The organism is Flavobacterium xylosi, assembly GCF_042787345.1.
GTDB lineage: Bacteria > Bacteroidota > Bacteroidia > Flavobacteriales > Flavobacteriaceae > Flavobacterium > Flavobacterium xylosi.
In genome coordinates, this window is the sequence record NZ_JBHZPZ010000007.1 from 115344 (window position 1) to 173014 (window position 57671).

General features: G+C 34.0%; 53 protein-coding genes (2 of these 53 cut by a window edge). 25 read left to right on the forward strand and 28 right to left on the reverse strand.

Features of this window, described 5'->3' with window-relative positions; all coding sequences use genetic code 11:
* From def to mazG, 3 genes are all read left to right on the forward strand, one after another.
* Positions 1-248, forward strand: the 3' portion of a protein-coding gene (gene def / locus ACFX5E_RS07760) for a peptide deformylase (protein ID WP_379854620.1). Its footprint begins 340 nt before the window's first position; 248 of the gene's 588 nt are visible here — the last part of the coding sequence; its start codon lies off the left edge, out of view; the stop codon is at positions 246-248.
* Between the two features lie 89 nt (positions 249-337).
* On the forward strand, positions 338-838 hold the full coding sequence (locus tag ACFX5E_RS07765; protein ID WP_379854621.1) for a DUF5606 family protein: 501 nt from the start codon (positions 338-340) through the stop codon (positions 836-838).
* Between the two features lie 87 nt (positions 839-925).
* On the forward strand, positions 926-1699 hold the full coding sequence (gene mazG / locus ACFX5E_RS07770) for a nucleoside triphosphate pyrophosphohydrolase (protein ID WP_379854622.1): 774 nt from the start codon (positions 926-928) through the stop codon (positions 1697-1699).
* A 12-nt stretch (positions 1700-1711) separates the two neighbouring features.
* On the opposite strand, the gene ACFX5E_RS07775 is transcribed toward mazG, so the two are convergent.
* Positions 1712-2392: a Crp/Fnr family transcriptional regulator gene (locus ACFX5E_RS07775; protein ID WP_379854623.1), complete on the reverse strand. Its 681-nt coding sequence runs from the start codon at positions 2390-2392 to the stop codon at positions 1712-1714.
* A gap of 112 nt (positions 2393-2504) precedes the next feature.
* Here ACFX5E_RS07775 and ACFX5E_RS07780 point away from each other — a divergent pair, with 112 nt between their 5' ends.
* The 8 genes from ACFX5E_RS07780 (at position 2505) to ACFX5E_RS07815 (ending at position 11239) form a co-directional block, all read left to right on the forward strand.
* Positions 2505-4910, forward strand: coding sequence for a heavy metal translocating P-type ATPase (locus tag ACFX5E_RS07780; RefSeq protein WP_379854624.1), 2406 nt, complete (start codon positions 2505-2507; stop codon positions 4908-4910).
* 115 nt (positions 4911-5025) lie between these two features.
* Positions 5026-5217, forward strand: a complete 192-nt coding sequence (gene ccoS / locus ACFX5E_RS07785) for a cbb3-type cytochrome oxidase assembly protein CcoS (protein WP_379854626.1) — start codon at positions 5026-5028, stop codon at positions 5215-5217.
* A gap of 2 nt (positions 5218-5219) precedes the next feature.
* On the forward strand, positions 5220-7409 hold the full coding sequence (gene ccoN / locus ACFX5E_RS07790; RefSeq protein WP_379854627.1) for a cytochrome-c oxidase, cbb3-type subunit I: 2190 nt from the start codon (positions 5220-5222) through the stop codon (positions 7407-7409).
* A gap of 5 nt (positions 7410-7414) precedes the next feature.
* Complete coding sequence (locus ACFX5E_RS07795) at positions 7415-7594, forward strand: cbb3-type cytochrome oxidase subunit 3 (RefSeq protein ID WP_379854628.1); 180 nt, start codon at positions 7415-7417, stop codon at positions 7592-7594.
* An 18-nt stretch (positions 7595-7612) separates the two neighbouring features.
* Positions 7613-8503 (forward strand): cbb3-type cytochrome c oxidase N-terminal domain-containing protein, encoded by an 891-nt coding sequence (locus ACFX5E_RS07800; protein WP_379854629.1) that lies wholly within the window; start codon positions 7613-7615, stop codon positions 8501-8503.
* A 54-nt stretch (positions 8504-8557) separates the two neighbouring features.
* The gene (gene ccoG / locus ACFX5E_RS07805; RefSeq protein ID WP_379854630.1) at positions 8558-9976 is read left to right on the forward strand and encodes a cytochrome c oxidase accessory protein CcoG; all 1419 of its coding nucleotides are present in this window, start codon (positions 8558-8560) and stop codon (positions 9974-9976) included.
* Positions 9977-10015: 39 nt separating this feature from the next.
* Complete coding sequence (locus ACFX5E_RS07810; RefSeq protein ID WP_379854631.1) at positions 10016-10465, forward strand: FixH family protein; 450 nt, start codon at positions 10016-10018, stop codon at positions 10463-10465.
* Positions 10466-10537: 72 nt separating this feature from the next.
* The gene (locus ACFX5E_RS07815) at positions 10538-11239 is read left to right on the forward strand and encodes a sulfite exporter TauE/SafE family protein (protein ID WP_379854632.1); all 702 of its coding nucleotides are present in this window, start codon (positions 10538-10540) and stop codon (positions 11237-11239) included.
* Between the two features lie 113 nt (positions 11240-11352).
* Here the strand turns inward: ACFX5E_RS07815 and hemN are convergent, their stop codons facing one another.
* From hemN to ACFX5E_RS07845, 6 genes are all read right to left on the reverse strand, one after another.
* A complete protein-coding gene (gene hemN, locus ACFX5E_RS07820) occupies positions 11353-12717 on the reverse strand; it encodes an oxygen-independent coproporphyrinogen III oxidase (protein ID WP_379854633.1) in 1365 nt (454 codons plus the stop codon).
* A 145-nt stretch (positions 12718-12862) separates the two neighbouring features.
* Positions 12863-14887 (reverse strand): DUF349 domain-containing protein, encoded by a 2025-nt coding sequence (locus ACFX5E_RS07825; protein ID WP_379854634.1) that lies wholly within the window; start codon positions 14885-14887, stop codon positions 12863-12865.
* A gap of 340 nt (positions 14888-15227) precedes the next feature.
* On the reverse strand, positions 15228-15977 hold the full coding sequence (locus tag ACFX5E_RS07830) for a shikimate dehydrogenase family protein (RefSeq protein ID WP_379854635.1): 750 nt from the start codon (positions 15975-15977) through the stop codon (positions 15228-15230).
* A complete protein-coding gene (locus ACFX5E_RS07835; RefSeq protein WP_379854636.1) occupies positions 15977-17374 on the reverse strand; it encodes a tetratricopeptide repeat protein in 1398 nt (465 codons plus the stop codon). The genes ACFX5E_RS07830 and ACFX5E_RS07835 overlap by 1 nt, the downstream gene beginning before the upstream one ends.
* A gap of 218 nt (positions 17375-17592) precedes the next feature.
* Positions 17593-18783 carry an aspartate aminotransferase family protein gene (locus tag ACFX5E_RS07840; RefSeq protein ID WP_379854637.1) on the reverse strand — a complete coding sequence of 397 codons (1191 nt, stop codon included), beginning with the start codon at positions 18781-18783 and terminating at the stop codon, positions 17593-17595.
* Between the two features lie 93 nt (positions 18784-18876).
* Positions 18877-20472, reverse strand: a complete 1596-nt coding sequence (locus tag ACFX5E_RS07845; RefSeq protein ID WP_379854680.1) for an OstA-like protein — start codon at positions 20470-20472, stop codon at positions 18877-18879.
* Between the two features lie 317 nt (positions 20473-20789).
* On the opposite strand from ACFX5E_RS07845, the gene ACFX5E_RS07850 reads away from it, so the two are divergent.
* Complete coding sequence (locus ACFX5E_RS07850) at positions 20790-22661, forward strand: alpha-amylase family protein (protein ID WP_379854638.1); 1872 nt, start codon at positions 20790-20792, stop codon at positions 22659-22661.
* Positions 22662-22750: 89 nt separating this feature from the next.
* Here ACFX5E_RS07850 and ACFX5E_RS07855 read toward each other — a convergent pair whose 3' ends face one another.
* The 7 genes from ACFX5E_RS07855 to rsfS form a co-directional block, all read right to left on the reverse strand.
* Positions 22751-23521 carry a superoxide dismutase gene (locus ACFX5E_RS07855; protein ID WP_379854639.1) on the reverse strand — a complete coding sequence of 257 codons (771 nt, stop codon included), beginning with the start codon at positions 23519-23521 and terminating at the stop codon, positions 22751-22753.
* A 6-nt stretch (positions 23522-23527) separates the two neighbouring features.
* Positions 23528-23797, reverse strand: a complete 270-nt coding sequence (locus ACFX5E_RS07860) for an acyl-CoA-binding protein (RefSeq protein ID WP_379854640.1) — start codon at positions 23795-23797, stop codon at positions 23528-23530.
* The gene (locus tag ACFX5E_RS07865) at positions 23797-24450 is read right to left on the reverse strand and encodes a phosphatidylserine decarboxylase family protein (protein ID WP_379854642.1); all 654 of its coding nucleotides are present in this window, start codon (positions 24448-24450) and stop codon (positions 23797-23799) included. The genes ACFX5E_RS07860 and ACFX5E_RS07865 overlap by 1 nt, the downstream gene beginning before the upstream one ends.
* Positions 24440-25330 carry a phosphatidate cytidylyltransferase gene (locus tag ACFX5E_RS07870; protein WP_379854643.1) on the reverse strand — a complete coding sequence of 297 codons (891 nt, stop codon included), beginning with the start codon at positions 25328-25330 and terminating at the stop codon, positions 24440-24442. Before ACFX5E_RS07870 ends, ACFX5E_RS07865 begins: the two co-directional genes overlap by 11 nt.
* Before the next feature lies 1 nt (position 25331).
* On the reverse strand, positions 25332-25934 hold the full coding sequence (locus ACFX5E_RS07875; RefSeq protein WP_379854644.1) for a lactate utilization protein B/C: 603 nt from the start codon (positions 25932-25934) through the stop codon (positions 25332-25334).
* Positions 25935-26047: 113 nt separating this feature from the next.
* A complete protein-coding gene (ftsH, locus tag ACFX5E_RS07880) occupies positions 26048-27973 on the reverse strand; it encodes an ATP-dependent zinc metalloprotease FtsH (RefSeq protein WP_379854645.1) in 1926 nt (641 codons plus the stop codon).
* Between the two features lie 14 nt (positions 27974-27987).
* Positions 27988-28359 carry a ribosome silencing factor gene (gene rsfS, locus ACFX5E_RS07885; protein WP_073207166.1) on the reverse strand — a complete coding sequence of 124 codons (372 nt, stop codon included), beginning with the start codon at positions 28357-28359 and terminating at the stop codon, positions 27988-27990.
* A gap of 95 nt (positions 28360-28454) precedes the next feature.
* Between rsfS and ACFX5E_RS07890 the strand changes: the two genes are divergently transcribed.
* Positions 28455-29183 carry a biotin--[acetyl-CoA-carboxylase] ligase gene (locus ACFX5E_RS07890; protein WP_379854646.1) on the forward strand — a complete coding sequence of 243 codons (729 nt, stop codon included), beginning with the start codon at positions 28455-28457 and terminating at the stop codon, positions 29181-29183.
* A gap of 65 nt (positions 29184-29248) precedes the next feature.
* Here ACFX5E_RS07890 and ACFX5E_RS07895 read toward each other — a convergent pair whose 3' ends face one another.
* Together ACFX5E_RS07895 and pyrE are read right to left on the reverse strand one after the other, a co-directional pair.
* Positions 29249-29641 (reverse strand): SRPBCC family protein, encoded by a 393-nt coding sequence (locus ACFX5E_RS07895; RefSeq protein ID WP_379854647.1) that lies wholly within the window; start codon positions 29639-29641, stop codon positions 29249-29251.
* Positions 29642-29722: 81 nt separating this feature from the next.
* Positions 29723-30364, reverse strand: a complete 642-nt coding sequence (gene pyrE / locus ACFX5E_RS07900; RefSeq protein ID WP_379854648.1) for an orotate phosphoribosyltransferase — start codon at positions 30362-30364, stop codon at positions 29723-29725.
* A 7-nt stretch (positions 30365-30371) separates the two neighbouring features.
* Between pyrE and ACFX5E_RS07905 the strand changes: the two genes are divergently transcribed.
* From ACFX5E_RS07905 to ACFX5E_RS07915, 3 genes are all read left to right on the forward strand, one after another.
* Positions 30372-30971 carry an NUDIX hydrolase gene (locus ACFX5E_RS07905; RefSeq protein ID WP_379854649.1) on the forward strand — a complete coding sequence of 200 codons (600 nt, stop codon included), beginning with the start codon at positions 30372-30374 and terminating at the stop codon, positions 30969-30971.
* Positions 30972-31733: 762 nt separating this feature from the next.
* Positions 31734-32162, forward strand: a complete 429-nt coding sequence (locus tag ACFX5E_RS07910; protein ID WP_379854650.1) for an META domain-containing protein — start codon at positions 31734-31736, stop codon at positions 32160-32162.
* Between the two features lie 87 nt (positions 32163-32249).
* Positions 32250-32771: a DUF4251 domain-containing protein gene (locus ACFX5E_RS07915; protein WP_379854651.1), complete on the forward strand. Its 522-nt coding sequence runs from the start codon at positions 32250-32252 to the stop codon at positions 32769-32771.
* Positions 32772-32863: 92 nt separating this feature from the next.
* Here ACFX5E_RS07915 and ACFX5E_RS07920 read toward each other — a convergent pair whose 3' ends face one another.
* From ACFX5E_RS07920 to ACFX5E_RS07935, 4 genes are all read right to left on the reverse strand, one after another.
* A complete protein-coding gene (locus ACFX5E_RS07920) occupies positions 32864-34654 on the reverse strand; it encodes an acyl-CoA dehydrogenase family protein (protein WP_379854652.1) in 1791 nt (596 codons plus the stop codon).
* A gap of 170 nt (positions 34655-34824) precedes the next feature.
* Positions 34825-36006, reverse strand: a complete 1182-nt coding sequence (locus tag ACFX5E_RS07925) for an acetyl-CoA C-acyltransferase (protein WP_379854653.1) — start codon at positions 36004-36006, stop codon at positions 34825-34827.
* A 4-nt stretch (positions 36007-36010) separates the two neighbouring features.
* A complete protein-coding gene (locus ACFX5E_RS07930; RefSeq protein ID WP_379854654.1) occupies positions 36011-38401 on the reverse strand; it encodes a 3-hydroxyacyl-CoA dehydrogenase/enoyl-CoA hydratase family protein in 2391 nt (796 codons plus the stop codon).
* Positions 38402-38493: 92 nt separating this feature from the next.
* Entirely contained in the window at positions 38494-38976 is a 483-nt protein-coding gene (locus ACFX5E_RS07935; protein WP_379854655.1) for a MarR family winged helix-turn-helix transcriptional regulator, read from the reverse strand.
* Between the two features lie 379 nt (positions 38977-39355).
* Here ACFX5E_RS07935 and ACFX5E_RS07940 point away from each other — a divergent pair, with 379 nt between their 5' ends.
* From ACFX5E_RS07940 to ACFX5E_RS07955, 4 genes are read left to right on the forward strand one after another with little or no spacing between them, the layout of a single operon-like run.
* Entirely contained in the window at positions 39356-40630 is a 1275-nt protein-coding gene (locus ACFX5E_RS07940) for a hypothetical protein (protein ID WP_379854656.1), read from the forward strand.
* Positions 40631-40638: 8 nt separating this feature from the next.
* Positions 40639-42048, forward strand: a complete 1410-nt coding sequence (locus ACFX5E_RS07945; protein ID WP_379854657.1) for a hypothetical protein — start codon at positions 40639-40641, stop codon at positions 42046-42048.
* Complete coding sequence (locus ACFX5E_RS07950) at positions 42049-42411, forward strand: hypothetical protein (protein ID WP_379854658.1); 363 nt, start codon at positions 42049-42051, stop codon at positions 42409-42411.
* On the forward strand, positions 42401-42856 hold the full coding sequence (locus ACFX5E_RS07955) for a PIN domain-containing protein (RefSeq protein WP_379854659.1): 456 nt from the start codon (positions 42401-42403) through the stop codon (positions 42854-42856). Before ACFX5E_RS07950 ends, ACFX5E_RS07955 begins: the two co-directional genes overlap by 11 nt.
* Positions 42857-42994: 138 nt before the next feature.
* Here the strand turns inward: ACFX5E_RS07955 and ACFX5E_RS07960 are convergent, their stop codons facing one another.
* The gene (locus ACFX5E_RS07960) at positions 42995-44047 is read right to left on the reverse strand and encodes a proline iminopeptidase-family hydrolase (protein WP_379854660.1); all 1053 of its coding nucleotides are present in this window, start codon (positions 44045-44047) and stop codon (positions 42995-42997) included.
* Positions 44048-44069: 22 nt separating this feature from the next.
* Positions 44070-45845, reverse strand: coding sequence for an AMP-dependent synthetase/ligase (locus ACFX5E_RS07965; RefSeq protein WP_379854661.1), 1776 nt, complete (start codon positions 45843-45845; stop codon positions 44070-44072).
* A 336-nt stretch (positions 45846-46181) separates the two neighbouring features.
* Here ACFX5E_RS07965 and ACFX5E_RS07970 point away from each other — a divergent pair, with 336 nt between their 5' ends.
* On the forward strand, positions 46182-47117 hold the full coding sequence (locus ACFX5E_RS07970) for a nuclear transport factor 2-like protein (RefSeq protein WP_379854662.1): 936 nt from the start codon (positions 46182-46184) through the stop codon (positions 47115-47117).
* 108 nt (positions 47118-47225) lie between these two features.
* Here ACFX5E_RS07970 and ACFX5E_RS07975 read toward each other — a convergent pair whose 3' ends face one another.
* The 4 genes from ACFX5E_RS07975 to ACFX5E_RS07990 all read right to left on the reverse strand — a co-directional run bounded on the left by ACFX5E_RS07975 (position 47226) and on the right by ACFX5E_RS07990 (position 49849).
* Positions 47226-47666, reverse strand: a complete 441-nt coding sequence (locus ACFX5E_RS07975) for a hypothetical protein (protein WP_379854663.1) — start codon at positions 47664-47666, stop codon at positions 47226-47228.
* A 102-nt stretch (positions 47667-47768) separates the two neighbouring features.
* Positions 47769-48248 carry a GNAT family N-acetyltransferase gene (locus ACFX5E_RS07980; protein ID WP_379854664.1) on the reverse strand — a complete coding sequence of 160 codons (480 nt, stop codon included), beginning with the start codon at positions 48246-48248 and terminating at the stop codon, positions 47769-47771.
* A 24-nt stretch (positions 48249-48272) separates the two neighbouring features.
* Positions 48273-48881, reverse strand: a complete 609-nt coding sequence (locus tag ACFX5E_RS07985) for an HD domain-containing protein (RefSeq protein ID WP_379854665.1) — start codon at positions 48879-48881, stop codon at positions 48273-48275.
* Positions 48882-48958: 77 nt separating this feature from the next.
* Positions 48959-49849 (reverse strand): YitT family protein, encoded by an 891-nt coding sequence (locus ACFX5E_RS07990; protein ID WP_379854666.1) that lies wholly within the window; start codon positions 49847-49849, stop codon positions 48959-48961.
* A 174-nt stretch (positions 49850-50023) separates the two neighbouring features.
* Between ACFX5E_RS07990 and ACFX5E_RS07995 the strand changes: the two genes are divergently transcribed.
* Together ACFX5E_RS07995 and ACFX5E_RS08000 are read left to right on the forward strand one after the other, a co-directional pair.
* The gene (locus ACFX5E_RS07995) at positions 50024-50410 is read left to right on the forward strand and encodes a hypothetical protein (protein ID WP_379854667.1); all 387 of its coding nucleotides are present in this window, start codon (positions 50024-50026) and stop codon (positions 50408-50410) included.
* Positions 50411-50496: 86 nt separating this feature from the next.
* Positions 50497-52239, forward strand: a complete 1743-nt coding sequence (locus tag ACFX5E_RS08000) for an adenylate/guanylate cyclase domain-containing protein (RefSeq protein ID WP_379854668.1) — start codon at positions 50497-50499, stop codon at positions 52237-52239.
* Positions 52240-52550: 311 nt separating this feature from the next.
* On the opposite strand, the gene ACFX5E_RS08005 is transcribed toward ACFX5E_RS08000, so the two are convergent.
* The gene (locus tag ACFX5E_RS08005) at positions 52551-53741 is read right to left on the reverse strand and encodes a BaiN/RdsA family NAD(P)/FAD-dependent oxidoreductase (protein ID WP_379854669.1); all 1191 of its coding nucleotides are present in this window, start codon (positions 53739-53741) and stop codon (positions 52551-52553) included.
* A gap of 349 nt (positions 53742-54090) precedes the next feature.
* The gene (locus ACFX5E_RS08010) at positions 54091-54699 is read right to left on the reverse strand and encodes an SOUL family heme-binding protein (RefSeq protein ID WP_379854670.1); all 609 of its coding nucleotides are present in this window, start codon (positions 54697-54699) and stop codon (positions 54091-54093) included.
* Positions 54700-55273: 574 nt separating this feature from the next.
* Between ACFX5E_RS08010 and ACFX5E_RS08015 the strand changes: the two genes are divergently transcribed.
* Both ACFX5E_RS08015 and ACFX5E_RS08020 read left to right on the forward strand, forming a co-directional pair.
* Positions 55274-56101: an alpha/beta hydrolase family protein gene (locus ACFX5E_RS08015; protein WP_379854671.1), complete on the forward strand. Its 828-nt coding sequence runs from the start codon at positions 55274-55276 to the stop codon at positions 56099-56101.
* Between the two features lie 699 nt (positions 56102-56800).
* A protein-coding gene (locus tag ACFX5E_RS08020; RefSeq protein ID WP_379854672.1) for an ice-binding family protein crosses the window boundary here: on the forward strand, positions 56801-57671 show its 5' portion. It continues 218 nt past the right edge of the window; 871 of the gene's 1089 nt are visible here — the first part of the coding sequence; it begins with the start codon at positions 56801-56803; its stop codon lies off the right edge, out of view.

A 57671-nucleotide genomic window follows, 5' to 3' on the forward strand; every position in this document is an offset into this window, starting at 1 on the left:
ATGTCTATCGTAATCCAACCATAACTATCGAGTACTGCGAAGAGGATTTTGTGATGAAAACCGAAGTTTTTGACGGATTGATAGCCAGAGTTATACAACATGAATACGATCATATTGAAGGAATTTTGTTTACCGATAAAATCTCGTCATTAAAAAAACGATTGATTCAAAAGAAACTGAAAAATATCCTTGAAGGAAAAACATTTCAAGATTACCGAATGAAATTTTTTGCCAAAAAAGGAAGATAAACTAGTATTATTCTTTAATATTGGTATGGTTTTAGTTCATTAATGAAAAAGTAAAAATAAATTGAATTCTTAATTATAATTAGAAAAACATGAATTTAGAAAAAATATTAGCCATTTCTGGGAAACCAGGTTTATATGTATTAAAAGTACAAACACGTACGGGGTTTGTTGCAGAATCATTATTAGACGGAAAAAAAATCACAGTAAACTTAAAAAGCAATGTGAGTTTATTGTCGGAGATTTCAATTTATACGTATGAAGGCGAAAAACTATTAGCTGAAATCATGCAAAAAATTGCCGATAAAGAGAGCAAAGGCCCAGCGATTTCGCATAAAGAAGATAATGCTAAACTAACGGCATATTTCAAAGAAATCTTACCCGATTATGATGAAGAAAGAGTATATCCATCAGATATTAAGAAAGTTTTAAACTGGTACAATATGCTTCAGGCAAAAGGATTAGTTACGGATGAAGTAGCAGCTACTGTTGCGACGGAAGAAACACCAGCTGCAGAAGAAGTTGTTGCGGTAGCAGAAGTGAAAGCTCCGGCAAAAAAAGCAGTTGCTAAAAAAGCTCCAGCAAAAAAATAAAAGATTACACGTTAATAAATTATATTTAATCCTGTTAAGATGATTTCTTAGGAGGATTTTTTTATTTTTACATAAACCAATTGCATAATGAATTCAAGAACAACTCAGCTTCAGGCTTTCGAACGACTATTAGATATCATGGACGATTTGCGAGAGAAATGTCCTTGGGATAAAAAGCAAACCATGCAAACGCTGCGTCATCTTACCATAGAGGAAACGTACGAGTTGGGCGATGCTATTTTAGATAATGACTTTAGCGAAGTAAAGAAAGAATTAGGGGATTTGTTATTGCATATTGTTTTCTATGCCAAAATTGGAAGTGAAACCAATGATTTTGACATGGCCGATGTTTGCAATGAAATTTGTGATAAACTCATTCATCGTCATCCACATATTTACAGTGATGTAGTTGTAAAAGATGAAGAAGAAGTCAAACAAAACTGGGAAAAATTAAAACTCAAGGAAGGTAAAAAATCAGTTTTGGAAGGAGTGCCAAAAAGTTTACCCGCGTTGGTGAAAGCAAGCCGAATTCAGGATAAAGTGAAAGGAGTCGGATTTGATTGGGAAGAATCGCATCAGGTTTGGGATAAAGTGCAGGAAGAATTAGAGGAACTACAAGTTGAGGTTGAGGCGGGGGATCAGGATAAAATTGAAGCCGAATTTGGTGATGTTTTATTTTCAATGATTAATTATGCCAGATTTCTTAATGTAAACCCAGAAGATGCTCTGGAAAGAACCAATAAAAAATTCATAAAACGCTTTCAGTATCTGGAAAGCAAAGCAGGGGAGTTGGGAAAACCGTTAATGGATATGACCCTCGCTGAAATGGATGTTTTTTGGGAAGAAGCGAAGAAATTATAGCCCAATGGATAATTATTCAGCCAATTTTTTTAGTTTGGTGATGTCTTTCAGAAGGATTTTTTTACCGGTTAATTCAATCAAACCTAATTTTTTGAAATCAGATAACAAACGAATACAACTTTCGGTAGCGGTACCAATTATGCTGGCTAATTCGTCTCTTGAAAGCTGGATTTTTAATGTGCTATCTTCATTTTTACCGAAAGTTTCGTGCAAATAAAGAAGCGTCTCAGCTAATCTTTCTTTTACTGTTTTTTGGGCTAAATTGACCATATGATCATCGGCTTCTTTTAGGTCTTCGCAAATTGTTTTCATCACATTCATCGAAAACTGATTATTCTTATCAAAGAAACTCATTACCTCAGATTTTGGAATGAAACAAACCTCCATATCTTCTAGCGCAACGGCACTCAAATTCACGGGTTCTTCACTAATCATCGAACGTTGTCCTAATAATTCTCCTTTTGTAACCAGTTTAACGATATGGTCTTTGCCGTTTGGGCTCAATTTGGTTAGTTTGCACACGCCATCTTTTATGCAATAAATTCCATTCACATTGTCACCTTCCTCAAAAATAACTTCACCCTTTTTTATCGTATGAGATGTTTTGCAATCAGAAAGATGTAATAATTCATTTTTCGAAAGTGCTTTCAAAGAACTGAATTCTCTAACAATGCATTGTTCACATTTACTCATAATAGAAAGGGGATATATTAACTCAACAAATTTAGGCATTTATATGACAAATGTCATATTTTTAACTTTATCTATTTATAACCTTTGTGGTAGGTAAAATGAGCAAAGAATTATGAACAGACAAAACTGTTTCCATTGTGGTTTAGATATTATAAAAGCAGAAGAAATTATTTTTGATGAAAAAGAATTTTGTTGTAATGGTTGTAAGACCGTTTACGAAATTTTCAGTCTGAATGATATGACCTGTTATTATGATTTCGAAACATCACCTGGAGCAAGCCCACAAGATATTAATGGTAAATATGATTTTTTAGACAATGAAAGTATCGTTTCAAAACTTTTGGAATTCCATGAGAGTTCAACCGCTATTATTTCACTTAACATTCCACATATACATTGTAGCTCGTGTATTTGGATTCTGGAAAATTTACAGCGTCTTCAAAAAGGATTAAGTACTTCTCAGGTCAATTTCCCTGAAAAGACAGTTCGAATCACTTACAATCCCGAAACGGTTTCAATAAAAACGATTGTTTATTTGTTGTGCTCCATTGGATACGAACCTTATATTAGTTTAGAAAATTATGAAACGGGCAAGAACAATGTTGACAGGAGTTTGACTTATAAACTCGGTGTTGCCTTTTTTTGTTTCGGAAACATCATGTTGCTTTCCTTTCCTGAATATTTCGAAGTTAAAGAATTCTGGCTGGATCAATACCGTGGTTTTTTCCGTTGGCTGATTTTCGCTTTGTCGTTACCAAGTTTCTTCTATTCGGCTAGCGGTTACTATGTTTCGGCTTATAAAAGTATCAAATCTAAAATGCTCAATATCGATATACCAATCGCTTTGGGAATTATTGTAATGTTTGTGCGAAGTACGGTTGATATAGTAATGGATTATGGTTCAGGGTTTTTTGACAGTCTTTGCGGTCTGATTTTCTTCATGCTTTTGGGGAAAATGTTCCAAATCAAAACCTATAGTTTTTTGAGTTTCGAAAGAGATTTCAAATCCTATTTTCCAATAGCAATTACCAAAATTAATACAGATTCATCAGAAGAAAGTGTTCCAATTTATGAAGTTGAAAAAGGTGACCGATTATTGATTAGAAACCAAGAACTAATTCCTGTTGATGGAATTTTAATTTCAGAAAAAGCAGAGATTGATTATAGTTTTGTCACTGGGGAAGCTATTCCAATTACCAAACATTCCGGGGATAAAGTATTTGCGGGAGGAAAACAAATGGGTAAAGTGATTGAAATGGAAGTATTGCATTCTGTTTCTCAAAGCTACCTGACGCAATTATGGAGTAACGATGTTTTTCAGAAAGATGTCGAACAAAAACATAAAACGATAACGGATAGAATTTCTCGTTATTTTACTCCCATTCTTTTATTAATTGCCTTTTCAGGTTTTGGATATTGGATTTTTATAGATACTAATATCGCTTTTAATGTTTTTACGGCAGTACTGATTGTTGCTTGTCCATGTGCATTGGCATTGACAGCTCCATTTACTTTTGGGAATGTACTGCGAATTTTAGGGAAACAGAAATTTTATCTCAAAAATGCTTTGGTTATTGAGCAATTGGCGAAAGTTGATACCATTGTTTTCGACAAAACAGGAACAATTACCACCAATAAAAAATCGAATATATCTTATGAAGGAGTGAGTCTTTCAGATGAAAATTTACTATTAATTAAAAATGTACTTCGGGCTTCAAATCATCCGCTGAGCAGAATGTTGTATGATTATTTACCTGTTGTAATCTTGCAAGGCAAATCGGGAGAGGAAACGAAAAAAGTAAAAGTTGATGCTTTTGAAGAGATTACCGGAAAAGGAATCCAAGCTCAAATTTTTGGATACCAAATTCAAATAGGTTCCGCTTCTTTTGTAGAAAAATTTGAGGATAATAGCATTCAGCAAACTTCGGTTCATATTAAGATTGACGGATTTTATTATGGAAAATATATTTTCAATAATCAATATAGAGAAGGATTAGAGGAACTTTTTAAGAATTTAAGCGATAAGTATCAAATCAAAGTTTTGTCTGGTGATAATGAAGGAGAAAGAGCAACTCTTGAAAAACTTTTGCCGAAAGGCACTGAATTAATTTTTAATCAAAAACCAGAACAAAAATTAGAATTCATCAAGAATTTACAAGAAAAAGGTAAAAATGTGATGATGGTAGGTGATGGATTGAATGATGCGGGAGCTTTGGCACAAAGTAATGTTGGAATTTCTATTTCAGAGAATGTAAATGTTTTCTCGCCTGCTTGTGATGCTATTTTGGATGCCAGTGAGTTTCCAAAATTGGATTATTTTTTAAAACTGTCTAAGAATTCTATTACGACTATCAAAATGAGTTTTGCATTGTCTTTATTATACAATGTAGTTGGATTATCATTTGCCATTACAGGAAATTTATTGCCTTTGGTTGCGGCTATTATTATGCCATTAAGTACCGTAACCATTGTGAGTTTTGTAACGATAATGAGTAATTATTATGCAAGTAAAAAATAGAATTATATAAGTTTAAATTTTCATTTCACATAATTTTAACATAATTCACTTTATATGACAAATGTCATATTTTACTAGAGAAGGTCAGAGTAACTTTGTTAACACAAATTAAGGTATGAGTGTCATTTATTTATTAATCTCCATCAGTATAATAGTTGCTATCGGCTTTTTTATTGCTTTTATAAGAGCAGTAAAAACAGGACAATATGACGACGATTATACGCCATCAGTCAGAATGCTTTTTGACGATGAGCTCAAAATTGAAAGCCCAAAATCAATACAAACAATAGAAGAAAAACAAAATTAATTATGGAAATGCAGCAGTTTTATTATGATAACAAAATTGTAAAGAAATTCATTTACGCTACCATCCTTTTTGGTGTAGTTGGAATGTTGGTTGGTCTTACATTGGCCATCATGTTCCTTTTTCCAAATCTAACTGACGGAATTTCGTGGTTAAGTTATGGTAGATTGAGACCTTTACATACGAACGCAGTTATTTTTGCCTTTGTAGGAAATGCTTTTTTTGCAGGAATGTATTATTCGATGCAACGATTGCTTAAGGCAAGAATGTACAGCGATCTTTTAAGTAATATACATTTTTGGGGTTGGCAGTTAATTATTGTTGCCGCAGCAATCACTTTACCGTTGGGTTACAGTACATCAAAAGAATATGCCGAATTAGAATGGCCAATAGATATTGCAATTGCCATAATATGGGTAGTGATGGGTATCAACATGATTGGAACACTTATAAAAAGAAGAGAACGACACTTGTACGTTGCGATCTGGTTTTATTTGGCAACATTTGTTACCATAGCTGTTTTGCATATTTTTAATAATTTAGAATTGCCTGTTTCTGCAATGAAAAGTTATTCTGTTTACGCAGGGGTTCAAGATGCTTTAGTACAATGGTGGTACGGACATAATGCGGTTGCATTTTTCTTAACGACCCCCTTTTTAGGATTAATGTATTATTTTGTTCCTAAAGCGGCTAACCGTCCGGTGTATTCATATAGATTATCAATCGTTCACTTTTGGTCCTTAATATTTATATATATCTGGGCAGGACCACACCATTTATTATATTCTGCCTTGCCTAACTGGGCGCAAAATTTAGGTGTTGCCTTTTCATTAATGTTGATTGCTCCATCTTGGGGTGGTATGATAAACGGGCTTTTAACTTTGAGAGGAGTTTGGGATAAAGTACGTGTAGATCCAGTTTTAAAGTTTTTCGTAGTAGCAATTACAGGTTATGGAATGGCTACTTTTGAAGGTCCAATGTTATCGTTAAAAAATGTTAATGCGATAGCGCATTACACGGATTGGATTATTGCTCACGTTCACGTAGGTGCATTAGCCTGGAATGGATTTATGACTTTTGGTATGATTTACTGGTTAATTCCAAGAATGACTAAAAGCACTTTGTACTCTCTTAAATTGGCTAACTTTCACTTTTGGATTGGAACTTTAGGGATTATTTTATATACAATTCCAATGTATGTTGCAGGGTTTTTGCAAGCTTCTATGTGGAAACAGTTTAACCCAGACGGAACTTTAACTTATGGTAACTTCTTGGAAACAGTGACTCAAATCATGCCGATGTATTGGATGAGAGCTATTGGTGGTACCCTTTATCTGATCGGAATGTTGACATTAGTATACAACATCATTCAAACAATAAGAGCTGGTTCCCCTATAGTAGATGAATTAGCAGAAGCACCAGCACTGTTGAAAATTAGTTCCGGAAGAGTTCAAGGAGAAAAATTTCATCCTTGGTTAGAAAGAAAACCTATTCAATTGACAATTTTAGCAACAGTTGCTATTTTAATTGGAGGAGTTATTCAAATTGTACCGACCCTTATGGTGAAATCGAATATCCCTACAATTGCCAGTGTAAAACCGTATTCTCCATTAGAGTTAGAAGGTCGTGATTTATATATTCGTGAGGGTTGTGTGGGCTGTCACTCTCAATCGGTTCGTCCTTTCCGTAGTGAAGTGGAACGATATGGGCCACAAGCTAAAGCAGGAGAATTTGTTTACGACCATCCGTTTCTTTGGGGATCAAAACGTACAGGTCCGGATTTACAACGAGAAGGTGGAAAATATAATGACAATTGGCATTTCAATCACTTTTGGAATCCTCAAAGTATATCTGCGGGTTCTATTATGCCAGGTTATAAATGGTTGTTTGACAACAAACCAATGGATATTTCTTTAACACAAAAGAAAATGGAAGCTATGGTTACTCTTGGAGTTCCTTACACGGCTGTTCAAGTTGAAAATGGTCTTAAGGATTTAAGAACTCAAGCATTGAAAATTGAAGAGAATTTAAAAAATGATCCTGATTTTGTAAAAAGTTATAATGAAAGTAAGAAAAAAGCAGAAGCAAGAGGAGAGAAATTCGTTCCAATGAATGAGCGAGAAATTATTGCATTAATTGCTTACATTCAAAGACTTGGTACCGATATTAAAGTAAAAGATGTTGCTAAAAACTAAAAGTTATGTTTGAACAAATTAAACACAATATGGAAACTATCGAGGGAGTTTCGATTTATCCAATCTTATCTTTATTAATTTTCTTTATTTTTTTTGTGGGACTTGGCATATGGGTTTTCTCGTATAAAAAAGAGAAGATTAATGAAATGAGTCAAATTCCATTGAACGACAATCAAACAGTATAATTTTTTAAAATTTAGAAAATGAAAAAATTAATTCCAGCATACGTTAGAGTCCCACTTATTTTCTTTGCTGTCTTCGCAGCGATGGAATATTTTATAGACTCTGGTGACAGACCCGCTTTTATAAAATTTCCAATGGTTTCTGTTTTTTTATTGGTGTTTCTTTTTCTTTTGATAGCGATAGAAATTACAATGAACGCTGTTGATAACATCACGTATCATCTTTTAACAGAGGATCAAAAAACCAAATTAGATGAAGTTAATACCTTAAGTTTCAAAGATAGCGAATGGTATAAAAAATTGATGAAAAGTTTGACTAAATCGGAACCAATCGAAAATGAAAGCTTACTATTATTAGATCATGATTATGATGGTATCAAAGAGTTGGATAATAATTTACCGCCGTGGTGGGTTTATTTATTCTATGCAGGTATTATTTTTGGGGTGGTTTATATGGTACGTTATGAGGTATTAGGCGCTGATAACCAAGAAACCGAACTTAAAAAAGAATTGGCTCAAGCCAAAATTGAAGTTGCAGAATATATGAAAACTGCTCCGGATATGATGGATGAAAAAACGGTTACCTTGCTAACGGAACCCGCTGATTTAGCAGCTGGTAAAGAAATTTTCACTACAAATTGTGCAGCCTGTCACAGAGCGGATGCTGGAGGTCAAATTGGACCAAATTTGACCGATGAGCAGTGGATTTTAGGTGGAGGGATTAAAAATATATTCCATACTTTAGTAAACGGAGGGCGTGATGGAAAAGGAATGATTGCATGGAAGGGAACTTTAAAACCGAAAGAAATGCAAAAAGTAGCCAGTTACATTATATCATTAAAGGGTAGTAATCCTGAAGATCCAAAAGCGCCGGAAGGTGAAATATGGGTTGATGAAGCTGAGGCCAAATAAACAAATAAAAGGCCAATTTTACTTTAGTGAAATTGGTCTTTAAATTAAAAAAAAATGTCAAAATTACCGGACGAAGCTTTTAGAGACACCATCGGAACAATTGATGAAGAAGGAAATAGAAAATTTATTTTTCCAAAGAAACCTTCAGGGAAGTTTTATGACTACAGGAAATGGGTGAGTTACTTTTTACTCATTGTACTTGTTGCCAATCCTTTTATAAAAATTAATGGCAATCAATTTATGATGTTCAATATTTTGGAACGCCGATTTAATATTTTTGGATTTCCTTTTTGGCCACAAGATTTCTATCTCTTTGTTCTTTTTATGATTGTTGGCGTTGTTTTCGTAATCCTTTTTACAGTTATTTTTGGTCGAATATTTTGTGGATGGATTTGTCCGCAAACCATATTTCTGGAAATGGTTTTCCGCAGAATTGAATATTGGATAGAAGGGGATCGCGGTGCACAGATTCGCCTAGAAAAACAAGAATGGAATGCGGAGAAAATCAGAAAAAAAGCTTTAAAATGGACAGTGTTTCTAATAATTTCTTTTTTTATCGCCAATGTTTTTCTCGCTTACCTTATCAGCAGCGATAAATTGTTTTTAATGATTGAAGAAGGACCTGCAAATCATGTAAGTACTTTAGTTTCATTATTAATTTTCACAGGAGTTTTCTATTTTATTTTTGCTTGGTTTAGAGAGCAGGTTTGTATTATAGCCTGTCCTTACGGAAGATTGCAGGGTGTTTTATTAGATGATAAATCGATAAATGTTGCCTATGATTTTGTTCGAGGAGAAAAAGAAGTGGGCAGAGCTAAATTCAATAAACAAGAAGATAGAGCCTCATCAGGAAAAGGGGATTGTATTGATTGCAAACAATGTGTAAATGTATGTCCCACAGGAATTGACATTCGTAATGGGGTTCAACTGGAATGTGTGAATTGTACAGCATGTATTGATGAATGTGATACCATTATGAACAGTGTTGGATTGCCAAAAGGATTAATTCGTTATGCTTCTGAAGACGAGATTCAGAAAAAAGCGAAGTTCAAATTCACGCCAAGAATGAAAGGCTATTCGGCCATATTACTTATTTTGACAGGGATCTTATTAGGATTATTGTTTTTGAGAACGGATGTAGAAGCAAGTATTTTACGTTTACCGGGTCAATTATTTCAACATAAAGGAGATAATATCAGTAATATTTATACTTTTAAGATTATCAACAAAACCAACGATGATTTTAATGACATTCATTTCAAATTAGTTGGAATAAATGGAACTTTAAAAGTAGTTGGAAAACAATATCTAAAAGTACCAAAACAGGGTATGAACGGAGGATCTTTATTTATTGAAATCAATCAGAATTTATTAGATAGCGATAAGACCAAATTAAAAATTGAAGTTTTCAATGGTAACCAAAAAATTGAGACTAGCACAACTAGTTTTTTAAGCCCGAGAAGCTTTGATTAATACCATCGGTTTTGAGCTTTAAATATAAAAATAAAAGACATGAAAATTAATTGGGGAACAGGAATTGTAATTGCATTTGCATTATTTATGACCTTCATTTTATACTTTGTTTTCAAAGTTCAGTCGGATTCAAAATATGACAATGAGTTGGTTGTAGAGGAATATTACAAACATGATGTTCATTTTGGTGATGAAATGGCGCGAATTCAAAATGCTCATGATTTGGCTCAAAAGCCAATAATTACAAATACTTCGGAAGGAATTACAATTGTTTTTCCAGATGTTTTTGTTCCAAAAAAAGTAAAAGGAAATGTGTCCCTTTATAGACCGTCTAACAAAAAATTAGATTTTGAAGTTCCAATTTCATTGTCTAATTCTACTTTGCTCATACCTAAAAAAAGTCTGGTAGGCGGTCAATGGGACATTAATATGGAATGGCAATATGAAGGAAAATCATATTTAACCAAAGAAACAATCTATATCAATTAGTTTTAAAATCAAAGACTTAAAGTCCATCGTTGGGCTTTGAGAATTTTGACTTTATGACATTATACTTAAACAATGCTTTACACGGCTTTCATCTTCGGTTTAATCAGTAGTTTGCACTGCATAGGAATGTGCGGTCCAATTGCTATGATGTTACCTGTGGATAGAAACAATCCAGCGAAAAAAGCTATTCAAATTTTCACGTATCATTTAGGAAGAGTATCGGCTTATGCTACTATTGGTTTAGTTTTTGGCTTATTAGGCAAAGGTTTTTTTCTGGCTGGCTTACAACAAAAATTATCTATATTCATTGGAATCGCAATGATTTTAGTGATTTTAATACCGGAGAGAGCTTTTGCAAAATACAATTTTTCAAGACCCGTTTTTAATTTAATCTCCAAAATTAAAACAAAGTTGGGAAATCAGTTTAAAAATAAAAGTTATAAATCACTATTTACAATAGGTTTACTCAATGGATTTTTGCCTTGCGGAATGGTTTATGTCGCATTATTCGGTGCAATTGCAATGCAAAGTGCTGGTTTTGGTGTTTTATATATGGTGTTATTTGGATTAGGCACGGTTCCATTAATGAGCAGTGTAGTATATTTAAATTCATTTTTGACGATTCGCATCCGAAGTAAAATTCAAAAAGCAATTCCGTATGTTGCCGTTATAATTGGTGTGTTGTTTATTTTAAGGGGTTTAGGATTAGGAATTCCCTATGTTTCTCCGTCAAATATGAGTTTGTTTGTACAACAAAATCCCAATTGTCATTAGAAAGTTTTCCTATCCTAATTCCAAGAGAATTATTTTTTTTACAAAATAAATAACTTTAATCTTAAATAAGAAAACACGCCTTAAAGCGTGTTTTTATCATTTTTATCAGATCATTAAATTGTCATGGAGAACAGTTCAGTTTCTGGAGCTTTTCGTTTTAAGCGCAGGTCAAATGCCATGCATATATTTCTTACGCAGGATTTTCCTGCATCAGTAACCTGAATCATATTGTCTTTAATGATGACAAGTCCATCTTTTTCCATTTCCTTCAACTGAATTAAAACTTCCGGTATCTCTTCAAAATAAGCTTCATCATTTTCCCAGGAAGTTTCAAATTGGCACATTAAATTAAGAATATGTTTTCTAATAATCAGATCTTCATCGGTTAATAAGTGTCCTCTGTAAACGGGTAATTTATCCCATTCTAAAATTTGGTAATAGTCCTCCAGATTCTTTACATTTTGAGCAAAACTAAGCCAACTGTCACTTATTGAAGAAACGCCTAAACCAATCATCAGTTTAGTTTTTGAGGAACTGTATCCCATGAAATTGCGATGTAGTTTGGCATTTTGAAAGGCTTTGTATAAACTGTCAGTTTCCAATGCGAAATGATCCATACCTATTTCATGATATCCATTTTCGTATAATAATTTTTTGCCTGTTTCGTATAGCATTCTCTTTTTATCGTCTATTGGGATGTCTTCATCATTAAAACCGCGCTGTCCATTACCTTTTATCCAAGGAACATGGGCGTAACTGTAAAACGCCAATCTATCGGGTTGTAATGATTTTGTTTTTTCAATGGTATCGATAATATCTTCTACTTCCTGAAATGGTAATCCAAAAATGATATCATGACCAATTGAAGTATATCCAATTTCTCTTGCCCAGAAGGTAACTTTCGCCACATTGTGAAAAGGCTGTTCTCTATGAATTGCTTTTTGCACTTTTTCGGAGTAATCCTGAACGCCAAAACTTACTCTTCTGAAACCTAAATCATAGAGTTTTTGTAAATGTTCATGGGTTGTATTATTGGGATGGCCCTCAAAACTAAATTCATAATCGGTAGCTTTATTGGCATGACTTAAAATCCCATTAATCAAATCCTCTAAATTCTTTGGAGAAAAAAAAGTAGGTGTTCCTCCTCCTAAATGTATTTCCTTTATTGTTGGTTTTTCGGCAAGAATTTTACAATAGATAGTCCATTCTTTCATAACAGCGTCTATATATGGATTTTCTACGGTATGATTTTTTGTGATACGTTTGTTGCAACCGCAAAAAGTACATAAGCTTTCGCAAAAAGGCAAGTGAATATATAGGCTTATTCCTTCTGAAGTATTGCTGGCTGCAAATGAATTTTTTAAAGTTTTAGTCCAAATTTCATTTGAAAAATCAGTTTCATCCCAGTAAGGAACTGTTGGATAGCTGGTGTATCTAGGACCCGGAACATTATACTTTTGAATTAGAGAATTTTTCATGGGAATGACATTTATCATCTGTCAAAAGTAATGCTACTGTTAATTATTTAAAATGATATTTATCATATCAGTAAATTTTTTCCATAAAAAAACCTCGAAGTAGAATTTAAATCGAGGTCTAATTGTTTTAACTTTTTTTGAAACTTTATTCTTGTTTCAAATTTCTAATTTGTTTCAGTTTTTCTTTCCAAACATCTAAAGTCTCTTTGTGTATAGCAATGTTTTTACGAACTTCTAAAACTATTGAATTTTCTTTTTTAGCATTTCTGGTATTGGTAAAAAACTGAATGTTATTTTCCAATTGAAAAATTTCATTCTTAACTTCTTCAATTTTACGCATTAAGAAAATCTTTTCATTATCTAATTTTCTGGTATCGTTACTTTCTGATAAATGATCCATTCTATTAGAGAAACGTAACATTTCAGTGTCTTTTTTACTCAAACTCAATTTTTCGAAAAGTGCGTCTAGGATTTTATTAAATTTTCCTTCGATATGTCTTCTAGGAAAAGGAACTTTTCCGAAGTTTTTCCAGGTTTCAATATGTAATTTGATAGCGTCTAAATCGGTTTTATGGTCTCCTGTCAATTCATATTCGCGCAACGTTTCCAAGTAGGCTTTCTTATTATTGAAAGCTTCCACTTCTTCAACGTTTTCCTCATTTTTCTGCTCTTTTAGTTTTTCAAAATAGTGATTGCAGGCATCTTTAAACTCTATCCAGATTTTATCAGAATATTTTCTAGGAACATGTCCAATTTGTTTCCACTCCTCTTGAATTTGCTTCATGATTGGAGTAGTGACAGCAAAATCAAGACTTTCCTGAAATTCTTTAGCTTTGGCAACTAGAGCTATTTTTTTACTTAGATTATCAGTTTGATCTTTCTTAATATCTTTATAAAATGCATTTTTAAAAGTATTAAAATTTCTGACAGCAGTTTTAAAACTAGACCAGGTTTGCTCATTTACATCAGAAGGTACTTTTCCTGCAGAGAAGAAGGCGGAACGTAACGCCTCTACTTTTTCAATTTGAGACAACCATTGTGAATGAGCATTTACTTTCTCGGTTGCTAAAACTTCAATTTTTAAAATAATTTCTTTTTTCTTCTCTAGGTTCTCTACTTCAGTTCCTCTTAATTTTTCAAACAGAACTTCGCGTTTATCGTGCATTTTTTTTGTCAAGTCGCTAAACTTGTTCCAAATTTCATCTCGATGTTCTCTAGAAACCGGTCCAATATCTTCTTTCCAAATTCTATGTAAATCTTGTAATTCGCGAAAAGCTTTGTTTACATCAGCTTCATTCACCAGTTCTTCAACTCGAATAATAATTTTTTGTTTTTGTTCTAAATTATGTTTAAAATCTAAATCTCGTGCCTCTCTGTCTAAATGTAAATAATCATAAAAATTTTCTACATGGAAGTGAAAATTATTCCAAACGTGATTGTACTTGTCTTTTGGGATTGGACCTGCATTTTTCCATCTTTCTCTTAAATCATTAAAATGTTTTAAGGTGTCTTTGATGTTTTCTTGCGGGTTGATTAACTCTTTTAGTTCCTCAACAATTGATAAACGATTTTCTAAATTAGTTTTTAGATTCGTTTGTAAACTTTTGAAATGAGTATTTTTTGCTTCTCTAAAAATAGAGTAGTATTTATCAAAATTGCTTTTTAGTGGAGAGTGATATTGAAATTCTTCATTTGGATCTTGATTTTCAGCAAGAAACTCTTCTTTTTTCTCTTCTAAAAGATGGTTGTATTTTGCTAAGAATGATTTTTTGATCTCTTCAATATGATCTTTAGCAGATAGCACTTTCTCATTGCTTACCAGATTTTTTAATTCATCTACCAATGATTCTAAAGATAGCGTATCATAATCTTGCATGGGAATATCATGACGGTCTTTTAGAGTCTCGTCCTCACTTTCTTCTGCGTTTGTATCAGCGATGGCGTTTAACGCCGTTTGGTTATCGGTTTTTGAAGCAGTGTCAGTATTTGGCAACTCTTCTTCTGAAGGAATTACAACATTATCTTCTGCAGGCACATCAATTGGTTCAGCTAATGGTTTTGTCTCCAATACTTCTGTTTCGGATTGATTTGATTCAGCTGAATCATGTGCTAAATTTCCATCTGTCTCATTTTCGTGACGGGACAGGTTATCATTCATTTCTTCTAACATTTTTTCAATGTTTAAGGTTTTTATTTTTTTCGAATCCGAAAGATAGTGAAAGCTATACTAATTTACAAAATAAATCCGTCCATTATCAATTATTTTTGATGAAAATCACTGATTTAATTTCTTTCTGAATTATATGAAATATGCTTATTAAAGGTAATTTTTCCGTTTTTTGGATGAAAATGTTTATATGACAACGAACTAAAAGGTTTTAATTAACTTAGTGTTTATTTCCTTTAAAATAAAAAACCACAACCCAAAAAATTGTAGTTTGTAGGTTTGCTAGGCTCTATTTTACTTAGAATAAAATTAGTAAAGCGATTTAATTTTACGGGATTTATTACTATTTATTCCAAACTGCCCAAGCTTTCTCTGCTTGAAAAATTAACATGTCCAAACCATTTTTGATTCGTGCTCCACGGGCTTTCGCATTTTTAAGAAATTGGGTCTCTTCTGGATTGTATATCAAGTCAAAAGCAATATGTTTCTCTGTAAAATATTCGTAGGGAATTGATGGAAAAGCATCAATATTAGGGCTTGTGCCTACTGGTGTAGAGTTAATTATTATTTGGTAATTGTCAAATGTAGTGGCATTGATTCTATTGTACTCTATAGCATTTTCTTTGGCTTCTCTGGAAACAAAAGTGTATAAGATACCCAATTCATCTAAGGCATACGCCACTCCTTTTGAAGCGCCTCCTGTTCCTAAAATCAAGGCTTTTTTATGGTGTGGTTGCAATAAGGGTTCCAATGATTTCTTAAAACCATAATAATCGGTATTGTAGCCTTTCAGTTTTCCTTTTTTGGTGATTTTTATCGTATTTACAGCTCCAATTAATTCGGCTTTTTTTGAAAGTTTATCCAAAAAAGGAATAACTGTTTCTTTATAAGGAATAGTAACATTCAAACCTTTTAAGTTGGGCGTATTTTTTATTATCTCAGGGAAAGCAGTTATTTCGGGAATATCAAAATTCTCGTACGTGCAACCTTCAAAGTTTTCGCTGTTGAATTTATCTGTAAAATACCCTTTAGAAAAGGAATAATGAATATTTCTTCCCAGTAAACCAAAACGTTTTCTTACTACTTCAATCATTACAATTTTTTATGTTTTGCGATATAATTTTGCACCATTTTTTTTGTCCAAACCACTGGGAATAAATCTTCAATAATAATATAATTATCAAAGTTTAATCTCATGGCGTTACTTAAATGAAATTTCGCTTTGGTGTTGTCCTGAATCATAAAGTACAGTCCTGCCAAACGATATTCGATTTCATTTTCTTCCGGGAAATATTCAGAAGCTTGCAATAAGGTCTGTATGGCACTTTCGAATTCCCCTAAAAATTGAAGAATATCAACCCAGAACAACCAAGTGTCTAATTGATAATCACCAAATTCTACAGCTTTTCTATATCCAAATTCAGCTTCCTCAAAGAAGTTTAATTGTTTGTTTATAGAAGCAAATCTTTTCCAGTATAATCTATTTTGATTGTCAATAGCTAATGCTTTGTTGACATAAAAAAGTGCCTTCTGATAGTTTTTTTGGCGAACATAGAAATCAGTAATGGCAATCCAACCTTTGTCTAAAAGTGGATCTTCATGGACTGTTTTGTTGAAATATTTTAATGCTAAAGCTTTGTTGCCTAATTTTTCATGACATTTTCCTATTCGGAGTAAAGCATAGGAAGTGGCATCGTCTAATTCGATGGTTCTTTCGTAACTTTCGATCGCTTCGGCATATTTTTTTAATCGTTCGTACGCTTTGGCTTTTTCCATGAATGCGCCAAGGAATTCATCATCAATTAAGGTGGCGTAGTCAAAAGCACGGATTGCATTTTCATATTCTTTCACGCCATAATGTAAACGGCCGAGTTGATGCCAGGCAATTTCGCTGTATGGATTTTTGTCAATGTATTTTGTCAAATAGTTTATAGCTTCTTGATTTTGATCTAAAAATTCAAAACAATACACAACATTATATAAGGCGGATTGATCATCAAAATCTTCCTCAAGGCATTTAATAAAACTTTCTTTGGCCAGTTCGAGATTGTCCATGAAAAGGTATTCCATGCCTATTAAGTTATAGACATCGGCGTAATCATCCGTGAATTTTAAAGCAATTTTTAATTGCTCAACTGCTTTCTCGTGTTGGTCTCTTTTAGAGCAAATGTTTGCTTTCTGAATATAAATTTCTTCATTGGTCGGTTCGATGGCATACAACTCATTTAATAGCTTTTCGGCTATTTCAAGTTTGTCATCATATACAAGCATTTCTACCTGAACTAATTTTAGTCCTGTCGATTTCGGGTGCTGATCCAATGCTAGTTTTAGTGCTTTTTTTGCCAAGGCGGCCTTACCCATATCGATATAATGAAGAATAATTTCTTCAAATTCTTCGGAGTCAAAAAAGAGAACTTTGTTGGTTTTCAACATGGACTCAAATTTGGACAGGGATAAGTTATAGTCTTCTTCTTCGTTGCTTAATTGCATACTGTGTGTTTTTAATTTGGCCTAAATAAATTTAGGTAATCGTACTCTTAATGTGAGGGAAAGTTAGAATTGTTGTGAACAATTTAATTAACAAAAATAGCTTTGGTTTAAACGGATGCCATAGCCCTGATATTAGTGTAAATCCTTTTACTTTTTTTATTTTAAAAAAGTAAAAGATTGCAACGGATAGCAGGAAATAGCTCCCAATTGCTATATTTTTAAATATTCTTGTTTAAAATTTCATTCATTACTTCAAGTATTATACCACAACCTTCTCGTATTTCTTCGTCAGAAATGGTAAGAGGAGGTGTTATTCTTATGGCACATTCTTCAAATAATAACCAAAATAAAATGAGTCCTTTGTCTTGACATTTGAGAATCACTTCATTTGTTACATCGGCACTTTTTGTCATCGCGGCCAACATTAATCCTTTTCCTCGTACATCTACTATCAAAGGATGTACCAAAAGTGAACGGAAAAGGTTTTCTTTCTCCAACGCTTCGGCCATGAGATTGGTCTCAGTAATTTCCTGCAAAGTAGCCAAACAGGCTGACGCAATGACAGGGTGACCACCAAAAGTCGTGATATGTCCCAGTTTTGGATCATGACTCAACAAATCCATCATGACTGATGAAGCAGTAAAAGCGCCAACAGGCATGCCTCCGCCCATTCCTTTTCCCATAACGATAATATCTGGTACGACATCATAATTTTGGAATCCGAAGAGTTTTCCTGTTCTTCCAAAACCCGGTTGGATTTCGTCCAGAATCATCATCGCACCAACTTCGGTACAACGTTGACGCACTTTTTTAAGGAAATCATTATGTGGCTGAATAAATCCCGCACCACCTTGAATGGTTTCCAGAATTATTCCTGCGGTTTTGGTCGTTATTTTTTGTAAATCTTCTTCGTTATTAAAGGTAATGAAATCTACATCCGGTATCAGCGGACGAAAAATGCGTTTGCGTTCTTCAAATCCCATTACGCTCAGGGAACCCATTGTATTCCCATGATAGGCATTGTGACAGGAAATCAATTGGCTTCTTCCCGTGGTTCGTCTGGCGAGTTTTAAGGCGCCTTCAATGGCTTCCGTCCCTGAATTGACCAAATAGGTTTTGTCTAAAGGTGTCGGCAGGAGTGAGGCTAATAATTTGCAATATTGGACTGCGGGACTTTGGGAATATTCTCCATAGACCATGACGTGCGAGTATTTGTCCAACTGATCTTTAATCGCTTTGTTTACTCGTGGATGCTGATGTCCCAACGCGCAAGCGGAAACTCCCGCCACAAAATCCAAATATTTTTTATTATTGGTGTCGTAAATATAAGAACCTACAGCATGCGAAACTTCCATACCCAATGGATAAGGGGACGTTTGTGCTTGGTATTTTAAGAAATCGGTATTCACGGTTATTTGTTTAATCGTTTATTTTTTGTGAACTGCTATCTGAAACCTGCTATTATCAGCTTGAGACTGAAAACTGCGACTGAACACTGCAAACTATTTTTTGCCTTTCTTTTTATCGTAATTCAAAGTTTCTTTTCGAATTTTCATTGGAACGTCTTTTTTAGCTTCGTCGGCCTTAGTAGCTTTGGTTATTTTATCGTTGTCTTGATTTTCCTCGGGTGGAAATATATCATCTTTTGATTTGATCCTTTCCTCGCCACGCCAGACTAGTCCTCTTAACTTTCTGGCATTTTCAGGCAAATCTTTTTCAGGATAAATATCTCCGTCGACTTGTTTGAAAAAAGTTATGCTTTCAATGGCATTTTTTTCTAAAATAAGGTTGATTTTACTGCTGACATTCTTATTGATACCAATGAGTTCCTTGGCATCATTGCGCATATAATAAATGACTTCTGTGTTTTTTACGATATCAACATCATGCAGTTTTCCTTCTTCGAATTTTCCATAAAGATTTTGCCCTTTTACCTGATTATAACCCGTTCCCAATGTGTCTTTGGAGACTAGAAACGTATTATTGAGTACTTTAAGGGAGTCTAGTTTTTGGGTGTTATTATTTCCAATAAGATGCATGATATCCCCTGTAATTTGGCTTTCTCCATTCCAAAGTATTGGGTTTCCTATCATTTTTGTCAGGGCAGTTTTTGAACTCGAATGTATCGAATCACATTTACCACTCATGTCTGTTTTAAAAAAACGTACATTATTAAAAGCACGGATAACGCGATTGCCTTCCTTGCCCGTTACCATCAATTTTTTTCCATGAATATAAACCGAATCATTTTCGACAAAATTTATTGCCACGGCTCTTTTCGTTACAAAAACTGAATCCTTTTTTTTATATAATTCGGCGTAATGCCCTTTAATAATTCCCCGATTAATGGAATCGGTTATTTTTACATTCCGTGTTGCCGATGCAAATTCCCTGTTTCGGTCATAATACAAGCTATCGCCTCTAATCACCCGATCATCGTATTTGATATAGGATTTTTTTACAAAATGGGCCAAGTTTTTTTTAGTATCATAAAATCCTTTTTCAGTGTAAATATAATTGGCTTTACTGGTGATGGTGGAAGGTCCAAAAAGATAAGAGTGACCAGAATTACTGTAATAATCCAAATGATTGGATTTTATCACATACGTTGGATTGGTAATCGTAACGGCAGTCAGGAATTGAAACTTTTTTTGAGCAACATAATATCTCCCTGATTTACTGCTTAAAGTATTCTCTTTATTGGTAATTGTACCTTGCGTATTGTAATATACTTCTTGAGTATTCCTGTTGAAGTTGATAGTATCTGTAGCCAATGTAGCATCTGGAGAACTCATAACTGCATTTCCTGTTGCAAACGCCTGTTTTACATTACCATTGTATTCCGCATATCTGCTATTTAAAAATAAGGTGTCCCCTTGTACGATTTGTACATTTCCAAATGCTTTTATGTAATTTTCTTTTTGAAAGTAATATGCTTTATTGCAAGTCAGAACCACGCCGTCATGATTGACACGAACATTTCCAGTAAGCAAAAAAGCATCGGGAATTTCTACTTGATTTACATCTGCAAAATCAGAATGTTCAACAATGATTTTTTTTGGGGCTTGAGCCAAAACTAAATTTGTACCAAGCACCATTAAACAACAGCGAAATAGGAATTTCTTCAATGGATTTATTTTTTGTCAAATTTATGAAAAAGGTTACAATCCTACTCGATATTAGGATTTATTTATAATGTTTGAAAAACAACCAAAAAATGATGCAATTCTGCTTTTAAAGTTATCAACAAATAAAGCTACTCTTTCGTTGTAGTGGTTTTTTTGAACAAGTATTTGTTGTAATTATTTAACGATCTTAACGTAGTTCTATAAAATATATTAAATTTAAAAATTGAATAATTAAATGAGTTTATTTATCTAAAAAAATGAATTGAAACAATTATAAATAATTTTATATGACAAGAAAAACAGCTATTGTTGCAGGGATTAGCGTAATGCTTTTGGCAACTGCCTGCAAAACAAAAGATTTAAAAATGAATGCAGAAAAGAAAGAGATAATCTCTGATAAGAAAATTGTGGTGTATCAGGTTTTCACTCGATTATTTGGAAATAAAAATACCACTAATAAACCGTGGGGGACCATAGAAGAAAATGGAGTAGGGAAGTTTAGTGATTTCACCGATAAAGCGCTTGATGAAATAAAGGATTTGGGTGTAACTTATATTTGGTACACAGGAGTTCCACATCATGCTTTGATTCGGGATTATACTGCGATAGGGATTTCTAATGACGATCCAGAAGTAGTAAAAGGTAGAGCAGGTTCTCCTTATGCCGTAAAAGATTATTATAATGTAAATCCAGATTTAGCCGTTGATCCAGCGAATCGTTTGCAAGAATTTGAGGCATTAATTGCCAGAAGCCATAAAGCAGGATTAAAAGTAATTATTGATATCGTTCCCAATCATATTGCACGTAAATACGAAGGGAAGAATAATCCAGCGGGAGTTAAAGATTTTGGTGCTGATGATGACGTTACTGTTGAATATAAACGCGACAACAATTTCTATTATATTCCAAATACGCGTTTTGAAATTCCAAATACGGCAAAACCTTTAAACGGAGAAAAGAATCCGCTAGTGGATGGGAAATTTGAAGAATACCCAGCGAAATGGACAGGGAATGGTTCTCGAATGGCAAAGCCGGATAAAAATGATTGGTACGAAACCGTAAAAGTTAATTACGGAATTCGCCCAGACGGATCTAAAGATTTTCCAGAGCTTCCTGCTGGTTTTGATACGAAATCCTATCAAGAGCATTACAATTTTTGGAAAGATAAAGATGTTCCGGATTCTTGGGAAAAATTCCGTTCTATTGCCTTGTATTGGACAGCAAAAGGGGTAGACGGTTTTCGATATGATATGGCGGAAATGGTTCCTTATGAATTCTGGAGTTATATGAATTCGGCTATAAAAATGGCGAACCCAAATACTTTTTTATTAGCCGAGGTATACAATCCTAAGGAATATCGAAATTACATTCGGCTTGGGAAAATGGATTATCTGTATGATAAAGTCGAGACATATGATAAATTGAAAGATGTAATTAGAGGAAAAGCATTGCCTGATGGACTTTCGGATATCCAAAAAGGGATGGAAGATATCGAACATCATATGTTGCATTTTCTGGATAATCATGATGAGCAACGTTTAGCTAGTCCAGAATTTGCTGGGACAGCGCAAAAGGGAAAACCTTTAATGGTTGTTTCAACTGCGGTAAGCACTTCGCCAACTATGGTTTATTTTGGACAGGAAGTAGGTGAGGCGGGAAACGAAAATTCAGGATTTGGGACGCATTCCAGAACTTCAATTTTTGATTATATTGGAGTACCCACTCATCAGCGTTGGATGAACGGGGGAAAATTTGACGGAGGCCAACTCACACAAGACGAAAAAGACTTGCGTGATTTTTATAAGCGATTGCTTAATTTTTCTATTATCAGTTCTGCATTAATGGGGAAATTCGAAGAAATTCAAACCCTAAATCGTAACAATACAAAAGGTTATGATCCCGGAATTTATTCATTCACACGGTGGTCTGATGCTCAAAAATTGATTGTGGTTACAAACTTTTCATGGCTCGCGACAAGTAATTTCGAATTAAAGATTCCTTCAGATATTATCCAGAAGTGGAATTTGAAAGATGGTAATTATACTTTGACAGATCAATTATATAAAAAGAGTTCTATACAATTACAGGTTATGAATGGCGAAGGAAAAGCGCAAATTACAATCGCTCCATCAGAATCATTTATTTATCAGTTGGAATAAGTCAACTATAATAAGTCTTTTACTCGTATTAAAAAAAATGCTGTTACAAATTTTGTAACAGCATTTTTTTTAGCTTAAAACCGAAATGACTACTTCTTTACAGCAGCATCATAATTCTCACCCACTTTTTTCCAATTGATTACATTGAAAAAAGCATCTATATAATTTTTTCTTTTGTATTGGTAGTCCGTATAATAAGCGTGTTCCCAAATGTCTAAAGCCAGAATAGGTTTCCCTGGAATTAATGCATTCGTCATTAAAGGATTGTCTTGATTTTGAGTACTGGTAATTTGTAATTCACCCGATCTGTCAACTACTAACCATACCCAACCAGAACCAAATAATTTTACTGATTCATTTCTGAATAATGAATTGAAATCTTCAAATGATCCAAATTTTTTGGTAATTGCTTCTGCTAAAAGAGCATTAGGCTGTCCGCCGGCTTTTGGAGCCATACACTGCCAATAAAGCGTATGATTGTAAAAACCTCCTGCATTATTTCTGAGATTAGCATCATTCAAATCTAATTTAGATAATACTTCTTCTATCGTTAGGTTTTCCAATGGTGTTCCTGCTAACGCCCTGTTCAAATTATTGGTGTATGTCAGGTAATGTTTAGAATAATGCATTTCTAAAGTAGCAGCCGAAATATTTGGAGCTAATGCATCGTAAGAATAAGATAACTTTTCCAGCTGAAAAGAACCCTCATTTGCTTTTACATCTTCGGGAAGTCCCATAGCTACTTTTTCTTGAGCGGTAGGAAGCGGAACATCAACAACTTCCGTTAGTTTTTTATTATTACAGGATAGCAATAAAGAAACTAAAAGCAAATTAGATATTAAAAAAATATTATTTTTCATTTGAATTTATTTTTTTAAAATAGAATTAATGATTTCAATATACTGTTCTTTGGCTTCATCAGAAGTAAGATGGCTAATTTGCATCCAAGCATTGGTTTTGAAAGCATCTCTTAGATGATAGTTAGATGTTTGTTTCAAGTCCAAAATTCCCAGAGTAGCCTGTTTATAAAAAGCATAAAGTCTCAACTGTACATCTTGTGGTAAAGATGCCTGGGTCATTTCAGAAGCAATTTCAACTGCCTCTTGAAATCGGGTATCTAAATCTTTTTCAATCATTATCCTTTTGTAGCAATAATTGTTTTTCCGCCAATGGCTTTTTGATTAAGCACCACATTGATAGGTGTTCCAATAGGTAAAAATATGTCTACTCTTGAGCCAAATTTAATGAAACCAGCATCAGTTCCCTGAATAACCTGCATTCCTTCTTCGGCATAATTTACAATTCTTCGGGCTAAAGCACCTGCAATTTGTCTGTATAAAATTGCACCGAATGTATCGTTCTCAATGACTACTGTAGTTCTTTCGTTTTCTTCACTTGCTTTGGGATGCCAAGCGACCAAGAATTTTCCAGGATGGTATTTGCTGAATTTCACAATTCCGCTAAGGGCATAACGCGTTACATGCACATTTATTGGTGACATGAAAATAGATATTTGCAGACGTTTATCTTTGAAATATTCTCCCTCAAAAACTTCTTCAATAACAACTACTTTACCATCAACAGGAGCGAGGATTTGATTTTCATTAAGGATTACAGTTCTTTTTGGATTTCTAAAAAATTGCAAAATGATAATTAGCACTAATAAGGCACTTATTTGAATTAACATTTTAATCCAGTTAGTGTCAATAAATTTATCAGACAATAAAAGTACAGTAGTACTGAAAATAATGCCTAGCAGTATAGACGGGGTTCCTTCTTTATGAAACATAGTTTAAGATTTGGTAAAATAAAAATATAATTGGTGCTACAAATATAACACTATCTAATCGATCTAGTATGCCTCCATGGCCAGGCATTATACTTCCGCTATCTTTTACGCCAGCGATACGTTTGAATTTGGATTCAATTAAGTCTCCTATTGTACCTACAATCCCAACAATAACGGCAATTGAAGTCCAAATTAATATTGATCTTTCGCTAAACTGCGGATTGGCTCTAATGTAATATTTTGAGATAAGATAGCCTGCTAAAACCGCGAAAACTATTCCACCTAAGAAACCTTCAACTGTTTTTTTAGGGGATATTTTTTCGAATAATTTGGTTCGACCTATAGATTTCCCAACAATATAAGCAAAGGTGTCGTTAGTCCATATTAAAATAAATAATCCAATTATAATTTTGGGATTATAGTCATTTATACCAAAAGAAATTTTAGTAATAAATACAAATGGTAGGATAATGTATCCTAATAAATACAAGTATTTTGATGAAGTGCTTATTTTTTGGATGTTATCATAAAATAAGAAAAGGATACATTTAATAGATACAACCAATGCTATAACCAATAAAACGATGTCTAATTGTTGTATGTTTATTGAGATTTCTAAATCAGTTTTGAATAGTTGATTGATAGTATCTGTAGTGATTTTATTGTAATGACTCACTAAAGTGACCGCAGTATATAAAACTATTGCAAAAAGAATTGGAAATACTTTGTTTATTTGACCTAAATTACAAAATTCATAAACAGAAATAAGTAGAAAAGCTCCAAATAATATGAAAAAGCTTTCAGTAGAATATAATATGGCGGCTAATAATAAAATTACATAGATAGCACCAGATATGGCTCTCTTGAGTGTTTCATTCATCTTATTGGTCTTCTAAAAGCAATAAATATAGGTTTTTAGCTGAACTTCCATATTGTGTAAAATCTTCCTCTTTTGCTTTTTCGAAATATTTTATTGTAGTAATGTTGGTAGGGTAGTCTCTTTCGTATTTCTTTTTTATAGCACTAAGTCCATCGCTTTTTGTAGCGAGAATCTGGCTTGTGGTAGCTAAAATTATAATGTTTGCAGGTAGTTCGTTTGGTTTGTGTTGTTTTATTTGTTTCGAAGAAAATAAAATAGAACCCTCTTCAGCAATTAAATTTTCACAACTTGCAAGAAGAAATTTAGGATCTGCTGATTTATCGTAAGTAAGTTTATTGTCATCAAGAATCTTGAAAAGTGTAGGGTCATAACACATTACAGCGCTTTCAAACCAGTCATTCTCTTCCAGGATATTTTCAAAATGTTCGCTTACTTCTTCTGAATTTTCACAGTATAAAAATTTACCTCCATTTTTTTTAAAATTATAGATAAATTTTTCATCTACAGAGGTAGTGTTATCAGTAAAGGATTTACTGAATTCACTCTCTTTTTCTTCGTCAGAGGCTGGATTAATAGAACCGAAAATTTTTCTAAAAAGACTCATATACTTTTAAACTACTTAATTTATTATTTGAAACGTCCAAAGATAAAAAAATCTTAATTCAAAAGAGGTTTTTGAATTAAGATTTTAAAAATAAATAAATTATTATGTGTTATTTAAGAGACTACTTCTTCAAGATTTTTATCAAAACTTCTTTTTCCAAAAATTGCTTCTAAATCATCTTTGAAAATAACTTCCTTTTCAATTAGAATATCTGCGAGCTGATTCAGCTTATCTTTATTTTCTTCTAAGATTTCAATCGCTCTTTGGTATTGACTTTCAATAAGTAATGAAATTTCTTCGTCAATAATTCTAGCGGTTTCTTCAGAATATGGTTTTGAGAAGCTGTATTCACTTTGTCCGGTTGAATCATAATAGGTAACATTACCAATTTTTTCATTCAAACCATAAACCGTAACCATTGCTCGTGCTTGTTTAGTCACTTTCTCTAAATCGCTTAATGCTCCGGTTGAAATTCTGTTAAAAGTTACCTTTTCAGCAGCTCTTCCGCCCATTGTAGCACACATTTCGTCTAGCATTTGATCAGGACGTACAATTAATCGTTCTTCAGGTAAATACCATGCCGCTCCGAGACTTTGCCCTCTGGGAACGATAGTTACTTTAATTAGCGGTGCAGCGTGTTCTAACATCCAGCTTACAGTTGCGTGCCCAGCTTCGTGAATAGCAATTGCTTTCTTTTCTTCCGGTGTTACAATTTTATTTTTCTTTTCAAGACCACCAACAATTCTGTCAACAGCATCTAAGAAATCTTGTTTATCAACCGCAGTTTTGTTATGTCTAGCAGCGATTAAAGCAGCTTCATTACATACATTGGCAATATCAGCACCTGAAAAACCAGGCGTTTGTTTTGCTAAAAAGTCGGTATCAAGTCCTTCAATTTTTTTCAAAGGAGCAAGGTGAACTTTGAAAATTTCAGCACGTTCACGGATATCCGGCAAATCAACAAAGATTTGTCTGTCAAATCGACCTGCACGCATCAAGGCTTTGTCAAGGACATCGGCTCTATTTGTTGCGGCCAAAACAATTACATTAGAATTAGTGCCAAAACCATCCATTTCTGTAAGTAATTGGTTTAATGTGTTCTCACGTTCGTCATTTCCACCTGACATATTGCTTTTTCCTCTGGCTCTACCTACAGCATCAATTTCATCAATAAAAATAATAGCTGGAGATTTTTCCTTTGCTTGTTTGAATAAGTCACGTACACGTGATGCACCTACTCCTACAAACATTTCCACAAAATCAGAACCTGATAAAGAGAAAAATGGTACTTGTGCTTCCCCTGCAACGGCTTTTGCTAATAGGGTTTTTCCTGTTCCAGGAGGTCCTACCAATAAAGCTCCTTTTGGGATTTTTCCTCCAAGGTTCGTGTATTTTTCAGGGTTTTTAAGGAATTCTACAATTTCTTGTATCTCTTCTTTTGCACCTTCAAGTCCTGCAACATCTTTAAATGTAGTTTTAATATCTGTTTTTTCGTCAAAAAGTTTAGCTTTCGATTTTCCAATATTAAAAATCTGTCCGCCGCCGCCGCCGCCGCCGCCTGACATTTTTCTCATGATAAAAATCCAAACACCAATAATGATAATAATTGGCAATAAACTGATAAGAATGTCAGTCCAGTTATTTTTTGGCAAGAAATTAAAATCTTTTAATTTTCCTTCAACAACTGCTTTTTCCAGTTTGGTTTGAAATATTTGATCATTTCCAATATCAAAAGAATAATGAGGACCTTTATTAGGTCTGTCAAAAACATCTTTAGCTACTTTTTTATGCACAGCATCTTTTAAAGCTGTTGTGTTAAGATATACCTCGGCTTCTGTTTTATTGTAAACGATAACTTTTTCAATTTGTCCTTTTCCTAAATAGGTATTAAATTTAGAAGAGGTTAATTGTGAAGGTTCTTGTAAGCTAGATCCCCCAGTTATAAAACTTATAAACAAAAAAATTAATAATATTGCAGTGTAAATTAACCAAGGACTTACTTTGAATTTATTCGAATTTGGATTATTATCTTTAGCCATTATAAGTTATTTCTTTAGTATTTGTTTTGGATCGTAGTGATTTTTGCATCACCCCAAAGGCTCTCAATGTTATAATATTCACGGATGTGTTTTTGGAAAACGTGTACAACTATGTTAACGTAGTCCATCAGTACCCATTCGGCATTATCAGTTCCTTCAACATGCCAAGGCTTGTCTTTCAATTCTTTTGATACTGTTTTTTGTATAGAGTTAACAATCGCGTTAACTTGTGTATTTGAATTACCATTGCAGATGATAAAATAGTCACAAACTGCCGTGTCTATTTCTCTCAAATCAAGAATATCGATATCATTTCCTTTTACCTCTTCAATCCCTTTAATGATGTTTGCCAACAGGTCATCATTATTTATAGTCTTTTTCGCCATGAATTATTTTTAAATAAGTTTGTAAAGTTACCATTTTTTGTGATTATTTTTGAACCTTAACATAATATTAAATTCTGTTTCACAAAATACGTTATATGAAACTAATCAAACTCGATGCCATAGATTCAACAAATGAATTTCTAAAAGGATTATCGAACAAACAAGAACTGGAAAATTTTACGGTTGTTACTGCTGAAAATCAAACCAAAGGAAAAGGACAAATGGGAGCGGTTTGGGCTTCTGAGGCGGGTAAAAACTTAATATTGAGTGTTTTGGTAAAGGATTTTTTATCAGATATTTGTCAGATATATAATCTCAATATTATAGTTTCACTAGCAGTAATTAATGCCCTTGAATCCTATAAGATTCCGGATCTTAGCATCAAATGGCCAAACGACATAATGTCATACAATAAAAAAATAGGGGGCATTTTGATTGAAAATAGTATCAAAAGTGACGGAAGTATTGTTTCTATTGTCGGGTTAGGTTTAAATGTAAATCAAACAAATTTTGAAAATTTGCCTAAAGCGTCTTCTTTGGTGGTTATTTCCAAAGCAAAATTTGACAAAGAAGATATACTATTTACGATTATTGATAATTTGGAACAAAAGATTAAATTATGGAAGGATCAATCGGATCTTTTATGGCTGGAGTATTCCAATAAGCTATTTAAAAAAGGAATTCCAATGCCCTTCTCAAATCTGAATAATCAAAATTTCATGGGAATTATTCAGGGTATATCTGCAATGGGTAAACTCGAAATTCTTTTGGAAGATGATAGTATATCCGAATTTGATATCAAAGAAATTCAAATGCTTTACTAAAAAAAATGTTTAAGATAGGATTTGATTCTAATCTTAAACATCTTCAATATCAGGTTTTCTATTGATTACAATTTTACCATATTAGTGGCTAATGTTTCAATAAATTTTCCAATGGGACCTTTTATCATCATTGCCATCATAGGATTGAAATCGCCATCAAAATCAAGTTTAACATCGCTTGAGTTATCAGTAATTGCATTAATATTGGCAACTAACGTAAATGGAAGTTTATCGCTTGCAGCACCCAAAACAATTTTGTTTGGCGCTACTTTTTCTTTCATTTTTAATTTTATTTCCGGCATACCTTTCAATCCAAAAATAAAAGCATCGTCACCGATAACTTCAAATTTCGCAATATTTTCGGGCATTAATTTTTCGAAATTTTGTACATTGCTCAACAAATCAAATAATTCTTGTGCTGATTTTTCGACAGTAACTTTTGGACTTTCTAAGTTCATATTTTAAAAGTTTATTTGTTTATTTGGTTAATCGTTTATCCGTTAGGATATTTTTAAAATTGTTAATCAAAAAATCTAAAATCAATTTCCCCAAGTTGACGGACTCACGTTCCATTCTCTTAAAGTTTGTTCCTCTTTTTCCGTAATATATTTTTTGGCAACAGCCAAATTCAACAAATTTTGATAATTGCTTAATGTCAATAAATCGATATTGGCATTTTTGAAATTTTGTTCCGCAACATCAAATCCATAAGTGAATATTGCTGCCATACCTTTTACGTTTGCTCCTGCTGCACGCAAAGCTTCGACAGCAAGTAAACTGCTGTTTCCGGTGCTTATCAAATCCTCTACAACGACAACGTTTTGTCCTTTTTGTAAAAAACCTTCCACTTGGTTTAATCGTCCATGTTTTTTTGGTTCTGGGCGAACATACACAAATGGCAGCCCTAAACTCTCTGCAACTAGCATACCAATTCCTATCGCTCCAGTGGCTACACCAGCAATAACATCAGGTTTGCCAAATTGTTTTTCAATATTTTTGGCAAATTCATCGCGGACATAGTTTCTTATGACTGGAAATGAGAGGATTAAGCGGTTGTCGCAATATATTGGCGATTTCCATCCGGAAGCCCATGTAAAAGGATTTCCTGGATTCAATTTAATTGCATTTATTTGCAAAAGCAATTCGGCTGTTTTTTCGGCTGTATCTTTATTAAAAATCATAATACAAATGTATAAAGTTTTTGTTAACGACAAACCACTTTTTTTGACAAATCACATCTCTAAAGAGACTGATTTTCAATTATTCTTGTTAGAGAGTATTGACATAGAGCAACTTATAGTAAAAATATTTCAAAATAAAATTCAAAAAGCTTATCTGTATCATCCAGATGAAAGGGAGATTATGAAGACTTTGAAAGCTAAAATTCCTGTTACTAAAGCTGGGGGAGGCTTGGTTTACAATAAAAAAGGCGAGGTTTTATTTATTTTTAGAAACGGAAAATGGGATTTACCCAAAGGCGGAATTGAAAAAGGGGAAGAAATTGAAGACACTGCCATGCGTGAAGTAGAGGAAGAGACAGGCGTTAATCTATTATCCATAAAACACAAACTGCAAAAAACGTATCACGTTTTTAGACGTAATGGAAAATACAAACTGAAAATTACCCACTGGTTCGAAATGCATTCGGATTTTGAAGGCACACCGCAGGGCCAATTAGAAGAGGGGATTGAAAAGGTAGCTTGGCTGAATCCAGAACAAATCCCGGAAGCGTTAAAAAACTCCTACGAAAATATAAAATTATTGTTTGAAGACATTAATGTCCGATAAAAAAGAAACCAAATTGATGGCTTCTTAGTAATATAGTATTTTAGTTTTGCAAAATTAAAAAAGACGATCAGCAAAAATAGGAATTTTATACTAAATCAGTTTTAGGATAGCTGATTTTTTACCAGACAATTCGATGATAAAAGTTGGAGTTAAGAAGCACGATTCATACAGATATGTAAAACAATTCTAAAGGCAAGACCGCGTTTGAAGTTACCTTCAATATATTTTATTTAGAGCAGACTCGATAGCAGCTCTCTATAAAATAGGTTGGCAAATAGAATTACTTTTCATGCAAATCAAAAAAAAAATTTCCTTTGAAATTCTTTTTAGGCGATAATAAAAATGCAATAAAGATTCAAATTTATTGTGTTTTAACTTTAATTTTTGATGGGGTGATAAAGAAAAGTTTGAAAAGAAAAGGGGCCTTTTCTAATATAGTTAGCTTTTGCAGAATTCATTTATTTAAATAAATTTTTAGAAAGTCCAGAAAAGGAGTGGCAAATAGATACAGGATCAAATATGCAGTTTAGTATTTTTTGATGATAATTCAGCAGTTGCATTCTTGAATACTGCATAAAAAAGATCCTGAGAATTTATAATAGAAAAGGAAATACATTTTCGTTCGCTTATCTAATTCTCCAAATTGCAGCAAAAATTAAGCTGTTATGAGCCAAACTCTCGTAAGGTTTTTGAAAATTAAGGTAAGTAACTTTCTAAAGTTTTCTATCGGATAACAATAATTAAGATTTTAAAACAAAACACATGAAAAAAATAATTTTATCGCTAACTATTTTGTGCTTAGTATTTATTTCCTGCAATTCAGTTGTAAAGTCAAAGACAAAAACAACTTTACTGGAAGGAACTTGGGAGCTAAATTATATACGAGGGCCAAGAATGGCTTTTAAAGAGTTATATCCGAACAAAAAACCAAGCGTCACTTTCGATTTAAAGAAGAACAACGTTACAGGAAGTAACAGTTGCAATCGTTATTCCGGGAAATTAAATGTGGATGGAAATAAAATCAGTTTCAAAGAACCTATGGCAGTAACCAAAATGTTTTGTCCCGGAGAAGGGGAGAATGTTTATATGTCGACACTGCAAAAAATAGATTATTATTCTATTTCTGAAGATGGAAAAACTTTGAATTTTATCATGGGGGGTATTTACGTGATGAGTTTCGAGAAAAAATAAGCTAGGAATTTACCCGTGAAGGTTTTTTAATGAATCTTATTGTTTATTTTACATAAAAAATAATTTTAATCAGAATAAATAGAAATCATGAAAGCAAAAAACTTCTTTTTAGTATTGTTGCTTTACCTTGTTGTCACTATTAGTTTTGCTCAGGAAAAAACTAAAAAAAAGCTAAGAGAAGCCGGGAAAATTGAAAAACAAAACCAGACGGAGATTTTGGTGAATTCCAAGGAATTCTTTTTTGTAGTCAGAAATGCCGCACCTCAGGGTTTCAGAAACATAGATTTAACTTCTAATTTCAATTATATACAATTTCAACCTAATTTTATCAAAAGCGAAATGCCTTTTTTTGGTACAGCCTATAGTGATGTTGCTTATCGTGGCGATGGCGGATTAAATTTTGAAGGAAAACCACAAGAATATACGTTTAAAAAAGAAAAAAAAGCGTATCAAATAAAAGCGAAAGTTAAGGGGCAATATGATGTATATACGATGTATCTCTCCGTTTTCTTTGATGGTAGCGCTTCACTTTCCATTAATTCAAATAATCGGAGTACAATTTCCTATAATGGAGAAATAAGTCCAATAGAAAAGAAGGAGATTAAATGATTTTTTAAATTTAAGCCATAAAAAAAACCGTCTCGTTATTTCAACTCGACGGTTTTTTTAACAAATAAATTCAACCAAAAACTATTTTCTAATTAGTAACAGTATTCATTTTTCTCTACTAATTTTGCCGTGATTGCTTCTCTTAATGCAACAATATTTGGCATGTTTGTGTATTTTGTAAAACGACGTAATCCCATTAGCATCATGCGTTGTTCATCTCCTTCGGCAAAAGAAATAACACTTTCTTTCCCTTTTTGAGTAACGATATCCACTGCTTGGTATAGGTATAATTTTGCCATTGCAATTTGCTCTTGGACTTTAGCTTCTCCTTCTTTTTTGGCTAATTTCTCCGTTCTAAGGATCGTACTTTCAGCCATGTAGATTTCGATTAAAATATCTGAAGCTGCCATCAATAATTGTTGGTGTGCATCTAAATCCGGACCGTATTTTTGAACAGCTCCACCAGCAACCATTAAGAATGCTTTTTTCAATTTGCCAATCATTTCTTTTTCCTCTGCAAACAATTCAGAATAATCAGGGGTTTCAAATGATGGAATTCCCATTAATTCTTCTTGTACTTTTGATGCAGGTCCCAGTAAATCAATATGTCCTTTCATTGCTTTTTTGATCAACATACCTACAGAAAGCATTCTGTTTATTTCATTAGTACCTTCATAGATACGAGCAATCCTTGCATCTCTCCAAGCACTTTCCATTGGTGTATCCTCAGAGAATCCCATTCCTCCAAAAATTTGAATTCCTTCATCGGCACAGTTTTGAACATCTTCAGATACTGCCACTTTTAGGACAGAACACTCAATAGCATATTCTTCAACTCCTTTTAATTCGGCATCCTGATGCGTAGTACCTTCCGCTTCACGAGCAGTAATTCTATCTTCAATATCTTTTGCCGCTCTATAAGTAGCACTTTCACCAGCATAACAAGAAGTGGCCATTTCTGCTAATTTTGCACGAATCGCACCAAATTGGGAAATTGCAGTGTTAAATTGGATTCTTTCGTTTGCATATGCAGTTGCGTTTGTAATCACTCTACGTTGTGCGTCAAGACAGGCTGCAGCCAATTTAATACGACCCACATTCAAGGCATTCATTGCAATTTTGAAACCATTTCCTCTTTCAGACAGCATGTTTTCAACTGGAACCTTAGTTTCGTTAAAGAAAACCTGACGAGTAGAAGAAGCACGAATTCCTAATTTGTGTTCTTCTTCTCCCATTGAAATTCCGTTATCTTTCGTGTTTTCAACAATAAAACCAGTAATGTTTTTGTCGTCTCCAATACGGGCGAAAACGATGAATACAGAGCAGAAACCTGCATTCGAAATCCACATTTTTTGACCTGTAATGGAATACGTTTTTCCGTCTTCAGACAGAACTGCTTTTGTTTTTCCTGAATTGGCATCTGATCCTGCGCCTGGTTCAGTAAGGCAATAAGCACCAAACCATTCGCCAGAAGCTAATTTAGGCACGTATTTTTGTTTTTGTTCTTCGGTACCGTATAAAGTAATTGGCATTGTTCCAATTCCTGTGTGTGCTCCAAAAGCAGTAGAGAACGATCCAGTTGCTCCTGAAATATAATCACAAACCAAAACAGTGTTCACAAACCCCATTCCCATTCCACCATAAGCTTCAGGCACTGCAACACTTAGAAAACCTAAGTCTCCCGCTTTACGCATCGTTTCTTCAGTTAAGGCATAATCTTTCTTTTCAAAACGGTCTTTATTAGGCCATAATTCTTTGTCTACAAACTCTTTTACAGAGTCACGCATCATTAATTGTTCTTCATTGAAATCTTCTGGAGTGAAGATATCTTCGCACTTTGTTTCTTTTACAAGGAATTGTCCTCCTCTGGTTACGTTGCTCATTTTGTTACTTTTTTTTAGGTAATAGACTGTTAGATAATGACAATCTAATTTTATAATTTCTTTGCGTTAACTTGTCATTCCGACGAGGGAGGAATCTCATTATGATATTCCGTTCCAATAGTATGAGATTCCTCCTTCGTCGGAATGACAGAAGGAGGAATTGTTTTTATCTACAACAACTCGTAAATCCCTGCTGAACCTTGCCCGGTTCCTACACACATACTCACAATTCCGTATTTGCTGCCTCTTTTTTTCATTTCGTCGAACAGTTGAACAGACAATTTAGCTCCGGTACAACCTAGCGGGTGTCCCATTGCAATTGCTCCACCATTTACGTTTACGATGTCAGGATTTAAACCTAATTCACGAATAACGGCTAAAGATTGCGATGCAAACGCTTCGTTCAACTCAATTAAATCAATATCATTCAACGTTAAACCCGCTTGTTTCAATGCTTTTGGAATTGCTTTTACAGGTCCAATTCCCATAATTCTTGGTTCCACTCCAGCCGAAGCAAAGTTTACCAAACGGGCGATAGGAGTAAGGTTCAATTCTTTTACCATTTCTTCGCTCATGATTAGAACAAATGCTGCTCCATCACTCATTTGAGAAGAGTTTCCAGCGGTTACACTACCTCCAGCTTCAAATACGGGTCTTAAACCCGCCAAAGCTTCCACAGAAGTTCCTGCTCTAGGACCTTCATCTTTATTTACGATATACGATTTAGTCTCTTTTTTACCATTTTCATTGATAAACGTTTGCTCTACCGTAATAGGAACAATTTGTTTGTCAAATTTACCTTCGGCTTGCGCTTTCAGGGCTTTCATGTGCGATTGGTATGCAAACTCATCTTGGTCCGCACGAGATACTTTGAATTGTTGGGCAACCGCTTCCGCAGTTAATCCCATTCCCCAATAGTAATCTTCGTTTCCAGCTTTTGCAACAGCATAATCCGGAGTAGGCTTGTAACCTCCCATTGGAATAAAACTCATGCTTTCGGCTCCACCGGCAATGATACAATCTGCCATTCCAGACTGGATTTTGGCTGTAGCCATACCAATTGTTTCTAAACCTGACGCGCAATAACGGTTTACCGTTACACCCGGAACATCTTCGATTTTCAATCCCATTAAGGAAATCAATCGTCCTATGTTTAATCCTTGTTCTGCTTCCGGCATGGCATTTCCTACCATCACGTCATCAATACGTTTCTTGTCGAAATCAGGCAACTCATTCATCATAAATTGAATCGTTTCCGCTGCTAATTCATCAGGACGTTTAAATCTAAACACACCTTTTGGAGCTTTCCCCACGGCTGTTCTGTATGCTTTAACTATATAGGCTGTTTTCATTTTTTTAGTTTCTTAGAGGTTTCCCTTTGGTTAACATAAATTGGATTCTTTCCAATGTTTTTCTTTCCGTACACAATGACAAGAAAGCTTCACGTTCCAGATCCAATAAATATTGTTCGGTTACTAATGATGCCTCTGATAAATCACCACCAGCCATTACATAAGCTAGTTTGTTTGCGATTTTCTTGTCGTGTTCTGAGATGTATTTTCCGGCTTCCATTTGGTCAGTTCCTACAAGGAACATTCCCAAAGCTTGTTTTCCAAGAACTTTTACATCGCTTCTGCGAATTGGTTGTGTGTAACCAGCTTCGGCCATTAGTAAAGCATGTTTCTTCGCTTCAGCAATCTGACGGTCTTTGTTTACCACGATGATATCTTTCCCTTGTTGTAAAAGTCCCGTATCAAAAGCTTCATATCCAGAAGTAGACACTTTTGCCATAGCGATCGTCAAGAAATATTCTTGCAACACATTCAGCTCTACATCATTTTTATGGAATAAATCAGATGCACGCAATGCCAGTTCTTTCGAACCTCCACCACCTGGAATTACTCCAACACCAAACTCCACTAATCCCATATACGTTTCCGCTGCTGCAACAACTTTATCGGCATGCAAACTCATTTCGCAACCGCCGCCAAAAGTCATTCCGTGTGGCGCAACCACAACAGGAATTCCAGAGTAACGTACGCGCATCATCGTGTCTTGGAACATTTTGATTGCCATATTCAACTCATCATATTCTTGTTCTACTGCCATCATGAAAATCATTCCGATATTGGCACCCACAGAGAAATTCGCTGCTTGATTTCCAATAACCAGACCTTGGTATTCTTTTTCAGATAAATCAATCGCTTTATTGATAGCGGCCAAAACATCGCCACCAATCGTATTCATTTTAGACTGGAATTCTAAATTCAAGATTCCGTCTCCTAAGTCTTGTATAATTGCACCGCTATTGCTCCATACTTTTTTGCTTTCGCGAATGTTGTTCAGGATAATAAAGGAATCCTGACCCGGAACTTTAGTTTGTGATTTTGTTGGGATATTGTAGAAAAAAGTGGCTCCTTCTTTAATAGAATAAAAACTAGAACTTCCAGAAGTCAACATATCATTTACCCATGCAGCTGGTTCAAGACCTTCTGCTTTCATCATTTCAATTCCTTTTGCAACACCTATGGCATCCCAAATTTCGAAAGGACCATTTTCCCATCCAAAACCGGCTTTCATAGCATCGTCAATCTTGTATAATTCGTCTGAGATCTCAGGAATTCTGTTAGAAACATAAGCAAACATTCCTGCAAAACTTTTTCTGTAGAATTCTCCTGCTTTGTCTTTTCCTTTTACCAGAACTTTAAAACGGTTAATTGGTTTATCAATCGTTTTTGTCAGTTCCAAAGTGGCGAAAGAAGCTCTTTTAGCCGGACGGTATTCTAAAGTATCTAAATCCAAAGACAAAATATCCTTGTCTACTTTTTTATAAAAACCTTGACCTGTTTTGCTTCCCAACCATTTGTTCTCCATCATTTTGTTGACGAAATCCGGTAATTTGAACAACTCGTGTTGTTCGTCATTCGGGCAGTTTTCGTAGATTCCGTTGGCAACATGCACCAAAGTATCCAATCCAACTACGTCAACGGTTCTGAAAGTAGCCGATTTTGGGCGACCAATAACCGGACCAGTCAATTTATCTACTTCCTCAATTGTAAGTCCCAATTCTTTTACCAAATGAAACAAACTCTGAATCCCGTAAATACCAACTCTATTCCCGATAAACGCCGGAGTATCTTTGGCAACAACCGAAGTTTTACCCAAGAATTTCTCTCCATATATAGTAAGGAAGTCCAATACTTCTGTTGAAGTTTGTGGGCCAGGAATAATTTCGAATAATTTTAAATAACGCGCAGGGTTAAAAAAGTGTGTCCCGCAGAAATGCTTCTGAAAATCGTCGCTTCTTCCTTCACTCATAAAGTGAATCGGAATTCCAGAGGTGTTTGAAGTTACCAAAGTTCCTGGTTTTCTGAATTTTTCAATTTGTTCAAAAACCAGTTTCTTGATGTCCAAACGTTCCACTACAACCTCAATAATCCAATCGACAGCAGCAATTTTTGCCATGTCATCAGTGGTATTTCCAGTTGTGATTCTGCTTGCAAATTTCTGACTGTAAATAGGAGAGGGCTTCGATTTCAGGGAATTGGCTAAATGCTCATTTACCAATCGGTTTCTTACGATTTTGCTTTCTAAAGTAAGCCCTTTTTTGGCTTCTGCTTCGGTAAGTTCTCTTGGAACAATGTCCAAAAGTAAAACCTCGACACCAATGTTAGCAAAATGACAAGCAATTCCTGAACCCATAATTCCGGATCCAATTACTGCAACTTTTTTAATTGTGCGTTTCATACGTAGTTAATATTTATTTTTTTTTATTTTAATACCTGTCTGCCGACAGGCAGGTGGTATCGCCATTCTTAATTATTGATTATTTTTTTAAATCAGGCGATGTCATTTTCTGTTTGCTCCGCCAGTTCGCTGACGCTCTTATGATTAAATATATTCTTATCTTGAATTAATTCGTTGATTGTTTCAGAAACTTCAATAAAATGTTGCAGCTTCTCCTCAGAGATATGTTGTTTCACGGTTTCATTAAATTTCAAAACCGTATTCTTGGATAATTCTCTTTTTTCTTTACCAAAATCAGTCAGGTAAATCAAAACACCACGGCCATCTTCAGGGTTTTTCTTTCTTATGATCAATCCCTTTTCCTCCATAGATTTCAAGGTTCTGGTCAGGCTTGTGGCTTCCATTCCCATTTTTGGTCCCAAAGCCGTAGAGGGTGTTCCCCCTTCCTTGTCAATACTCAACAAAGCAAAACCGGTGGCCATACTCGCATCATATTTAGAAGCTTCTTCATTATACATTCTGGCAACCGCTTGCCAGGTAGCTCGTAGTATGTAATCTATTGTTTTGTCTTTCATAGGGAACTATATCGATTTCAAATATAATAAAAAATACTATGCACGCATAATAAATTAAATTATTTTTTTGTTAAAAAGCATTAAATATAAATAAATACCGCTGAAATTGAGGAAATTGAATCGTTTTTTAACGTATTTTTTGGGCGCGCCCCTCCGTTTTGCTGCGTCGTTCCTCCTCGCAACTCCGGGTCGGGCTGTCCGTTGTATCTTTTATTCCGTCCCGAACCGTCGGGACTTCATAAAAGGATGCCACTTCCATCCCTCGCGCAAATCCTGCAGATGAGAAATAATGGGATTTGAAATTTAATTGGTGGGATTATGAGTTTTCGTAATTGTAAGTAGTTTATTATAATTACATTTGTATATAAATATAATGTAAGTGATTTTAAAAGAACCAATTCCCAATCCACAAATGGTCAGAAAATTCTATTTTTTGGACTATATATTTATATTGTTACAAAGTTGTAAAAACCATGAAAATAAAAGTGTTATTTTTCTTAATTTTAAAATTCTGAAAGATAAAGAAAGATTAGGTGAATCAAAATATAGAAAGTTAACAATTGAACAATCTGACTTGTCTTTAAAACAAGAGCAAAGATATTTTTATACATATGAGCAGGTAATAATTGAGGCTGTTAGTTATGAGTTAGTAAAAAATAATAATAACAAATTAACTTTGACTGAAACAGGTATGGAATGCTTGAGTTTAGGAGAAAAGGATAGAAGATTATTTTATGAAAGGTTACTTTTATTAATGGAGAAAAAATATTTTGCTTTTTTTGATTTAATAAATTTATGTTATTCAGAAAATAAAACTAAAAATGGGTTATTAATATTTCCAATTTATTCTCCTAGAAAGTTAGGATTTGAAAAGTCAAATATGAAAACTAACGGGGATATAATTTCATATTCTAATAAATTAAAGAAAAAATTAGAAAATGATATTGTAAATTTTCTTCAACAAAATATCGATTTACAAAATGCTAATGAAATCTTATTACAATCTTTGTTTAGCGATGGTTTGCTTACAAAAGAACTAGATAAGTTGTTTGATGGGGAAAAATATAATTCGATAATTATTAGATTTCGAAAATATTGGCTAAATTATTTTTTGAATAAAATTTATAACTATAAACATTCTTTTGAAACATTTAATATTTGGGTTGAAAGAGGGAAACAATTGGGAATCATACATACAACTGAATTTTATCCTAATTTTGATGGAAGGTTGGTATACCCAACTTCTATCATTACAAATAAAAGTAACAATAAGGATTTAATTAATGTTTTTTCATATGAAAATGGACAAAAATTATTTATTCATAAATTACAATGGAATCAGGATAATCAAGATAGTTTTGTTGATTCTTTAGTTGAAATTTATTTTGATTTAAAAAGAACCCGAGGCACGCATTTTGTCAGAATTTCAGATTTGCGAGAAAGAGTGTGTTACAAAAGAAGAATCCCAAGTTTTATTTTTAATGAATTTATTGAAAAAATATACAATAGAAATTTAAAAGGCGAGACGAAAGTACAGATATCTTTAGAAGCTGATCGGCTTCCCTACGAAACAAATGCGATGTATTTGAAAAGAGAGCCTGTGTCGATAAATGGTCAGTATAAAAATATTATAGCAATAGATTATAGAAAATAAATAGATAAATGAAAAATTTACTTAAGAAACCAACGAGTGAAATATCTGATGACAAAAAAACTAGATATGAAATTTTCAATTTAAAAGAAAATCCCTTTCCTAATACACCTTTTGTAAATAAGGTTTCTCCTGACGACAGGTACAATGGTAGGATTTATGAAAGTAAAATTAGAGAAGCTGAAAGAACCCAAATAATTGAAAACTTTGTCAAAGAACCACAGAGTAATCCTAATCATATAAGATTAGGGTATATTATAGATAATTCATATGTAGGACGTGGAAATGGGAAATCTGCATTTACGTTAGATTTAATTGATAAGATTAATTTTGATTATAGCTTAGATATTTCTAATGATGTTAATAAATGCTTCGGATTACATATATCTCCTTTGCCTAGTGGAAAATCCAAAACATTTTATGATTTTGTGGATTTAATTTTTGAAGAAATAATCAATAAAAATTTGATAAATTATTGTTTGGCCTCTTTAAGATTAGAAGTAATAATTGAGAAGTTTAGTGATCAAATTGATTTAGAAAAAGATTTTGAAGATCAAAAAGATTTAGTTTCTAAATTAAATTCATCGCATTTTTTTAAAGGTAAAAATTTTACTATTTCTGATATAACGAGAGAATTTTATCAGAAAAAAGAATTTAGTAAAATATCTGCAGATTTCATCTTGAATAGAGATAAAAACAATTTTTATGGTTCTAATGTTGCAAATCAAGATGATTTTAAAAAATATTTTGAAGGATTAAAAAAAGGTAAACAAAGAATTGATTTTATTTTTAATGATTTAGTCCTGTTTTTTGAAGCTAGTGGCTTTAATGGATCATATATAATAATTGATGATTTTGAAAGAATTCCGGATTTTCAAAGTGAAAAATTAAAACAGGAGTTTGCATTAGAGATTAGGACTAATTTTTTTGATGGCGTTTTAGAAAATGCAAGGATAGGTTTCTATAATTTAATATTAGTTTTACATGCGGGTGTTCCTAGATTAGTTGAGAAATCATGGTCAACATCTGGAATGGAGAGAAGAAGCCCTATGTTAAGTGAAAATGGAGATATATCAAAACATATAATTTATTTCAATAAGCTAAATTATAATCAAGCTAGGTCATTGCTTGAGATTTATTTAGAAAAATATAGAATTCATCCTACACCAGAAAATAAAATTTTTCCATTTACAGAAAAAGCTATTGAGTTAATAGCTGAAAAATCAGAGTATAATGCATCTACCATCTTAGAAAGAGCATTTAGTTTAATTGAAAAAGCAATAATAGAAGAAATTGCAGAAATTAATGATGTTTATGTAAATGAAAAATTGGGTAAGAAAGATGATTGGGAGTCTGATTTTCAAAATGATATATCTAAAGAAGATTCAGATGATTTGTTTAGTAAATCAAAAAAACAATAAATGCATCACACATTTAGCAGAGAAGAATACAAAGAATTTTTACTGGTTGAATTTTTAAAAAGTAAAGACTACGATGAAAATTTTTCACATTTGACAGGTCATTTTGAAAGTTTAAAATATTGGGAAATAAAAATATCATCAATTAACAATATCCTTACAATCATTTTGGAGCAATTAGAAAAGAGAGGGATTGATACTAATGAAATAATAAAATTCATTTATGAATTGCCATTGAGCTATGATTTTTTAATTCAAGAAACTGATATAAGATTTATAGATACCCTTTATAAAAATATTCTCAGTCCTAATTTAGTTTTAGAAGATTATTTAATAGATACGCAATACTCTATATATGGCAAGTGAGATATATGTTATTGATACAAATGCAATCATATCCTATTTTGCTGATATATTTGTTGGTTCAGATATATCTATAAGTGGTACTTCTCTTGAAATTATTGATTCTGCTTTCAAAAATAATAATGAGATTAAGCTAATCATACCGGCGTGTGTTTTCATTGAAATATTTATAAAATGGTTCAAAAATGAAGAAGTTGCGAGCAAAATTATATCTGAAGTGTATTTGAGAATTAAAGAAAAAGATAATATGGAGATACAACCATTAGATAGAGAAATATTAGAAAATTATATAAAAATTAAAGATATTGAACTTGATCATAATTTTGATGGTCATGACAAGCAAGTTTTTGCATCAGCAATGACAATGGAATGTAAATTAATTACTTCTGATAGAAGATTAATTAGATATAACAAGAGGAAAAATATGATACCTGGTATTTTGTCTTAGCAATTATTAGGATTATAAATTATCTTTTAACTAATATATTTTAAAAATAATCATTGCGCCTTTTGATTTATAGTTTCCCACTAAAAACCAAAAAACCACGAACATCAATTCGTGGTTTTTTGTATGATAAATATTTTTCTAAGCCTTCTTAAACTCTCCACTATCCACATCTTTCAAGAACTTGATTACGCCCGGGAAATAGTATTTAGGGTCATCGTATTGCGAAAGGTGGCTTCCGTTAGGACATAATAAGAAACGTCCGTTTTGAACTTCTTTAGACATCCATTCCATGTGCTTGGGATCCATCGTGTCATATTTGGCACCAATAACCAGTGTGGGAACACTAATCGTTTTAAGTCTGGCAGTGACATCCCAATTTTTTAAAGAAGCATCTCCTGTAATTCCAAATTCACTTGGCCCTTGCATAAACACATACACATTTGAGTTCATGTGTTTGAAAGCTCTGTTTATGGATTCTGGCCATAGATCAACAGGCATTCTTAAAATGTGTTCTGTATAATAGTATTTAAAAAGCAGTTCGGTGTATTTTGGGTTGGTGTAATCCTTGTTTTTTTCAAATGTTTTTATTTGATCAAAAACTGCTTTTGGAAGTTTTGGACCCAATACTTCTTCAGCATATTTGTTGTAAGCAGGTGCGCTGGCCATCATATTGGAGATGATCAAACCTTTCAGGTTCTTTTGGTATTTCAAAGCGTATTCCATCGCTAGGATTCCGCCCCAGGATTGTCCCAAAATATAAAAGTTGGTATTGTCACAACCTAAAGCTTTTCGAACCTGTTCCACTTCTTCCACAAAACGTTCGTTTGTCCACAAACTATTGTCATTGGGTTGATCGCTGTAATACGAGCCCAATTGATCGTAATAAATGTATTCAATGCTTTCATTAGGAAAATACCCGTCAAAGCATTCGTACAATTCATGCGTCAATCCGGGACCGCCATGAAGCAGCAACACTTTTATTTTTGGATTATTGCCTACGGTTTTGGTCCAGACTTTAAAAGTGCCTTTTGGCGTTTTTATAGGAATCATTTTGATACCGCCCGTCAGCTGATCGTCCCGTTTGGAGAAATCTAAATAATTTGCTTTAATCGAATCTTCCTTTGGTTTTTCCTGACAATTAGAAAAAAAGAATACACTTAGAACGGAACAAATTATTAGTTTTAGTTTCATAACGGGATTGCTTTACAAAATGTTAGTTGTATATTTTATGGAATAAATCAATGTATTTTTCCATTACTATTTTTCGTTTTAGTTTTAAAGTTGGAGTCAATTGTCCACCCTCAATAGACCAAATATCTGGCGTCAGTTCAAAACGTTTGATTTTCTCCCAGTTTCCAAATTTCATATTCAAGCTGTCAATTTCTGCTTGAATTCGTTCGATTACCTTTTCGTTTGAGATAATTTCTTCGTTGCTTTTTCCTATGTTGATTCCGTGAATGACGGCCCATTCTTTGATGAAATCAAAACTCGGTTGAATAAAGGCTGCCGGCATTTTCTGACCGTCGCCAATCACCATGATTTGCTCAATGAAACGAGATTGTTTCATCGTATTTTCAATCAGTTGTGGAGCGATGTATTTTCCTCCTGAGGTTTTGAACATTTCCTTCTTGCGATCGGTAATTTTTAAGAATCCATCGGCATCAAAAATTCCAATATCACCAGTATGGAAATAACCGTCAGTGATTACTTCGCTGGTTAATTTTTCATCTTTAAAATAACCCATCATCACGTTAGGTCCTTTGCAAAGGATTTCGCCGTCTTCAGCAATTATCACCTCTACATTATCAATTACTTTTCCCACGGTTCCCACTCTGAAACCTTTATTTCTCATGTCGTTTACGGATATTACGGGTGACGTTTCAGTCAAGCCATAACCTTCCATTACGGGGATTTCTGCAGCTGCAAAAACTCTGGCTAATCGGGGTTGTAAAGCGGCACTTCCTGATACCATTAAATCTAAATTTCCGCCTAAACCTTCTTTCCATTTGCTGAAAATCAATTTGCGTGCAATTTTAAGTTGCATTTCATACCAAAAACCATTGGCTCCGTACGGCTCATATCTCAGTCCTAAATCAATAGCCCAAAAGAAAAGATTCTTTTTAATTCCTGTTAATTCGGTTCCTTTGGCATAAATTTTATCATATACTTTTTCCAAAAGTCTTGGTACAGCTGTAATTACCGTTGGTTTTACTTCTTTAAGATTATCACTGATTTTATCTATCGATTCCCCAAAATATACCGATACGCCATAATATTGATATAAATACAAAATCATTCTTTCAAAAATATGACAGATAGGAAGGAAACTCAAAGCACGACTTTTTCCTGCTTCAAAAGGAATTCTTGTCGCACTATCCAATACATTAGATACGATATTTTTATGCGAAAGCATGACGCCTTTTGGTCTTCCTGTTGTTCCCGAAGTATAAATTATAGTCGCTAAATCTTCAGTTTTAACATTGCTTTTTCGGTATTCAACATCATTTTGATTGCCGGTGTCTACACCAAGAATCAATAATTCGTTCCAGTTTTTACATCCTTCAATTTCGTTGAAAGAGTACACTTCTTTTAAATTCGGAACTTTATTTCGAATTAAATTTACTTTTCGAAGCACCTCGGCATCCGATACAAAACAATAAATAGCACCCGAATGATTCAGGATATATTCGTAATCCTCTTCAGAAATGGTTGGATAAATAGGAACGGTTTGCGCTCCGGTTTGCAAAGCACCAATATCCATAATATTCCATTCGGTTCTGTTGTTAGAGGAAATAATGGCAATTTTATCGTCTTTTTGAATACCCATCCTCAACAGTGCCCTGGAAACCGCATTGGCTTTGGCTATGTATTCCTGAGTAGAAGTTTTTACCCAAACACCGTTCTGCTTGCTTACTAAGGCGTCCGGAATGTTATTGTATTTTTCTTGTTGGTAATAGGGAAAATCAAAAAGGCGAGTGATAGTTATCATTATAAAATAATTGAATTTTATCGCAAATTAAATAAAAATTAACGATATTTTTTGTTTTTCAAAAATTAATTGGAAAAATTAAGCGGTTTACCGAAATCGATTTCTTTAAATAGGGTTCAAGAAGTAAATTTAATGCGAAAAAACGTATGTAAAAGTGCCTATAGAAATTCTCTTGTCATCACTCGTTATTTTTTTTTTTAAAATGGCATCTGTATCATTTTGGATGATAGCGTTTTAATTATTTGAATGAAATTAACTTTTTAGGTGTTTGATTATCAATGTTTTAAATTAAATTAAGTATATTTATAGTAGTATTAACGAAAAACAGTAATAAAAATGAAAAAAGCATTACTAATTGTGATGGTGGTTTTTACTTGCATCACTTACGCGCAAAAAAAAGCGAATGGTACTATTTATGTAGATCATCCGGCAATTAATGTGGTAGAATCTATGACTAAAGCTTTTGTTAGCGGTGACGTTGACAAAGTAAGCAGTTATTTGGCTGATGATTTCAAATCTTTCAACGGCACCAACAGGAATGATAAAGGGGGCGATAAAGCGGCCTTTTTAAAAGGAGTGAAATACTGGAAGGATAATGTTGATTATTTAAGTATCAAACGAGCGGAGGGTGCTTATCCCGATGCATTGGAATATATGGATGAAAATCAAAAAGACGTTGTTTGGGTACAAACTTGGGAGGATGTAAAAGGAATGCATAAAAAAACCGGTGTAAAAATAGATATGCCTTTGCATCAATTATTTGTGGTGGATAAAAACAATAAAATTAAATCAATTACAAAATATAATAACAATAGTATTTTTGATGAAATTGGTAGCAGTTCTGATGAAAGAAAAAACGGTACGATATACAATTATCACGACTATATTAACAAGGTTAGGTTGATGATCCATGCATTTGAAAACAAGGATTATGATAAAGCATACAGTGTGTATGATAAAGAGGCAAAATTCAGAACTATTAATATGTCTCCAGATGAAAAGAGCATGACTTTAGATCAGATGAAAGATAATGATAAAAAATTAATGGCACAATTTGACATTACAAGTATTGATGTCGTAGGGTATCCGGATTATTTAAACTACGAGATGGGAGATCAAAAAGTGGTACAATCGTGGTGGAATTTTAATATGACCAGAAAGTCAGACAATAAAAAAATAGTTATGCCGATGCTATTTATTGACACTTTCAATGATAAAGGATTGATTGTTGATGAAATTGCCTACTACAGTGAAAAACTTTTGGAAAAATAATTAGTATAGATAAAAGACTCATTCTTTATAAATCAAAAAGCCGAAACAAACTGTTTCGGCTTTTGATTTTGTAACAACTAACGGAAATAAATTCGTCAATTGGCTAAATTATTCTACATAGTCTTTACTTCGATCTCCTAGTATAAACATTTTCTTTTTTTCAAAGTGAATAGAAAAATGCGCATTTATCCAGCCTTCATTAGTCTCACTTTCTGTAGATGCTTCTTTATTTTTGTACCAAAGAGTATATACTGCATAATTAAATCCTTTTTGGTATTTTGGCGTCCCGTCTTCCAAACATTCCATTCCCCAAACCATCGTTGTTTTTGATAAGTCATCCAACTGAAAAATCCCGGTACCATCTGGATTTAATTGGACCATGGGCTCTGTCAGACCTTCATATAAATAAGTTCCGCTTATGGGATAATCCACAATGGTAGTAATGTAATGGATTCCATCTTTTGCTGTGATTTCATCGATTTTATTCTGGGAATAACCGTTTGCTGTAAGCAGTATCAATGCTATAAACAGAAGTTTAAGGTCTTTCATTAGTTTGGGTTAAATGGTAAGTTTAGAGCCAAATCTAGGTAATTGTAGTTTTTTTAGCAAATAATAACCGAAAAAAACACTCAGTGATGTGAATGTTTCCAATTATTTGGGTCGTTTGTATAATGGTAATGAAGTGTAACGGGCAATTGCTTCGGCATCCAAATCCCCTTCCTTGCTGAAGGTCCAGACAAACAGTGCTTTCAAAGGATGGTTTTTGCGTATGTTTTCAATTGCCTCCAGTGTCAGTCGTTTTGCGATTCCTTTTCTTCGATATTCCTCTAAAACCAGAGCGGAGCAGAGGTATAGTGCATCATATTCAGTATCCAATGGCGTCCGGTCAAACAGCTCTTTTTCTGAAATTTTAGCGTCCAGAAACTGCTGCATCAAATCCAGCGTGGTTGGGAAAAGTAAAACCCAAGCCACGGGACCATTTCCATCATCATATTCTGAAACTGTCGCGGGATGGAGTCTCATTAGTCGCTCGAGTACTTCCTGAGTTACATCAAGCTGATCCGGATTATTTTTGACAGCGAAAACTTCATCAGCCAGTTGTAACATTCGTTCAAAATTGCTTGTAGCCATGTTTTAAAATAAATTTACTCAAAACTAGCTAGATTTTCGCTTTAAGGAACTTTTTTGTTGCTGAATCAAGCCCTTCAGGTTCTTTTCTTTCACAGCCGTTCTATTTTGAATGCAATAGGCGGTATGATAAAAGTGCGATTGAAGAAAATTAATTTGCATTTCGTTCCATTCCTGCAGGCTGAGATTTGGATTATAATGTTTCAATTCCAGATACAGTTTATTTCCTATGCGCTCAAAATTATCGGTTCCCAGATATTCGAGATCAGCATCTGCAAGGATGCATTCTAGTTTGGTTTTTGGCTTTTGAGGTATTATAGTGGCTCTTATCATACCGGCAATGGTTTCGATTTCTTTTTTGGTGTATCCAAAATCTGGTAATTTTTTTTCAGCCAGTCGAATGCCTTCTTCTTCATGTCCCACAGTACCAGTGTTGATAAATCCAGCATCATGAAACAGTGCCGCAGTTTTTAGTAGTAGTATGTCAGCTTCATTTATATGTTCTTGCTGAGCAATATATTCTGCTATTTTTACCACATGTTGCGTATGTTTCCAATGATGGTAAATAAGAAGTGGTGACAATCTGGATTTTAAACAATCCAAGACATTTATAGACAATGCATTCCAGTTTTTCATATAAATACTATTGATTTTTTAGGATAGGGCATTAGTACTCACATTCTTCATTGAATCTCCTATCATAATTATTTCATTTAAGAATGTTTTTGTTTGTTTCTTAGAATTCCTCCACTTGCTTCTTTGATGTACTGAATAAACATAAAAGCTTTAGGGTCTAATTTTCTTATTTCATCTTTGATTCTAAGTAATTCAAGTCGTGTCACTACCGTGACAATGATATCACAGTCCGTTTTCATATCAAAAGTATCGGGCAAATAGCCACGCTCCCCTTTAATTACTGTAATTCCTTTACCGAATTTTTTTACGATTAGAGCCTTAATCTCTTCGCTTTTGGATGAAATGATATTTAAGGAAGTGTATTGTTCTAATCCGTGGGCGATATAATCAAGTGATTTTATGGCCGAAAAATACGTAACTATCGAATATAATGCAGTAGCAATTCCAAAATACCAGGCAGCTGCCAGAAATAATAAGGTGTTCATAGCAAATATCACTTCTGACACATTAAGCCCGATTTTTCGGGTAGTTAATAATGCCAGAATTTCTACACCGTCAGCAGTAGAACCGCTTCGAATGCACAAACCCATCCCGATACCAATAAGACAACCCCCAAATAAGGCAATTAAAAGACGATCTGTGGTAACGGCATCAATATGAATAAAGGTCATACTTGTGGCTATCAATAAAAAAGTCATCAGACTTTTTATGGCAAACGTTTTTCCCAGCAACCTTTTTCCTAAGAACAGGAACGGTATATTTAAGCCCAGCACCAGAATTCCAAATGGCAATTGGGTGATTTCATGGATTAGTATCGAAATGCCTATAATCCCCCCATCTAAAAATTTATTCGGTATCATAAATCCCTTTAATGCTAAAGTAATAAATGCGACACCCACTAAATTTAAAATAATGTTTTTGGGATGAAATATTTCTTTCCAGTCAATTGGTTGATGGTCACTATTCATAAGGATGAGTTTGGATTATAATCCTTTAAATATACTACTTTATTTTAAAAATATACGTTATATTTGCCTTATAATTAGGTTGTTACCTTAAATTTTAATTACTTGGTTTTCCCAGCCATTTTTAAATTAATAGTTTTCTACATTAGAATTTATTAACCTTTAAATATAGTAATCATGGCAAATGTAGTAATCACACTAAATGTTAACACAAGTCAGATCTCAGTGCAAAATGTTGATTCTAACAGTAATTTTGGGCAAGGCCCAGGAATTAGTAATGAAGATTTTTTAACGGTAGTAGATGCCGGAGATACTGTGATCTGGGAAGGAGTATCCAGCGTAACAGCATCAGATACCGTCAATATTACCAATATAAATCTTAGTAGAGGCAGTAGTGTTTTTAAAAGCAATAATTTGACTGGGAATGGAAGAGTTTCTGGTGCTGTTCGTAACAATGCCGCTGGAGAATTAGAAAAATATACCATTATGTTTAACGTTTTCAATAATGGCATTAGACGACCGGGCGTATTTAGCATTGACCCAAAAATACAGGTCAACCAATAATGCTATTGAGTTTTTTAAAATATCCTTTTAAAGTTTCCCTTTTTGTTTTTTTTGTGCACGTAAGTATTTTAGCCCAAGAGCAAAAAGTGGCGGATAGTCTTGCGAAAATTTATCAGGAAGGGAATCTTAAAAATTCCGAAAAATTAGAATTACTTCGGAATTTATCTTTTAATGAAGTAAATAATCTCCGGTTATCCTTAAAATATGCGGAGGAGCTTATTGCACTTTCAACATTAGAAAAAAATTATTTGTATTTGCACAGAGGTTATTTTCAAAAAGGAAATAAACTGCGAATTTTGGGCGATTTGAATAAAGCGTTGGATGCTTTTTTTAAGAGTGAAGAGGCAGCAATCAAAGCAAAATTTATTGCTGGACAAGGAACCGCTTATTCTTCTATTGCGGATGTGTATTCGGTTATGGGGAATTCCAAAAATGCCCATATATACTACACCAAGGCAATCAAATTATTAAGAAAGACGGATAATTCTATTGGTTTAGCGTCGGCTTTATTAAACGCGGGAGATGAATATTTTAAAAATAAGAAATATGATTTAGCGTTAAGGAATTTTAAAGAGTCAGGTGAGATCTTCAAGAAGGCTAATTACTTAAGCGGTACCGCCTATAACCTAGGGAATATAGGAATGGTATATGCGGAGCAGGAAAAGGATGCTTTGGCAAAGAACTATATAAGTAAATCCATAAAAATTCTCGAGGAACTAAAGGATTATTATGCGATTTCAGATTATCTGACCTACATGTCTGATATTTATTTAAAACAGGATGACTGGACTACCGCGCGCATCTATGCGCAAAGAAGTCTGGAATTAGCCCAAAGATATGGGTTGAAAGATCAAATTAGTAACTCCAATCTTAAACTTTCAGAACTGTATCAAAAAGCAGGAAATACGGCAGAATCCTATAAATATTATAAGAATCATATTGCGTATAGGGATAGTGTTACCAACCTCAAATCAGTGCAGCAAATGGCTGATTTGCGCACTGATTACGAAGTTTCCCAGAAACAGTCCGAAGTCGATTTGCTAAACCAGGGGAAAAAAAACCGACAGATTATGGCGATTTCATCCGCTGTTTCAGCTGCACTTGTTTTTTTACTTGCTTTCGGTATGTATAGACGCTATAAATTTATAAAGAAAACCAATGTTATTATTGAAGAAGAAAAGAATCGGTCAGACAGCCTATTGTTAAATATTCTCCCTGAGGAAACGGCGCATGAGTTAAAAAAAAATGGGAAAGTACTGGCTAAAAAATTTGAATCGGTCACCGTATTATTTACCGACTTCGAAGGATTTACCCATTATGCAGAAAAGTTATCGCCAGAAAAATTGGTAGAAAGTGTGGATTATTATTTCTCGAAATTTGATGAAATTATGGAGAAATATGATTTGGAAAAAATCAAAACTGTAGGGGATTGTTATATGTGTGCGGGAGGATTGCCTTTTCCAACCGAAGATCATGCTTTTAAAATGATACATGCCGCTTTTGAAATTGCCGAATTTGTTACACATTCAAAAAATAATAATCCTCTAGAGCATACCCGTTTTGAAATTCGCATCGGAATTAATTCCGGGCCTGTCGTAGCCGGAGTAGTTGGAACTAAGAAATTTGCGTATGATATTTGGGGCGATACGGTCAACATTGCATCTCGCATGGAATCTAATTCAGAGCCAGGAAAAATTAATATATCTGAAAACACTTATGAATTGATTAAAGATGTCTTTGATTGTGATTATAGAGGAGAAATTGAAGTTAAAAATAGAGGAATGATGAAAATGTACTTTGTAAATGATTGTAAGCATAAAACGACCTAATGTAACTCTCTTTTACTTTTACGAACTGTAAATTCCGTAAATTAATTGAAAAATTATATAAAAGCCAGCAGCTGGATGTACCTTACATTTGTAATGTATAAAATTCTGTTTAGTAATGCTGTACTAATTTGATAGGTTGGCGCAATGGCATCAAATACATAGAGGTTTTCCAACCTTCCGTCTATGACCAACGAAATGGTACACGAGTTTGATACCCATTGATTAGTTTATAAAAAGGTATTACTAAACAGAATTATTTTTGTCTGAAGCAAAATAAATAAAATTTATAGCTCCTTAGAAAAGACAAAAAATTAAGTAAGAACATTCAGGTGGCGTGCAAGATACACGCCCATGCTAAAGCAAGATTGAAGAAGATAGCCGCCAGTAGGCGCATCCAGATCTATCATTTCCCCAATGCAATAGTTATTCTTCATCATTTTTAATTCAAAATTTTCATCCAAGGCATTCAATTTAATTCCTCCCGTTGTGGATATGGCCTCGTCCAATAGGGCAGAACCGGTGATTTCAATACGTAGCTTTTTGATGTTTTGTGCCAAAAGTTCCGAATTCAGGTAGGTTTCTTTTGAAAGATAGGTTTTCAAAAGTCCAATTTGTGCCGGACTCATTTTAAGCTCTTTTTGTAATTTTTCGCTCGTCTTTTTTAGGTTTGATTTTTTGAGCTTTTGAAGCAAATCCTCCTGACTTAATGTTGGTTTTACATCTAAGAAGATAGTAGCCGTTTGCTTAACAGTAAGCTCCTCCCGAATTTGCGGGCTGATTGCATAAATGGCATTGCCTTCCAGACCAAAACGCGTAATCACCACTTCGCCTTTTTGCCTTTTATCCCCGCAGCTAATGGCTATATTTTTAAGCGGATTTCCTTCATATAAATCGATGAAATCATCGCGCCAGTTTACACCGTAAGCACAATTGGAGGCCTTGAAAGGAACAACGTCTATTCCTTGAGTTTTGAATAGATTAAGCCAGGTTCCATCGGAGCCGGTTACTTTCCAGCTTCCTCCGCCTAAGGCAAAAATTGTATAGTCAGATTTGACCTCGATATCAGTATTGAAAACAAGATCTTTTTTGGTGTTCCAGCCCGTCCAGGTATGTTGATATTGAATAGCAACACCGCGCTTATTGAGCACATCAAGAATTGCGTTGAGCACTTCGATGGGTTTAATTCCGCTTTCCGGGTATACACGGTTACTACTGCCTATATAAGTGGGAATACCCATGAGATCAATCCATTTTTGAAAATCTTGGTTGTCAAAATCTAGTAGGGCTTCCTGTAAAAAATGGGATGGAGTATAGCGCTGAATGAGTTGCGTAATTGGTTCGGAATGGGTAAGGTTAAATCCGCCTTTTCCAGCCACAAGAAACTTTCTTCCAGGCGTTTTGTTTTTCTCGTAAATGGTAACATTAAATTGCTGCGGATCAAGAAATGCGGCGAGTAAAAGCGCTGCAGGTCCTCCTCCAATAATTGAGACTGATTTTTTCACTCTGCAAAAATACGCTATGTTTAAGGATTAAAGGGGTTATAGGATTTTTTATTAATTATTGCTACAGCACAAGGTAATGTAATTCAACGAGATTTTTGTTTATCTGATACAAAGTTAATGCGAACTAGCATTCCGAGTTGATACTAAAACATTCCTTCAAAATAAATTTGACTAAACTTTTGGGTGCAGTCCAGTTGAGGAGCTTTTAAGGTTTTTTTTCGCCTAGTTTGCTAGATGTTGCTGGTCTTATTAATCAGTTTCATATTTTATACACTCCGTATTATACAATAGACCTACCATTATAGATATTTCTTCAAAGATTGGTTTGTCTTATAAAACCTGTTTATAATCATTTTACAATCTCAAGAGTCTCACTTTTCAAATCGACAATAATCTCATTTTTACGATTAAAAAATTCAAAAGGCGGATTATATCCTAAAAAGTAAAATCGGTTTGTATAAGTTATTCCCTCAGCATCTAGAGCTGATTTTAATTTCTGTTTATACTTTTCTATTTTTTTATCATTTGCCCAACCGCCAAAGGTTATGGCAGCAACAATTTTTGCAGGTTCTTCCCGAAATTTAATCTGTGATTGGTTGGGTTGAGGAAGCATCTCTTTTTTAAATTTCTTTGGAACCATAAACATCATAGTCATGGAGTCTCCCAAAGACATGGCTACTGGCGAGGTCATCGCTATTTTTTCATTCTTTTCATTTCCGCCAAAAATGTATCCTGCTAAAATGGAGAACCCTTGACTAGAAGTATCTTTATATTTATTGCCTGTGAGTTGGACGGAAGTAAACAAACTTGCTTCGTAGCTCCGTATTTCAAACGCATCATATTTTTTATTGACTACATAAGGATAGGTTTCAATATTTTTTTGTGCACTCATAGCAAAAAGCTGTATAATGATAACGACCAATAGGATTACTCCGAGTAAAATTAATATTTTTTTCATTGCTTAAATTTAAGTAGACAGCTATTTTCATTTTCCTTTATATAAATAGAATTCAGTCTTAACAACTTCTAATTTAGATTGGCTTGTAACGATCATGTATATGGTTCCTGGAGCGGGTTTGCAAGCTTTGAAAGCGAATGTTTTCTGCTAAACGAAAATACGGTAATTTTACTAAATTTGCAAATGGATAGACGTGCGTGGTACTGGTTCGGTTATTTTTAGTCGGATAATGTGGCGAAGTGAGTAAATAGAAGACATTTTAACACAATCTTCTCATCCTGAAGAAGGAAGACACGAGGGACAACGAATTTTGCGCGGGAATCTCATTAAGATTCTCCTTTTCAATGAGCCGCACCACAAACACTACACTCTGTTTTCAAAAGTAAGTTGGTTCTAGTTGCAAAAAAGAACCAGAATTGTCGTTAAACAAGCGCCTGAGGAGTGTATCGGTTTTCTTGATACTGAAGATAAAAGCATGGAAGTTGATTGTACTATCTTTGTGTTTTTACATCAGAAATTTTTCGGATTATATTATATTTTTTATAGTATTCTATTTTTATAAAAGGATTGACTTATGAAACAGCAAGGGACATACAATGGAGCCGAAGGTAAATCAGCTGGCTACGATATTCAATATACACCAAACCAAAAGCGACCTCTCATTGTGTTTTGCCACGGATTCAATGGATTCAAGGATTGGGGCGCATTCAATTTGATGGCGAACTACTTTTTGCAAAGGGGGTTTCAATTTGTAAAATTAAATTTTTCTCACAACGGAACGTCTCCGATGCATCCTTTGGAATTTGTGGATTTAGAAGCTTTTGGTGCTAATAACTTCGGAAAAGAGCTCGAAGATATCAGTGCTTTGTTAGTTCATCTAAAAAAGGAAAGTTTTGCAGATTGCGTAGATTTTGAGAAACTATTTTTCATCGGGCATTCTAAAGGTGGAGCAACGGCTCTGGCTTATACCTTGTCACATCCGGAAATTGTTTCTTGTGCCACCTTAGCAGCAGTTCTAGACCCGGTAGCTCGCTATGGAAAACTGAACGATAAACTATGGAAAGAAAACGGAGTGAAATTTGTCCTCAACGGAAGAACAAATCAAAAAATGCCTCTGTATTATCAATTAGCCCAAAACACACAGAAAATAAAAGATAAACTGGATCTGCGAAATTTACTAAAATCGGATAAAAGAAAATTTTTATTTGTCCATGGTGGAAAAGACGAAGCGGTTCCTGTATCAGAAATAAATTTGGTAAAAAACCTGCCCAATTGTACCGTCTCTATTATTGAAGATGCCAATCATGTTTTTGGTGCATCGCATCCTTATACAAGTGCGGATTTACCTGATGATTTGCAAACAGCCTTGAGCCAAATCGCAAAATTCTTTGAATCACTATAATGGGGTAATACCGCAGTATTTACCCGCAAACGGGGAATCCCAAAGAATGAGCGATCACATCAGGCGGCTCCAGACAACTCAAATCTATTTAGTCAAGCAGGTGAATAAAAATTTGATATGAAACTGTGATTCTGTTGAATTTGCAAATGGATCGAATATAGCTGTAATTCCTGTTTAATTATCCGCGTTGCAAACGCTGCTTTTTTTTTGATTGAAGTGGGTACTCGATGCAATCGAGCACCATAATTGTCGATAATCGAGTGGCAGAGGAGGAGATTGTCGGTAAACGAGCGCAAGAAGGGGCAATCCTGTCAGGCGGACGAAGGAAGACACGAGCGACAGCGAAGCGATGTTTTTACTCCAAAATGCATATGCAATAAATTACGACCAAATTAATCCAGCTGCTAAAAAACCAGAGTATAAACCATGATAAAATTGACAATATTATAGTTGCACAATTTTGTGAAGAAGAAAATAATCAAAAGTAAGCTTGGAGAAAACGGAATTTGCATCTAGGGATAATGAATTTCCCAGATGTTCCTTAGGATAGCTATTCTTTGATGAAAGATACCATTTTAAGCTGATAAAAGGAAAGTGTGAATTATGTAACTTAAAGATATAATTTTACAATATCAAACATATAAAGCAACCCTACATTCGCAATGTGATAATTTCGAAACTTCACAAATACATATAAACATGAAAATTAAAAATCTATTATTAGCCTGTGCAATAGCAATGGTTGTCTTATTTACGGGTTGTTCAAATGACGACACCACGCAATCGGCTCCGGCTCCAGCTCCAACTCCAACTGTGACTTTAACTAGTCCCTTAAATAGTGATACAAATGTTGCGAGAAATAAAGTTGTTTCTGTAAACTTTAGCATCGCAATGGATGCATCAACTATTAATAGTACAACGTTTACAGTAAAACAAGCAGGAACCACAGTACTAGGAACAGTTTCATATTCAGGTACTACTGCAAAGTTTGTTCCGGCAACTGTACTTGCAGCTAATACACTTTATACAGCTACACTAACCACAGGAGTAAAAAGTGCAGATGGAAAAGCTCTTAGCGCTAACAAGCAATGGGAATTTACAACAACGGCTAACGCGGCGGTTAGCTTAAAAGCTGTTAGTCTTGGTTCAGCAGGGAATTATGTAATTCTTGCAAAAACGACAATTACTAACGTACCAACGTCTGTAATTACAGGAGATCTAGGACTAAGTCCAGCAGCTACATCGTATATTACAGGATTCTCTTTAACAGATTTTACAGGTTATGCAAAGGCTGCACAAGTTACCGGAAAAGTATTTGCTGCTGACATGGTTACTCCAACTTCATCTAATCTTACCACGGCGGTTGAAAATATGATTACAGCTTACAATGATGCAGCAGGACGCCCTTCTCCTGATGTTCTCAATTTGGGAGCAGGAAATATTGGTGGTCAAATATTATCTCCAGGTCTTTATAAATGGACTAGCTCTGTAACCTTACCAGCGAACCTTACCATTTCAGGATCAGCAGATGATGTGTGGATTTTCCAGATTTCAGGTGATTTAGCTATGA

Bases quoted from the DNA above. Each gene is read 5' to 3' on its own strand.
- ACFX5E_RS07875 (WP_379854644.1), bottom strand. From the start codon at position 25,934: ATGAGTCTTTTTAGAAAAATTTTCGGTTCTATTAATCCAGCCTCTGAC.
- ACFX5E_RS07915 (WP_379854651.1), top strand. From the start codon at position 32,250: ATGAAAGCAAAAAACTTCTTTTTAGTATTGTTGCTTTACCTTGTTGTC.
- ACFX5E_RS07845 (WP_379854680.1), bottom strand. From the start codon at position 20,472: ATGGTGCTTGGTACAAATTTAGTTTTGGCTCAAGCCCCAAAAAAAATC.
- ACFX5E_RS07815 (WP_379854632.1), top strand. From the start codon at position 10,538: ATGCTTTACACGGCTTTCATCTTCGGTTTAATCAGTAGTTTGCACTGC.
- pyrE (WP_379854648.1), bottom strand. From the start codon at position 30,364: ATGATTTTTAATAAAGATACAGCCGAAAAAACAGCCGAATTGCTTTTG.
- ACFX5E_RS07775 (WP_379854623.1), bottom strand. From the start codon at position 2,392: ATGAGTAAATGTGAACAATGCATTGTTAGAGAATTCAGTTCTTTGAAA.
- ACFX5E_RS07860 (WP_379854640.1), bottom strand. From the start codon at position 23,797: ATGATTGAAAAAGATTTAGATACCCGATTTCAAGAGGCAGTTGAAATT.
- ACFX5E_RS07825 (WP_379854634.1), bottom strand. From the start codon at position 14,887: ATGTTAGAAGAAATGAATGATAACCTGTCCCGTCACGAAAATGAGACA.
- ACFX5E_RS07950 (WP_379854658.1), top strand. From the start codon at position 42,049: ATGCATCACACATTTAGCAGAGAAGAATACAAAGAATTTTTACTGGTT.
- ACFX5E_RS07930 (WP_379854654.1), bottom strand. From the start codon at position 38,401: ATGAAACGCACAATTAAAAAAGTTGCAGTAATTGGATCCGGAATTATG.
- ACFX5E_RS07890 (WP_379854646.1), top strand. From the start codon at position 28,455: ATGAAACTAATCAAACTCGATGCCATAGATTCAACAAATGAATTTCTA.
- ACFX5E_RS07955 (WP_379854659.1), top strand. From the start codon at position 42,401: ATGGCAAGTGAGATATATGTTATTGATACAAATGCAATCATATCCTAT.
- ACFX5E_RS07870 (WP_379854643.1), bottom strand. From the start codon at position 25,330: ATGAATGAAACACTCAAGAGAGCCATATCTGGTGCTATCTATGTAATT.
- ccoN (WP_379854627.1), top strand. From the start codon at position 5,220: ATGGAAATGCAGCAGTTTTATTATGATAACAAAATTGTAAAGAAATTC.
- ACFX5E_RS07925 (WP_379854653.1), bottom strand. From the start codon at position 36,006: ATGAAAACAGCCTATATAGTTAAAGCATACAGAACAGCCGTGGGGAAA.
- ccoG (WP_379854630.1), top strand. From the start codon at position 8,558: ATGTCAAAATTACCGGACGAAGCTTTTAGAGACACCATCGGAACAATT.
- ACFX5E_RS07895 (WP_379854647.1), bottom strand. From the start codon at position 29,641: ATGAACTTAGAAAGTCCAAAAGTTACTGTCGAAAAATCAGCACAAGAA.
- ccoS (WP_379854626.1), top strand. From the start codon at position 5,026: ATGAGTGTCATTTATTTATTAATCTCCATCAGTATAATAGTTGCTATC.
- ACFX5E_RS07800 (WP_379854629.1), top strand. From the start codon at position 7,613: ATGAAAAAATTAATTCCAGCATACGTTAGAGTCCCACTTATTTTCTTT.
- ACFX5E_RS07975 (WP_379854663.1), bottom strand. From the start codon at position 47,666: ATGAAAGACCTTAAACTTCTGTTTATAGCATTGATACTGCTTACAGCA.
- ACFX5E_RS07810 (WP_379854631.1), top strand. From the start codon at position 10,016: ATGAAAATTAATTGGGGAACAGGAATTGTAATTGCATTTGCATTATTT.
- ACFX5E_RS07780 (WP_379854624.1), top strand. From the start codon at position 2,505: ATGAACAGACAAAACTGTTTCCATTGTGGTTTAGATATTATAAAAGCA.
- ACFX5E_RS07850 (WP_379854638.1), top strand. From the start codon at position 20,790: ATGACAAGAAAAACAGCTATTGTTGCAGGGATTAGCGTAATGCTTTTG.
- ACFX5E_RS07990 (WP_379854666.1), bottom strand. From the start codon at position 49,849: ATGAATAGTGACCATCAACCAATTGACTGGAAAGAAATATTTCATCCC.
- ACFX5E_RS07970 (WP_379854662.1), top strand. From the start codon at position 46,182: ATGAAAAAAGCATTACTAATTGTGATGGTGGTTTTTACTTGCATCACT.
- rsfS (WP_073207166.1), bottom strand. From the start codon at position 28,359: ATGGCGAAAAAGACTATAAATAATGATGACCTGTTGGCAAACATCATT.
- ftsH (WP_379854645.1), bottom strand. From the start codon at position 27,973: ATGGCTAAAGATAATAATCCAAATTCGAATAAATTCAAAGTAAGTCCT.
- ACFX5E_RS07795 (WP_379854628.1), top strand. From the start codon at position 7,415: ATGTTTGAACAAATTAAACACAATATGGAAACTATCGAGGGAGTTTCG.
- ACFX5E_RS07835 (WP_379854636.1), bottom strand. From the start codon at position 17,374: ATGCAATTAAGCAACGAAGAAGAAGACTATAACTTATCCCTGTCCAAA.
- ACFX5E_RS07865 (WP_379854642.1), bottom strand. From the start codon at position 24,450: ATGTTTCATAAAGAAGGAACCCCGTCTATACTGCTAGGCATTATTTTC.
- mazG (WP_379854622.1), top strand. From the start codon at position 926: ATGAATTCAAGAACAACTCAGCTTCAGGCTTTCGAACGACTATTAGAT.
- ACFX5E_RS07765 (WP_379854621.1), top strand. From the start codon at position 338: ATGAATTTAGAAAAAATATTAGCCATTTCTGGGAAACCAGGTTTATAT.
- ACFX5E_RS08015 (WP_379854671.1), top strand. From the start codon at position 55,274: ATGAAACAGCAAGGGACATACAATGGAGCCGAAGGTAAATCAGCTGGC.
- ACFX5E_RS07985 (WP_379854665.1), bottom strand. From the start codon at position 48,881: ATGAAAAACTGGAATGCATTGTCTATAAATGTCTTGGATTGTTTAAAA.
- ACFX5E_RS07980 (WP_379854664.1), bottom strand. From the start codon at position 48,248: ATGGCTACAAGCAATTTTGAACGAATGTTACAACTGGCTGATGAAGTT.
- ACFX5E_RS07830 (WP_379854635.1), bottom strand. From the start codon at position 15,977: ATGATTGAAGTAGTAAGAAAACGTTTTGGTTTACTGGGAAGAAATATT.
- ACFX5E_RS07905 (WP_379854649.1), top strand. From the start codon at position 30,372: ATGTATAAAGTTTTTGTTAACGACAAACCACTTTTTTTGACAAATCAC.
- ACFX5E_RS07910 (WP_379854650.1), top strand. From the start codon at position 31,734: ATGAAAAAAATAATTTTATCGCTAACTATTTTGTGCTTAGTATTTATT.
- ACFX5E_RS07920 (WP_379854652.1), bottom strand. From the start codon at position 34,654: ATGAGCAACGTAACCAGAGGAGGACAATTCCTTGTAAAAGAAACAAAG.
- ACFX5E_RS07855 (WP_379854639.1), bottom strand. From the start codon at position 23,521: ATGAAAAATAATATTTTTTTAATATCTAATTTGCTTTTAGTTTCTTTA.
- ACFX5E_RS07995 (WP_379854667.1), top strand. From the start codon at position 50,024: ATGGCAAATGTAGTAATCACACTAAATGTTAACACAAGTCAGATCTCA.
- ACFX5E_RS07960 (WP_379854660.1), bottom strand. From the start codon at position 44,047: ATGAAACTAAAACTAATAATTTGTTCCGTTCTAAGTGTATTCTTTTTT.
- hemN (WP_379854633.1), bottom strand. From the start codon at position 12,717: ATGAAAAATTCTCTAATTCAAAAGTATAATGTTCCGGGTCCTAGATAC.
- ACFX5E_RS08010 (WP_379854670.1), bottom strand. From the start codon at position 54,699: ATGAAAAAAATATTAATTTTACTCGGAGTAATCCTATTGGTCGTTATC.
- ACFX5E_RS07945 (WP_379854657.1), top strand. From the start codon at position 40,639: ATGAAAAATTTACTTAAGAAACCAACGAGTGAAATATCTGATGACAAA.
- ACFX5E_RS07935 (WP_379854655.1), bottom strand. From the start codon at position 38,976: ATGAAAGACAAAACAATAGATTACATACTACGAGCTACCTGGCAAGCG.
- ACFX5E_RS07965 (WP_379854661.1), bottom strand. From the start codon at position 45,845: ATGATAACTATCACTCGCCTTTTTGATTTTCCCTATTACCAACAAGAA.